The organism is Roseixanthobacter liquoris (genome assembly GCF_043195135.2).
In the GTDB taxonomy this organism is placed as follows: Bacteria; Pseudomonadota; Alphaproteobacteria; order Rhizobiales; family Xanthobacteraceae; genus NCEH01.
In genome coordinates, this window is sequence record NZ_CM195537.1 from 4,697,501 (window position 1) to 4,754,972 (window position 57,472).

A 57,472-nucleotide genomic window follows, 5' to 3' on the forward strand; every position below is an offset into this window, starting at 1 on the left:
CAGCTTCCTCGGCAAGACCTCGGACGAGACCTCGGGCGGCAATGCCTGGTCGGACCAGACGGTGCTCGTGAAGAAGGGCGATACCATCGTCTCGATCCTCACCGACAACGGCGTCAGCCAGGACGAGGCGCGCCAGGCTGCTGCGGCGTTCGGCCGGGGGCGCGACGGCACGGTGAAGGACGGCCTTCGCGTGCGCCTGCTGACGCAGGACGGCGCCGACAAGAAGACCCACCCGCTGCGCATCTCTTTGTTCAGCGACGCCGGGCACGAGGGCACGGTCGCGAAGGCGGACAATGACAAGTTCGTCCAGGTGGCGGAGCCGACCGAAACCGATGTGGGCGGCATTTCCGAAGACGTGGACGACGATGACGACGGTCCCGGCATCCGCCTCTATGACAGCCTCTATGAAACCGCGCTGCGCAACGAAGTGCCGCGCAATATCATCGCCGATCTGGTGCGCGTCTATTCCTTCGATGTGGATTTCCAGCGCCGGGTGAAGCCGGGCGACAATTTCGAGGTGCTGTACACCGAGGACGGCGGCGACGAGGAAGTGCTGTTCGCCGCGCTCAGCACCAATGGCGAAACCCGCCGCTACTACCGGTTCCAGACCTCCGACGACGGGCTGGTCGATTATTACGACGAGGACGGCAAGAGCGCGAAGAAGTTCCTGGTGCGCAAGCCCATGGCGGGCGGCATCATGCGCTCGCCGTTCGGATATCGCCGCCATCCCATCCTCGGCTATTCCAAGCTGCACACCGGCGTCGATTGGGCGGATGCGGTCGGCACGCCCATCTATGCCGCCGGCAACGGCACGATCATCTATGCCAATTGGAAATCCGGTTACGGGCGGCATACGGAGATCCAGCATGCCAACGGCTATGTGACCACCTATTCCCACCAATCCGGCTTCGCGAAGGGCATTCGCGAGGGGGTCCAGGTGCGCCAAGGCCAGGTCATCGGCTATCTCGGCTCCTCCGGCCTCTCCACCGGGCCGCACCTGCATTATGAGGTGAAGATCAACGGCTCGTTCGTGGACCCGATGCGCGTGAAGCTGCCGCGCGGGCGCGCCCTCGACGGGCGCTTCCTCGCGGAGTTCAGGAAAGAGCGCGAGCGCATCGAGCTTCTGCTCAGCCACGCCCCGGTGCCGCCGAAGGTGGCCTCGGCCGCAAGCATCAACCGCACCAAATAAGCCCGCCTTCGACGCCGGGCGCGGCCTGCGGGTGCGCGGCCGGCGTCTTCGGATAGACGGCTCCCCGCCGCGCGAACCACGAGTTTTCCATGAAACTGTCCGCGCCCCGCGCCAACCGGCGGATCGCCTGGGCTCTGCTGCTGGCCGCCGCGCTTCCCGCAGCGGCTTTTGCCGGAACCGCCGAGGATGCCTATATCGCCTCCCGCGATGCCCATGTCGCCGCCATCGTCGCGGCGGAAAAGGCGGGGGCGGACAATGACGCCGTCTTCAAGCAGGACGAACGCGCCCGCGCCGATCTCGGGGCGCAGATGAAGGCCCTGCTCGGGCCGCTGTCCTTCCCCGGCCTGGAAAAGACCCCGAGCTTCTCGCCCGGCGCCTTGTACGACGGCGATCTGGAAAGCGGGCGGCCGGACGGGCTGCTGTTCCACGACAAGACGTATGAGACGCGCATCTTCGTCTCGCCGGAACCGGTCCTCGCCAATTGGGTGGGGCATGAGGCGGAGAACCTGGGCCTGCGCGCGGGCGAGGGGCTGGACAGCGCGCTCAAGTGGGACCCCTTCTATACCCAGGCCACCGGAAGCGATGCCGCCTTCGAGGGATATGTGGCTCTGCCCCTCCCCGCGCAGGACGGCGAAACGCTCCATGCCACACTCGGATTGTTCGCCCAGGGCGATATCGGCAATGTGCCGCCGGATGTGATCGTGATCGGCCGTCGTTCCGGCGGCCGGGTGAGCGTCGGCACGACCCCCGTTCCGGAGGCGTCCAAGCTCATCCCCGTCTGCACCAAGGTGTGGAAAGACTTCGAATCCCGGGCGAACGCTTTGTTCGCCGCGGTCCAGAAAGGTGGAAAAGGGACGGACGATCCACGGTGGGACAAGGCCAACGCCTTGAGGGACGAGGGGGCCACCGCCGTGCGCGCATGCTATACGCGGGAGATCGTGACCCAGCCGCAGTTCGCCGCCGTGCTCAAGAAGGCCGATGCCCTGTTGCAGAAGATGCGCGGCAACTAACCGGCGACAAAAAAGGGCCCTCCCGATGGGAGAGCCCTCCATGTCGCGCCGGAACCGCGTTTCACAAACCGGCACCGGCGGCGGGCGGCCGGCGCGTCAGGCGGCCTGTTCGACCGGGCCTTCGCTGGCGAAGGTCAGGCGTCCACCGTCGAGCCCCACCCGCACGCGGGTGCCGTCCAGGATGTCGCCGGCGAGGAGCTTCTCCGCCATCGGGTCCTGCACCAGCTTCTGGATGATCCGCTTCAGCGGACGTGCGCCATAGGCCGGGTCGTAGCCCTTGTCGGCGAGGAAGGCCCGCGCCTCGGGGGTGAGGTCGAGGACGATCTTGCGATCCTCCAGCAGCTTGGCGAGCCGACCCATCTGGATATCGACGATGCCCGCCATCTGGTCCCGCTTCAGGCGGTGGAACATGACGATCTCGTCGATGCGGTTGATGAATTCCGGGCGGAAATGACGCCGCACGGCCCCCATCACCATCTCATAGGCCTCGTCGTCGGAGACCACCTTCTCGCCCTCATGGCCGGGGATGCCGAAGCCCACCGGCTGGCGGGGATCGGCGAGATACTCCGCACCGAGGTTGGAGGTCATTACCAACAGCGTGTTGCGGAAGTCCACCGTGCGGCCCTGCCCGTCCGTGAGGCGCCCGTCGTCGAGCACCTGCAACAGCACGTTGAAGACGTCCGGATGGGCTTTCTCCACCTCGTCGAACAGCACCACCTGATACGGCCGGCGCCGCACCGCCTCGGTCAGCGCGCCGCCCTCCTCATAGCCCACATAGCCCGGAGGGGCGCCGATCAGCCGGCTCACGGAGTGCTTCTCCATGTATTCCGACATGTCGATGCGCACCATGGCGGTGTCGTCGTCGAACAGATAGTTCGCGAGCGCCTTGGTCAGCTCGGTCTTGCCGACGCCGGTGGGGCCGAGGAACAGGAACGAGCCGATGGGCCGGTTCGGGTCCTGCAGGCCGGCGCGCGAGCGGCGCACGGCGGTAGACACGGCGGTGACCGCCTCGTCCTGGCCGATGACGCGCTTGGCCAGCTCAAGCTCCATCTTGAGCAGCTTCTCGCGCTCGCCTTCCAGCATCTTGTCCACCGGCACGCCGGTCCAGCGGGAGACGACGCCGGCGATATGGTCGGGCGTCACCGCCTCTTCCATGGTGCCGCCCTTGTCGCCGGCCGCTTCCACGGCCGCCAGGTTCTTCTCCAGCTCCGGGATGACCGAATAGGTCAGTTCGCCCGCCTTCTGGTATTCGCCCTGCCGCTGCGCGATGGCGAGATCGGCGCGCGCCTGGTCGAGCTTGGCCTTGAGCGTCGTCGCCGTGCCGAGCTTCTCCTTCTCCGCCTTCCACTTGGAGGTGAGGACGGAGGCGCGCTCCTCGAGATCCGCCAATTCCTTTTCGAGCCGCTTCAGGCGGTCCTTGGACGCCTGGTCGGTCTCCTTCTTCAGGGCCTCCTGCTCGATCTTCAGGCGCACGATCTCGCGGTCGAGATTGTCCAGGGCCTCGGGCTTGCTGTCCACCTGCATGCGCAGGCGCGAGGACGCCTCGTCCACGAGGTCGATGGCCTTGTCCGGCAGGAACCGGTCGGTGATGTAGCGGTTCGAGAGCGTCGCGGCGGCGACCAGAGCGCTGTCGGTGATCCGCACGCCGTGGTGCAGCTCGTACTTCTCCTTCAGGCCGCGCAGGATGGAGACGGTATCCTCCACCGTGGGCTCGGAAACGAAGACGGGCTGGAAACGACGGGCCAGCGCCGCGTCCTTCTCCACATGCTTGCGGTATTCGTCGAGCGTGGTCGCGCCGACGCAATGCAGCTCGCCGCGCGCCAAGGCGGGCTTGAGCAGGTTGGAGGCGTCCATCGCTCCGTCGGTCTTGCCGGCGCCGACGAGCGTGTGCATCTCGTCGATGAACAGGATGATCCCGCCCTCCGCCGATTGCACCTCGTTCAGCACGCTCTTCAAGCGCTCCTCGAACTCGCCGCGATATTTCGCGCCGGCGATCAGCGAGCCCATGTCGAGCGCGAGCAGGCTCTTGTTCTTCAGGCTTTCCGGCACGTCGCCATCGACGATGCGGCGGGCGAGACCCTCCACGATCGCGGTCTTGCCCACGCCCGGCTCGCCGATGAGCACGGGATTGTTCTTGGTGCGGCGCGCCAGCACCTGGATGGTGCGGCGGATCTCTTCGTCGCGGCCGATCACCGGGTCGAGCTTGCCGTCGCGCGCCGCCTGGGTCAGGTCGCGGGCATATTTCTTCAGCGCGTCATAGGCGTTCTCGGCGGTCGCCGTATCGGCGGTCCGGCCCTTGCGCAGCGCTTCGATGGCGGTGTTGAGGTTCTGCGGCGTCACGCCCGCCTTGGCGAGGATCTTGCCGGCCTCGGTCTCCTTCTCGATGGAGAGGGCAAGCAGAAGCCGCTCGACGGTGACATAGCCGTCGCCCGCCTTCTTGGCCGCCTGCTCGGCCGCCTCGAACACGCGCGCCAGCGGCTGGCTGAGATAGACCTGGCCGGAGCCGCCCTGCACCTTGGGGAGTTTGCGCAGGGCAAGCTCCACCTCGTCGCGCACCTGGGTCGGGTTGCCGCCGGCGCGCTGGATGAGGCCGGAGCACAGGCCCTCGGGATCGTCGAGCAGCACCTTCAGCAGGTGCTCGGGCGCGAACTGCTGGTTGCCCTCGCGCACCGCGAGCGACTGGGCCGACTGGACGAAACCGCGCGCGCGCTCGGTATAGATTTCAAAATTCATGTCGTTCCTCCTCGGCGCCCCCGCCGCCTTGAAGAAGCACGACGGGGAACGATCGGATGCGGCTCCGGTATCCCCGGCCGCCGCAGCGGTCGCGCTTGGCGCGCCGCCGTTGGGGGATGTGGGGATGCCCGATGCACAGCGGAAGGGGGTGAGGCCCCTCCCGTGGCGGGAATTTTCCATCGCGCCCGCTCCGCCGCCTTGATGCGGATCAGGCGCCTGCGCATCGGCGCGCGGCCTTGTGCGCGGAGCGGCCCTTGACCGGCCCGCACCGCAATGCGAGCCATACGCATTGCGCCAGTCGAGGAACCCCTTTCATGAGCGCGCCCGCCGCGACCCTCACCGCCATCAACCGCTATCCTGTGAAGGGCTTTTCTCCCGAACCGATGGATTCCGTCGACTTGGCTGCCGGCGATTTCTTCCCCGGCGACCGGCTCTATGCGGTGGAGAACGGGCCGAGCGGCTTCGATCCCGCCGCGCCCGCGTACAAGGAGAAGACCGCCTTCGTCGTGCTGATGCGCAATGCCCGCATCGCCGCGCTGCGCACGCGCTACGATGCCGCGAGCAAGGTGTTCTCGCTCTCGAAGGACGGCGTTGAACTGGCGCGGGGCGATCTTTCGACCGAGGCGGGGCGCGCGGCCGTCGAGGACTTTCTCACCTTGTTCATGGAGAGCGAGGCGCGCGGTCCGCTGAAGCTGCTCACCGCGCCGCAGGGACATCGCTTCATGGATTCCCTGCGCTCCGGCTTCGTCTCGCTGCTCAATCTCGCCAGCGTGCGCGACCTGGAGGCGAAGATGGGTGCGCAGATCGACCCGATCCGCTTCCGCATGAACCTGCATCTCGACGGCCTGCCGGCCGGCGCCGAGCTGGAGCTTGCCGGCCAGACGCTCGCCATCGGCGATCAGGTGCGCCTGGAAGTGCTCAAGCGCACGGAGCGTTGCGCCGCCACCAGCGTCAATCCCACCACGGCGGAACGCGACCTCAACATCGTCAAGGGCCTCGCCAAGGGTTATGGCCACACCGACTGCGGCATCTATGCCAAGGTCGTGGCGGGCGGGCGCATCGCGCCCGGCGACGCCATCCGCCTGGTGCAACCGCGCCTCGATCTCGCATGAGCGCGCCTGGCGTGAGCGCGCCTGGCGTGAGGGCGCCCGGCATGAACGCGCGCGGCCTGCTGATCGCCGCGCCGCGCTCCGGCTCGGGCAAGACCACGGTGACGCTCGGCCTGCTCGCCGCCTTCGCGCGGCGCGGGGTGCAGGTGCGCGCCGCGAAATCGGGGCCGGACTATATCGACCCGGCCTTCCATGCCGCCGCCACGGGGCGGCCCGGCCTCAATCTCGACAGCTGGGCCATGCCGCCGGCGCTGCTGGAGACGCTCGCGGCCGATGCGGCGGCGGGCGGCGAGCTGCTGGTGGTGGAAGGGGCCATGGGCCTGTTCGACGGCGTTCCCGGTATGGAAGGCCGCTCCGGCGCGGGCGCGGATGTGGCGGCGCTCCTGAACATCCCGGTGCTGCTGGTGCTCGACGTCTGCGGCCAGTCGCAGACCGCCGCCGCCGTGGCGCGGGGATTTGCCACCCATGACCCGCGCGTGCGGATCGGCGGGCTGATCCTCAACCGGGTCGGCAGCGAACGGCACACCCGCCTCGTGACCCAATCCATGGCGCCGCTCGGCATTCCCGTGCTCGGCGCCATTCCCCGCACCGACACGCTGGTTCTGCCCGAGCGTCATCTCGGGCTCGTCCAGGCGGGGGAACATGCGGATCTCGCCGCCCGCTATGCCGCGCTTGCCGACATGGCGGATGCGCATTGCGATCTTGATGCCATCCTGGCCCTTGCAGCCCCGCTCGCCGCCCTGCCCGCGCATGACGGCGCGCCGAACCTGCCGCCGCCCGGCCAGCGGATCGCGCTCGCGCAGGATGCCGCCTTCAGCTTCGTCTATGCGCACCTGCTGCAATCCTGGCGGCAGAGGGGCGCAGAGATTCACCCCTTCTCCCCCCTCGCCGACGAGGCGCCGGACCCGGGTTGCGACGTCTGCTGGCTGCCCGGCGGCTATCCCGAACTGCACGCCGGCCCGCTGGCGGCGGCGGCGCGCTTCAAGGCGGGAATGCGGGCGTTCGCCCAGTCGAAGCCGGTGCACGGGGAATGCGGTGGCTACATGGCCCTCGGCGCGGCCCTCACCGATGCATCGGGCACCGCGCATGAGATGCTCGGCCTGCTCGACCTGGAGACCAGCTTCGCCAAGCGCAAGATGAATCTGGGCTATCGCGAGGCGCGCCTGATCGCCCCTTCCCCGCTCGGCCCGGAAGGCACGCGGCTGCGCGGGCACGAATTCCATTATGCCACCATCCTCACCCGCGGCGCCGACGCGCCCCTGGCCGAACTGAGCGATTCCCAGGGCCAGCCGCTCGGCCCCTCCGGCAGCCGGCGCGGAAGGGTCACCGGCGCCTTCTTCCATGCGATCGCGCCGTCGGGATAGGCGCACGCACCGCACAGACCTCTTTGTGAAGATTTGCGCGCACCGCATGTCTAACCGCGCAGCTTCGGCGTTATAGTTACCACCGTGAGAGCCGGAACGGCCGAGCGAGGAAACGCAGACCCACAGGGGAGTGCCACATGCGGTGCCAGATGAAGGACGACGATTTCCGCCAGGCCATCCTGGAAATTGTCGGTGCCAAGGCAGGCCAGGCAATCATCATCCAGGTCGTCGGCGGCACGACCATCACCGGCTATGCCCCGCTGAGCGTCGGCCGTGATTATCTGCGCTGCCAGATTGCCGGCGGCGAGAACCAGAAGGAACAGATCGTCCCCCTTCATTCCATTACCTGCGTGCGCTGACCGGCGCATCGCCCCTGTCTTCGCCTTGCCCGAGGCCGCCCCGCACGCGGTGCGTCTGCTCGGACATTTATGCTTGTTTCACGACCCGTATCCTCAGGAGCACTCCATGCCCGCTCTCGCCCCCATACCCGGCAATACGCCCGCCTTCCCCTTGATGCGGGAACAGAACCTTGTCGGCGGCCAGTGGATCGATGCCGACGGTGGCAGCACCCTCACCGTCGAGAACCCGGCCACCGGCGACCTGCTCGGCACCGTCCCGCATGCCGGCGCCGCCGAGACCCGCCGCGCCATCGAGGCCGCGGCCGCGGCCCTGCCCGCCTGGCGCGCCAAGACCGCTGCCGAGCGCGCGATCCTGCTGCACAAGCTGGCCGACCTGATCCTCGCCAACCAGGAGGAGCTGGCCTCCATCCTCACCAGCGAGCAGGGCAAGCCGCTGGCCGAGGCGCGCGGCGAGGTCGGCGCTTCCGCCGCCTATGTGCGCTGGTTCGCGGAAGAAGCCCGCCGCCTTTATGGCGACGTGATCCCCTCCCCCTGGCCCGGCCGCCGCATCCTCGTCACCAAGGAGCCGGTGGGCGTGGTCGCGGCGATCACCCCGTGGAACTTCCCCTCCTCCATGCTCTCGCGCAAGATCGGCGCGGCGCTGGCCGCCGGCTGCACCGTGGTGTGCAAGCCCTCCGAGCTGACCCCCTATTCGGGCCTCGCCTGGGGCGTGCTGGCGGAGAAGGCCGGCATTCCGGCCGGTGTCATCAATATCGTGACCGGCGATGCCAAGGCGATCGGCGGCGAGATGACCTCCAACCCGACCGTGCGCAAGGTCACCTTCACCGGCTCCACCCCAGTGGGCAAGCTGCTGATGAAGCAGTCCGCCGACACCATGAAGAGGATCTCGCTGGAACTGGGCGGCAACGCGCCTTTCCTGGTGTTCGACGACGCCGACCTCGACGCGGCCATTGAAGGCGCCATCGCCTCCAAGTATCGCAACGCCGGGCAGACCTGCGTGTGCGCCAACCGCTTCTATGTCCAGGCCGGCATCTATGACGCCTTCATCGAGAAGTTCGTCGCCGCCTCCAAGACGCTGAAGATCGGCAACGGCTTCGACGACGGTGTGGTGGCCGGCCCGCTGATCGAGGAAAAGGCCGTCGCCAAGGTCGAGCGCCTGCTGAAGGATGCGGTCGACAAGGGCGGCACGGTCGTCACCGGCGGCAAGCGCAGCCCGCTCGGCGGCACCTTCTTCGAGCCCACCGTGATCGCGAATGCCACCGCCGACATGGCGTTCGCCCGCGAGGAGATTTTCGGGCCCATGGCGCCCGTGTTCAAGTTCGAGACCGAGGAAGAGGCCGTGCGCCTCGCCAATGCCACCGAATACGGCCTCGCCTGCTATTTCTTCACCAAGGATCTCGGCCGCGCCTTCCGGGTGGCCGAGGCGCTGGAATATGGCCAGGTGGGCGTCAATGCCGGCGTTATCACCTCCGAAGTCGCCCCGTTCGGCGGCTATAAGGAGAGCGGCGTCGGCCGCGAGGGCTCCAAGTACGGCTGCGACGAATATCTGAACATCAAGTACATGTGCCTCGCCGGCCTGTGAGCCAGCAGGCACAATGCGGAATGAGACGGGGCGCTTCGGCGCCCCTTTTCTTTGCCGCGTCCGCCGGCGGCCTGCCGGCAGGTCGCGCATGACGATGGCGCGGGCAGGCGGGCCCGTGCTTTGGTGATCCGGCCATGCTCCTGCCGGAAACCGCAATGCTGCCCCTGCGCTCCCTTCCCATCCTGCTTCTGCTCTGCCTGTCCATGGGTTTGCCGCGCCCCGCCACGGGCGCACCGCTCGCGGTCGAAGTGCGCAACGAGAGCGAGCCGGTGCTGTGCGCGGAAAAGGACAATGTGGCGCTGACGTTTTCCTCGCCCGAGGTGCGCCGGTTCCGCATCCGCGCCGTGCACCCCGCCTATCTCGGCGCCTTGGTGGCCGACCGGACCGAGCCCAATTGGACCGCCTGCGACATGAGCGGCGATCCCTCCTTTCCCGCCACGCCGAAGCGCGTCACCTTCTTCGAGACTCCGGACATGTGGCTGACCGGCTATACGTTTCCTGCCTTCTGGCGCCCCGCGGCGGTGCCGGTGCGGGTGGGGGACAGGGTGACGGAGGGCCTCCACATGGTGCAGCTCTGGGTCCGCAAGGACGAGCGCGCGGAAGAGGTGCTGGTGGTCTATCCGCCCGACGGCTATTGGCGCGCCCGCCCGCTCGCTCCCGCCCATCTGGCGGGCACGGCCTATGGCTCCTCGTTCCTGCTCGGGCCGGTCGAAACCGAAGGCCGCCCGCTCGTGAAGCTGAAGGAGATCGCCTTCGAACCGACGACGCGCACGTTCGTGCTGTCCTTCGCGGGCGGCGGTGCGGCGCGGCTCGCCGTGTCGAGCCTCGACCGCGACGAGATGGTGCTGGACGTGACCCTTGACGCCGCCGTGGCGGGCAAGCCGTTCGCCGCCCTGCGCTCCATGTATGTCACCGCCTTCAACGCCGACGTGGCGCGGGTCGCCTGGCGCGCGCCGGGAATGAAGGGCTGGGGGGAGGGCGACATCCTCGATTTCAAGGGCGGCCCGGTGCTCGACCTCTGGGCGGGACGGCTCGCGCCCTCGCGCCACAATACCAGCGCGCCGGACATGGTGTTCGGGCCCTTCCGGGCCGATTGAGCCGGTCGCGTCTCGCAAGGGCGCGAAGCGTGCGCATGCGCGTCCTTCGCGCCCGCGTGCGACCGCCCGCTGCTATCGCCGCCCGCGCGGCGCCGGCGGCTTGCCTTCGCGCGCCGGCCGGCCACCTTTCTTTGTGGAACGGCGTTCCGGCGAAGGGTTCTTGGAGGAAGTTGTTTTGGGCGAAGTGGTCTTAGCGGAAGGGCTTTTGGACGCTGCGCTCTTGGACGCAACGCCCTTGGAAACGGTATCTTCCGAAGCGGCCGCGGCGGATGCGGATTTGGCAGGCTTCTTCTGGCCCGCCGGCGGCGCCGGCGGGTGCCGGGCGCCGGAGGGTTTCGCGGCGGCGGCCTTTGCCTCGTTCCGGGGCGCTTTGGACCGGCGGCGCGGCTCGGCTGCGGCTGCGCGCGCTTTCGGCGCACCCGGCAGGGTGGTGCCCCGGCCGGGTGCGCTCTCGCCGGCGCTCTTCCCCGCGCTCTTCCCCGCTCGCTTGGTCGCTCGCTTGGTCGCGCCGCGCCGAACCTGGCCGTTGACCTGCGCGGAGCTCCGCGCCCACCCACCCTCGGGAATGCCGATGTCGCTGCGCTTCAGGAGATAGTCGAGCCCGCCGACGCGATACCAGCGATAGCCATAGCCTTCGAGATAGATGCAGTGCGTCCCGTCGCTGCCCGCCTCGCTATGGCTGTTGGCGAGCACGTCCACCAGCGAGGCGCCGTCCTCGACTTTGCCCACGTCGAGCTCGATCTCCAGCGGCGATTGGCAAAGATTGAGGATGACGACCACGGAATTGTTGCGCCAATCATAGCGGATCGCCAGCACCGCCGGATTGCCGCTCTCAAGCACCGTGAAATCGCCCCAGCCGATTTCCGGCATCTCCGTGCGCATGCGGATCATGCGCTCCATCCAATTGAGGAAGGAATTGGGGTCGCGCCGCTGGGCGGCGACATTCACATGGCTGTAGCCATAGGGGCCTTGGCTGATCACCGGCAACACCGGCTGCGCGCTCTTGGTGAAGCCTCCGTTCGGCTCCGTGGACCATTGCATGGGCGTGCGCGCGCAATTGCGCTCGGGCAGGGACAGGTCGTCGCCCATGGCGATCTCGTCGCCATAGCGCAGCACCGGCGTGCCGGGCAGGGAAAACATCAGGCAATAGGCGAGTTCCAGCCGCGCCCGGTCGCCCTCCAGCATGGGCGCCAGCCGGCGGCGGATGCCGCGGTCGTAGAGCTGCATGTCCTTCTCCGGCCCGAACGCGGCGAACACCTTCGCCTGCTCGTCCTTCCCCAGCCGCCCGAGGTCCAGCTCATCGTGGTTGCGCAGGAACTGGCCCCATTGGGCGGTTGCCGGGCGCCCTTTCGTCGCCTGCATGGCGGTCTTGAGCGGGCCGGCGTCCGAGGCGGCAAGGGCATAGAAGGACGCCTGGTTGACCTGGAAATTGAACATCATGTGCATGCGGTCGCCGTCGCGGCCGAAATAGTCGAAATTCACTTCGGGCAGGACATTGGCCTCGGCGAGGACGATGCAGTCGCCCTGCCGCCATTGCAGGAACTCGCGGAAGGTGCGCAGCAGGTCGAAGCGCTCCTTCGGCGTGGTCACGTCCGCGCCCTTTTCGGCGATCACGAACGGCACCGCATCCATGCGGAAGCCGCTGACCCCGAGCTCGATCCAGAAGCCCATGATCTTCAGGATCTCCGCCACCACCAGGGGATTTTGCGTGTTGAGGTCGGGCTGGAAATCGTAAAAGCGGTGGAAATAATAGCTGCCGGCGGTCTTGTTGCGGGTCCAGGTGCTCTTCTGCACGCCGGGAAACACCATGCCCTCGTTCGCCGACTTGGGCTTGGTCTTCGACCACACATACCAGTCGCGATAGATCGACGTAGGATCGGCGCAGGCCTCCTTGAACCAGGGATGCTCGTCGGACGTGTGGTTCACCACGAGGTCGATCAGCACCCGCATGCCGCGCTGCTTGGCGGCGTGGGTGAATTCCACGAAATCGCCGAGCGTGCCGTAGCGCGGGTCGACGCTGTAATAGTCGCAGATGTCGTAACCGTCGTCCCGGCACGGTGATTTCTGGAACGGCGCCAGCCACACCGCCGTCACGCCGAGGCCATGCAGATAGTCCAGGCGCCGCATCAGGCCGGGAAAATCGCCGACCCCGTCGCCGTTGGAATCCATGAAGGTGCCGACATTGAGGGAATAAAGAACCGCGTTCTTGTACCAGAGGTCGTTGATCATGGGCGCGCGCTCCGGCGCCCGATGCGCCACGCGAGCAACCGCGCGGCGGCGGTGAAGGTTCCCAGGAAATGCGAGAGTGATGCGGCTTCTCGCCAACATGCACGGCACCACTGCCCCCCAATCGGATTTCATGCTATACTAATCTAACGCATATAAGGATTTAAGAACGCGCATGACTAAGATACGAGTATTTGAGTACGGACGATATGACATAGCAACTGACGAAATCATCGCCGTGCATGGGCAGTGGGCAACAAAGGAAATGATTGCTTTGCTGCGCGCCGATCCCATCGGCCCAGGTATGGAAGTGGATGAGGGTTCTGTTTTCGAAGGGCGGCTTTTGCAAAAAAGCCCCGAAGCGAATGGGGTGTAAGGTACAAAAGCCCTAGTAAGCGGTAAATTAGCTTTGAGGCTTTAATACCGGTATCTGCAACGCTCTTGTTTCGCCCCCGCCATTGCCCTTGCGCGCGGTCGGTGCTAAGAACGCGCCCTTCTCACGGACGGCAACGCCGATCCAGCCGACCGGGCCGAGAGCCCGGAGGTCCCCGCCCGACAGCGCTGTGCGCCCTCGGGCGTGTTCTGCGTTGCGCCTGTTCTTGGGAAAAGCCCTTCGGCGATGAGCCGGAGATACCCGGACGGACCCATGTTCGACAGCCTTTCCGACCGCCTCGGCGGCATACTCGACAAGCTCAAGCGGCGTGGCTCCCTCACCGAGGCCGACGTCTCCGAAGCCATGCGCGAGGTTCGGCGCGCTTTGCTCGAAGCCGACGTGGCGCTCGACGTGGTGCGCGAATTCATCGACAAGGTGCGCGCCCGGGCCGTCGGCGCGGAAGTCATCAAGTCGGTGACGCCCGGCCAGATGGTGGTCAAGATCGTCCATGACGAGCTGGTGGCGGTGCTGGGCTCGGACGCCGAACCCATCGATCTGCATGCCGCAGCTCCCGTTCCCATGCTGATGGTCGGCCTCCAGGGCTCGGGCAAGACCACCACCACCGCCAAGATCGCCAAGCGCCTGACCGAGCGCGGCAAGCGGCGCGTGCTGATGGCGTCCCTCGACACCCGCCGCCCCGCCGCCATGGAGCAATTGGCGACCCTCGGCACCCAGGTCGGCGTCGCCACCTTGCCGATCGTGCCCGGCCAGAGCGCGGTGCAGATCGCCAAGCGCGCGATCGAGGCGGCGAAGTTCGGCAATTACGATGTCGTCATGCTCGACACCGCCGGTCGCGTCACGCTCGACGAGGCGCTGATGGCGGAGGTGGCCGAGGTCAAGGCCGCCACCCATCCCCACGAGATCCTGCTGGTGGCCGACAGCCTCACCGGCCAGGACGCGGTCAACACCGCGAAAGCCTTCGACGGCCGCGTCGGCATCACGGGCATCGTGCTGACCCGCGCCGACGGCGACGGACGCGGCGGCGCCGCGCTCTCCATGCGCTCGGTCACCGGCAAGCCCATCAAGCTGCTCGGCACCGGCGAAAAGATGGACGCGCTGGAGGATTTCGATCCCCGCCGCGTGGCCGGCCGCATCCTCGGCATGGGCGACGTGGTCGCCCTGGTGGAGAAAGCCGCCGAGAACATCGACATCGAGAAGGCGAAAGCAGTCGCCGAGAAGATGCGCAAGGGCGCATTCGACCTCGAAGACCTGCGCGACCAGCTGGCCCAGATGCAGAAGATGGGCGGCATGACGGGCGTGCTTGGCATGCTGCCCGGCATCGCCAAGGTGAAGAACCAGATCGCCTCGGCCAATCTCGACGACAAGGTGTTCAAGCGCCAGACCGCCATCATCAATTCCATGACCCGCCAGGAGCGGCGCAACCCGAAGGTGCTCGACGCCTCGCGCAAGCGCCGCGTGGCGGCCGGCTCCGGCACCAAGGTGGAAGAGATCAACCGCCTGCTGAAGATGCATCGCCAGATGGCCGACATGATGAAGGCCATGGGCGGCGCGGCCGGCAAGCGCGGCCCCATGGCGGGGCTCGCCAGCATGTTCGGCATCGGCGGCGGCGCTCCCTCCCCCGAGATGCTCCAGCAGATGGCCGAGAAGATGCCCGGCGGCATGCCGGGCGCGGGGGGCGGCGGGCTGCCGCCGAACTTCCCCGGCTTCGGCGGTGGCGGCCTTCCGGCCAAATTCCCCGGACTTCCCAAGGGCCCCGGCCTGCCGGGTCTCGGGGGCCCGAAGAAGAAATAGCCTGTTCACCCCATTCTCAGCGCCGCCCGCCCCGCCCATCGGCACCCGGCATGCGGCGCTGGAAGAGACACACGAACCCAAAGACAGACGTTTGAAAGGAAAACCAAAATGTCCCTGAAGATCCGGCTCGCCCGTGGCGGCGCCAAGAAGCGGCCCTATTATCGCATCGTGATCGCCGACGCCCGTTCGCCGCGTGACGGCCGCTTCATCGAGAAGATCGGCACCTTCAATCCGCTTCTCGCCAAGGATTCGGCCGAACGTGTCGTGCTCGACGTGGAGAAGGCCAAGGCCTGGCTCGAAAAGGGCGCCCAGCCCACCGACCGCGTGGCCCGCTTCCTCGACGCCCAGGGCCTGCTGACCCGCGACGCCCGCTCCAACCCCAAGAAGGGCGAGCCCGGCAAGAAGGCCCAGGAGCGCGCCGCCGAGCGCGCCAAGGCCGCCGAAGCCGCCGCTGCGGCGGCTGCCGCCGGCGCCGAAGCCTCGGCCGAGTGATGGTCCCCGCCGGGCCTCGCGCCCGGCGGCCGCACGACCCGGCAGGGCGCTTCCTCCATGGCAGCGCCCCCGCCTTCCTTCGCCCGGACCGCCCGGCGACCTGGCAGAAGCACGTCATGACAGACCAAATCCTGATCGCCCGCATCGGCGCTCCCCATGGCGTGAGGGGCGAGGTGCGCCTGTTCGCATTCGGCGAAGATCCCCTCGCCCTGCGGCGCTACAAACTCTCCACGGCCGCCGGCAAGCGGATCCGCATCCTGTCCCTGCGCGAGGCGAAAGAGCATTTCGTCGCCCGCATCGACGGCGTCGCCGACCGCACCGCCGCCGAGGCCCTGACCAATACGGATTTGTTCGTTGCCCGCGCCGACCTGCCGCCGCCGGAAGAGGACGCCTTCTATCATGCGGACCTCATCGGCCTTTCGGTGGAAGATGCGGCCGGCACGCGCCTTGGCGCGGTGACCGCGCTGCATGATTTCGGCGCCGGCGACATTCTCGAATATCTGCCCGAGGGCGGCGGCAAGACCCGCCTCGTGCCCTTCACCAAGGCCGCCGTGCCGGTGGTCGATCTCGCGACGCGGCGCGTCGTGGTGGTGGAGGAAGCCGAGGACGAAGACGCGCCGGAGGGCGCCGAGAACGATGTGGAGGAAGGCGAGGAATAGGCGCCATTTGACGCCGCCGCCCGCCTCCCCCATCACAGCGCCATGATGTTTCGCGCCTCCGTCCTCACGCTCTATCCGGAGATGTTTCCCGGTCCCCTCGGCCACGCGCTCGCCGGCAAGGCGCTGGCGGCCGGCCTGTGGGCGCTGGAAGCGGTGCAGATCCGCGACCATGCCCGCGACAAGCACCGCTCAGTGGACGACACGCCTGCCGGCGGCGGCCCCGGCATGGTGATGCGCGCCGACGTGCTCGCCGCCGCCATCGATGCGGTCGCGCCCGAGGGCGACCCCCGCCCGCGCCTGCTCATGACCCCGCGCGGCCGCCCTCTGACCCAGGCCCGCGTGCGCGACCTCGCGGCAGGGCCGGGCGCGGTGATCCTCTGCGGCCGGTTCGAGGGCGTGGACGAGCGCGTGATCGCCGCGCGCGACCTGGAAGAAATATGCGTCGGCGACGTGGTGCTGTCCGGCGGGGAGAGCGCGGCGCTGCTTCTGCTCGATGCCTGCGTGCGGCTCATTCCGGGCGTCATGGGCAAGATCGAGAGCGGGACCGACGAGAGTTTTTCCGCCGGCCTGCTGGAATATCCCCAATACACCCGCCCCCAGCTGTTCGAGGGCGCGCCGATCCCCAACGTGCTCACCAGCGGCGATCACGCCCGCATCCGCGCCTGGCGCCGGTCGGAAGCGGTGAAGGCCACGCGCGCGCGCCGGCCCGACCTGCTCGGCCCGGACGATCAGGACGGGATGTGACCGGCCGGCGCACCGCCGCCCGTGTGACGGACGCATGAACAAAGGGCATGACAGGCGAAGCGTTCTGCGGTATAGCCCCGCCGTCCCCCTAATTTAAAACGACACGATGTGGCGCCGGGGCACCCCAGTCCTCGGGCTGGCGGCGTATGGCGACCGCATGAAAGTTGGTGACACATGAACATCATTCAGACCCTTGAAGCAGAACAGGCCGCCCGCCTCGCCGAAAAGCGGCCCACCCCGGACTTCCAGCCCGGCGATACCGTGATCGTCAATGTGAAGGTCGTGGAAGGCGAGCGCACCCGCGTGCAGGCCTATGAAGGCGTCGTGATCGCCCGCAACGGCGGCGGTCTCAACGAGAGCTTCACCGTGCGCAAGATTTCCTACGGCGAAGGCGTGGAACGCGTGTTCCCGATCTATTCGCCGCTGATCGATTCCATCAAGCTGGTGCGCCGGGGCAAGGTGCGCCGCGCCAAGCTCTATTATCTGCGCGACCGTCGCGGCAAGTCCGCCCGTATCGCCGAGCGCACCGATCGCCGCGACGAGAGCGGCAAGAAGGTCAAGTCCGCTTCGACGAAGTGAGGCTTCGCCGGGCTTTCGGGTTCGGCACGCTCTTGAACGCCGTCGGGTGCGCCCGGCGGCGTTTTTTATTGCCCCTGGTCCTTTCCCCGCCCCCACGCAGCGATGCCGCGCCGCGCGCTTCTGGGCTAGCATCGGCGGCATGAAACCCGTGGCGCCCTTCCCGCTCGCGCTGATCCTGGGCGCCCTCGCCTCGGTCGCCCTCGCCTGGGTCGCCAGCGCAGCGCCGCTGGCCGCCCAGCCGCCGGGCCGATGCGCGGCGAGCCTTCCCGCGCTGCAGGACGGCGCGGCCGGCTGGATCGTGCGCGATCTATCGGTGAATGGCGAAGCGCAGCGCCTCGTCCTGTTCTCGCCCCCGGCGCCCCGCGCGACCCTCGTGATGCTGCCCGGAGGCAGCGGGAAGATCGATATCCGCTGCGACGGGACCTTCGGGCACCCGGACAATTTCCTCGTGCGGACCCGCGCGCTCTGGCTCGCGCGCGGATATGCGGTGCTCATTCCCGACGCGGCCGGCAACCGCACCCTGCGCGGCCGGCGCAGCACGCCCGCTTATGCCGCAACGGTGCGCGCGCTGGTCGCCGTCGCGAAGGAACAGGCCGACCGCCCGGTCATTCTCATGGGCACGAGCCAGGGCTCGATCGCCGCCATGAACGGCGCCGCCACGCTGCCGGGGGGAGAGATCGCCGCCCTGGTCCTCACGGAATCGGTCTCGCGTCTTGGCGGAAGCGGGGAAACCGTGTTCGACGCCCATCCCGAAGCGGTCCATGTGCCGGTGCTGGTGGTCGCGAACACCGACGATGCCTGCTTCGTCGCGCCGCCGCAGGATGCGCCGAAGATCGTGACGCAGCTTGTCCGGTCGCCGTCCGTGCGGCTGCTAAACCTCTCCGGTGGGATGCTGAAGAGCAAGCCATGCGGCTCGCTGTCCCCGCACGGCTATTTCGGCATCGAGGATAAAGCGGTGGGGGCGATCGCGGACTGGATCGACGCGCAGCTGAAATAGCCGTTCATGCCGCCGCGTCGGCCAGCAGGCGCGCGAGGAGGCCCTCCGGATCCGCCTCGAAGGCCGCACGCACCCGCTCCAGCGCTGCCGCGCCGCCCCCGCGATGCCCGGCGCCCCCCACATGCAGCCAGGCGTCGGCAAGAAGATACGGCTCGCGCGCCCCCGCGCCATCGCCCAGATAGACTTGGCGCGTCTGCGCGCAGCGAATGTCCTCAAGGCGCATGTGCCGGTAGAGCCGATGCCAGTTCTGCCCGCCGGTATCCAGGGTCAGGGGCGTATCGGTGCCGAAATCCAGGGCCAGCGCGGCGGTCGCGGCATAGTCGAACACGCTGTAGCCGGGCCACAGGAACCAGCCGCCGAAGCGCGCCCCGTGGCGGACCATGCCATAGGCCGGCTGGCCGGCGACGCGGGCGGAAAGATCGTCCCTCGCCAGCGGCACGAGGTCATGATCCAGCAGCGCGAACACCTTGGGTTCGGTCGGCCGGATGAGGTTGTGATAGATCCAGTTCAGCGCCACCGCGTGGCTGCGCGATCCGTTGGTGGTGAAACGCCCGAGCGGCGCGGGCGGCAACGGGCAATAGATGTGGCCGCGCGCGGCGCACACTGCTGCAATACGCGCGCGGGCCTCGGCCTGATTGGAATTGTCGCACACCACAAGCGGCGTGCCCGGCAGGAACCGCGCCATGGCCTGCGACAGCAGCGCCACGGCCTCCGGCAGGTTGAAGGCCACGGTGAAGGCCAGAGTGCCGCCGCGATGGGCGGCCAGCGCGCGTTGCACCGCCTCCTGGCCGGGCGCGCGGCACCGGCGATAGATGCGATCCACGAGAATGTTGCGCCCGCGCCGCGCGGCGTGCGCCAACGGGGCGCCCCGCATCCAGTCCCGCAGCGAATAATCCGTTAATGCGCGCATGGAACGGCGTTGTCGCGGCGTCGCCGGCCGGCGTCAAGGCGCCGTATGTAAGCGAAGGTCACTGGCTCAGCCGCCCGCCCTGGGCAGCAGAAGCTGGCGCAGGCGCGCCGGGTCCGCCCGCCGCGCCGCATTCTGCGGCATGGCGTAGAGGCGCACCTCGCCCGTGCCGTCGGCGCGCGGATAGGTGCCGAGCAGGTTGAAATCCTCCGGCGCCCCCTCGAGCGCCGCGCGCACCTGCCCGTTCTGCGGCACCGCCGCGGCGGCGGAAGTCGCATCGAGCACCACGAAGGCCGCCGCGCTGTCGCTGAGGACACGGGCGGTCCCCTGGGCGTCCATGCCGGGCACCGGTCCTGCCGGCAGAAGGCGTCGGGCGGGCACCACGACGGCGGTGCGGGCGACGTCCTGCTGGGCGATCGCGGCGATCAGCGCGCCCTCGCCCTTCTCATCCGACGCAACCAGGACCAGGGGTCCGGCGGCGCCTTGCTCCAGGATCGCACGCGCGGCGGGGATCATGCCGACGGGCGGCTTCAGGAGCGGCGTCAGAAGCGCCGGCAATGCCGCCAGCAGCATCACCATGGATACCATCAGCCCGGACAGGGTCGGCCATCCCGTGGTCAGGAGGCCGATCAGGCGCATGCCGCCATAGGCCGCGAGCATCACCAGCGGCACCACCGCCGGCAGCAGATGGCGGGCATCCGGCGCCAGCGGCACCACGAGGCAGCCGATCAGCACCGCCCCCGCAAGCGCGGCGAGGGTTGCGAACAGGCCGGAGCCCGCGGCGCGATCCCGCCAACTGGCGAGCAGCGCGGAGAGCGCGCCGAATCCGGCCAGGGCGAGGATCAGCGAGGTCAATCCCGCCGTCAGCGCCGTGCCGTAGAAGGACGCGGACAGGGCGGCGAAGCCGAGCCCCCATCCGCCCGCGAAATGTCCCGCCACCAGGGGATAGGTGCCGACGATCCAGGGACCGGCCAGCACCAGCATGAAGGCATAGGGCAGATAGAAGCCGGCGCGGCGCATCAGGGGGAGGCGCCGCGCGACCAGAACGCCGAGCGGCGGCAGCAGCACCAATGCGACCATCCCGAAATCCGTGAGCATGGCCGCGCTCGCCAGCAGGCCGAATCCGGCCGCGGCGCCCCAGCCGCCGGTCTCCAGATAGCGCCAGAAGGCCAGCGCCGCGAGAAAGGCGAGCAGCGCCGCCGGCATATCCAGCGAAACGACGAGGATCGCCGCGCGCAGCGGGGTCAGGGCCAGAAGCACCGCGCACACGGCAACCCCGGGCAACGGGCCGAGCCGGCGCGCGGTGACGAAGCCGGCGCTCACCACCAGGATTGCGGCCATGAGGCAGGGCAGCACCAGGGCGGCGGGCGTGGAAGGGGAAACCGCCAGGAACCAGGCGCCTTCCAGCAGATAATAAAGCGGCGGGTTCAGCCCCAGCGCGACGCGCGGATACTGCAGGAAGAAGGTCTCGATGAAGGGAAACAGGGGCGGAAAGTGCGCCCGGGCATAATCGGCGAACATGAGGCCGGTGACATAATGCCCCGCCTCCTGCGCCTCGGTCGCGGAAAACTCGGCGAAAAAGGCGCCGGAGGCGCGCTGCTGAAGCGCCAGCAGCACCAGGAGGAAGGCCGCGAAAATGGCGAACAGCAGCGCTTGCAGGCCGGATCCCACAAGCGCCCTGATCCGGTCGTCCCCGCCCTTGTGCGCCACGAACACCCCCGCGTCACGAAGCCCCTTGCCTAAAGGCCGCGAGGGCTTTCTAAAGTCCGGCAGGGGCGCCGTCCATGCCCGTGCGGAGCAAAGCCATGAGCGCGATCCAAACCTGGTTTGGCGGTTTCGCCTGGGGCGCCGTTTTCGGAATTGTGGGCGCCACAACGGCCGGGATCGTGCTGTTCCGCCCCGACATCGTCGAGCGCATCACCATGGAGCGGCCAGCCGCGCCCGCCCCGCAGGCGGTGGCATCGATGCCGCAGGCCTCGGCCCCGGCGCGCCCGCCGGAGAATCGCCCCGCCCCGGTCCCGCCCCAGGCCGCAGCCACGCCGAAGGCGGCGACACCGCCCGCGCCGCCCCCCCTGGCCGCGCCGGCGCAGGCGCAGGCGGCCCCCGCCCCGGTGACGAAAACACCGCCCTTCATCGTCAATTCACGCACCACGGCGGCGCTGGAACAGGCCTTCACGCCGCCCCGCGCCTTCGCCCGCAATGACGAGCTGGTGGTGCGCGGGCGCAACATGAATGCCGAGCCGGTGGACTTCAACCTGCGCATCGACGATGCCAAATCGACCAATTGGAACACCCGCTACAATCGCACGGACACGGTGGCGCCCGGGCCGTTCGAGGTGCGGGTCCCGTTCGACGGCATCACCACCTCGGCCAAGGCGGACCTGGACATCAATTCCATCGTCCGCATCGTCCTGTTCTCGCAGAAGGGCGTGCTCGATATCGACAGCGCGCAGATCGAGGCCCTGAAGGCCGCGCCCGCCGCCGGCCAATCCTGGCTGCGCGGCGCGAAGACCACGGCGGAACAGGAATTCGCGCCCGCCTTGTCGGTCGCCGCGAACCAGGGCTTCGTCGTCTCCGGAACCAACCCGTCGGACAAGCCGCTGACGGTGAACCTGCGGGTGGACGACGCCGCCTCCAAGGATTGGAATTCCCGGGCGCAGACCAGCCTCAGCGTGCCGCCCGGCCCGTTCGTGCTGCGCGCGCCCGCCGCCTCCTGGATCACGCCGGCCAAGACCCCGCTCGACCGCACGAAGATCCGGCGCGTGGTGGTGTTCGTCACCGACGGCGAGGGCCCGGTGACGCTGAACGAATTGCGGCTCGACACCCTCGCCCCCTGAGCTACCCCCCGGGCGCCGAACGCGGACCCCGAGCTTCAATTTCAGACGCGCGCATGAGCGCCAGGAGCGGTGCGATGGGCAGGGTGCATGTGTGGGCGGGCGGCTTCGGATGGGGCGTGCTGCTCGGCCTCGTCGGCAGCGCAGCCGTCGGCCTGCTGGTGTTCCGCGCGGATCTCATCGGCGGCGGGACCCGGAGCGTCGCACCGGCGCAAACCGCAGCCCTCGCCGATGCGGCCCCCGTCGACGCAGCCGCCGCCGACCCGCGTGCGCCCTTCCTGACGAGCCCCACCACCACCGCGCAGCCGCTGGACCTGCGGTTCGACCCGCCCCGCGCGGTGCCGCCGGAAGAGGACCTGGTGATCCGCGGCCGCAACGATACCGGCCGCACGCTGCAACTGGTGGCGTGGATCGAGGACGGCCAATCGGTGGACGGCCTGTCGCGCTTCGACGACGAGCAAGATCTCGCCCCCGGGGCGTTCGAATGGCGGATCCCGCTCGGCGCGCTGGTGACGCCCGGCGGCCGGCGCCTGGACCCGGCGGCGCTGACGCGCCTGCTGCTGTTCACGCCCGAAGGTGAGCCCGCCGCCACACTCGCCTCCCTCACCATCGCCCCGCCCCTCCCCGCCGCGCCGATCGCGCCGCCGCCCCCGCCGCTCGCGAGCGTGCCCGACGGGCAGAGCTGGCTTGCCGGCGCGCGCACCACGGCGGCGCAGGACTTCGCCACCCCGGTTGCGTTCGACGCCGGCCAGGAAGTGGTGGTGCAGGGCGACAACACCACGGGCAAGCCGCTCACGGTCAATCTGCGGATCGACGATATCTCCTCGACCGACTGGCATTCGCGCGGCTCCGCCGTGCAGACGGTGGCGCCCGGCCCGTTCGTGCTGCGCTCGCCGGTCTCCTCCTGGGTGACGCCGTCCAAGCGCCGGCTCGACCGCACGCAGATCAAGCGGCTGATCGTGTTCGTGAGCCCGGCCCAGCCGGGAATCGCGCTCGGCGACGTGCATGTGGAGCGCGCAAACCCCCTGCCCGACGGCGCGCTCGGCCTCAGGTTCGCGCCGACGCCCGACATCGCCGTGCCCGGCTTTGAAACCGTGCTGCCCAACGATCCCCGCCTCAGCCCCGGCGCCGGGGCGCTGGTGCGCACCCAGAACGACCCGCTGCTGTCCAGCGGCCTCAACGGCATTCGCACCATCACCGTGCCCTGGACCCGCAGCGCCACCGCCACCGTGTCGCTCTGGACCGAGGACCAGGGGGAATGGGAATATTTCCCCCATTCCCTGAACCGCACCATCACGATCGACGGACAGGTGGTGCTGGACCAGCATTATACGCCCGAGGAATGGATCGATCGGGTGTATCGGCGTGGCCTGTGGAAGGAAGCGATGATCGATGGCGATCCCTGGTCGGTCTATGCGCGCGACCGGGGCGGGCTGGTGACGGCCACCGTGCCCGTGGTGGACGGCAAAATCGTGGTGGAGCTCGCCTCCGACCAGCCGCCGAACAATGGCTATATCGCCGCCATGGTGATCGCGCCCAGCGCCAGCACCGCCGCCGTGGACGCGGTGGAGGCCTGGCGGCGCCAGCGCTATGGCGAACGCTGGCCGGTGCTCGACAAGCCGGTGGACCCGGCGCTTGCCACGGGCGTCACCCTGCGCGTGCTGCCGGCGGGCACGCCGCGCAGCCAGCACCCCTTCTGGCGCGCCGACCTGCCGGTGGAAACCCGCGTGCGCGCGGCACGCGGCAGCCTCGTCTCGGTGGATTTCCTCGCGCTCTCCAACGTGGACGACCTCTCGGCCAATGTCTCCGTCTCCGCGCCCGCAGGCGTCACGCCCCAGGTGCGCTGGGGGAAATGGACCTATATGCGGCGCGGCGTCGGCGAGAATGCCCTCGCCATTACGTCCGACGTGCTGGAGGGCGACCTCTCTTTCCTGCGCATCGCCGCCGGCATTCCGCGCCGGCTGAACGTGACGCTCACCGTGCCGGCCGACGCGCCCGCCGGCCCGCTGCCGGTGCCGCTGACCCTGGACATCGCCGGCACGCAGGTTTCGGCGACGGCGGTGGTTGACGTTCTGCCCCTCACCTTGCCGCAGATCAGCGAGCCGATCGGCTATTATCTCAACGCGCCGCCCTATGAATCCTGGTTCCGCCCCACCAACGACCAGGCCGACCGGGAAATGGCCTGCGATTATGCCGCGCTGCGCGGCTTCGGCATGACCGGCATCTCGCCGGACCTGGTGACGCCCACGCCGGCGCAGCTGCCGCGCTACCTCCAGCAGACGCGCCTCGCGCGCGACGCCGGTTTCCGGCCGCCCTTCCTCGACTATACCTCCGTGAAGCGCCTGGACGCGGCCGCCGGCCCCGCCGCGATGGCCGCCGATGTCGCGGCCGCCGAAGCCCAGCTCGCCGCCGCCGGGCTGCCCGCGCCACTCTGGGCGATCACCGACGAGCCGGCGGACGATCCGGCGGGCATCGCCGCCTTGCAGCGGGTGCACGATGCCCTGAAAGCCGAGGCGCCCGGGGCGAAGCGGGCCGGCCAGCTCAACAATCCCGGCAATCGCAAGCTACTGGGCCTGTTCGACACGGTTCTCGTGAATTTCGGCTACGGCGTCAGCGCCGCCGGCTTTGCGGAGCTGCAAGGCCGGGACATCACGCCCTGGCTCTACAATATGCTGGATTATCGCGCCGCCGCCGGTTTCCAGTTCTGGCGGATCGGCGCGCGCGGCTATCTGCAATGGCATGCGCGCGCGTTCACCGCCGATCCGCGCGATCCCACGGACGGACGCGAGAGCGAATATGCCATCCTCCCGCTCAGCGCGAGCCGCTGCCAGCCGGTGGCGACGGTGGATGCCCGCCTGATCGAGACCGCCGACGGCATGGGCGATCTTCAATGGCTGCGCTGGCTGGACGCCCAGGCCGCCGCCGACCCCGCCGCCAGGGCGCTGCGCGACGAACTGTTCGCCGCCATACCCGCCGATTGGCAGGCCTATGCCCAACACCCCCCGGAACTTTTTGCACTGCGCAAAAGGATCATGGACTTCGCCGCGGCCAAGGTTGAAAAATAGCGCGAGGGCGGCGCCCTGGCTTCAGGCCGGCCCGGCTTATTTTCAGATGGCTCCAGCCCGCGGATCCCATGGCCAGTGATCTGAACCTGCGTATCGTGATCGTCGACGAGAGCCCGGTGCGCGCCGCCATCCTCAGCGAGGGACTGCGCGAGGCGGGCTACGTCAACGTGCTGCGCGTCGAGGGCCACAAGAACCTGCTGGAGCGCATCTACGCCATCGATCCGGACGTGATCCTGATCGACCTGGAAGACCCGAGCCGCGACACCATCGAGCAGATGTTCCAGATGAGCCGCGAGGTGAAGCGCCCCGTCGCCATGTTCGTGGACCAGTCCGACGGCAAGACCATCGAGGCGGCGATCGCCGCCGGCGTCGCCTCCTATGTGGTGGACGGGCTGCGCAAGGACCGGGTGAAGCCGATCCTGGAAACCACCATTTCCCGCTTCCGCGCCTTCGCCCGCCTGAAGGAGGAGCTGGAGGAGGCGAAGAGCCAGCTTGAGGAACGCAAGCTGGTGGATCGCGCGAAGCTGATCCTCATGAAGATGAAGAATATCGACGAGCAGGCGGCCTACGCCCTCATGCGCCGCACCGCCATGAACGAAAAGAAGCGGATGGTGGACATCGCCCAATCCGTCATCACCGCCGCGGAGATGTTGCGATGAGACGCCTTGCCATGGGGTTCATTCCCCTCACCGACGCCGCCGTTCTGATCGCCGCCGCCGAGCGCGGCTTCTCCATGGCCGAGGGGCTGGAGATCGATCTCCACAAGGAGGTCTCCTGGGCCAATATCCGCGACAAGGTGAATGTCGGCCTGCTGGACGGGGCCCACATGCTCGGCCCGCTGGCGATCGCCTCCTCCCTCGGGCTCGGCCATGTGCGGGTGCCGCTGGTGGTGCCGTTCGCGCTCAATCTCAACGGCAGTGCCCTCACCATCGCCAAGGATGTCTATGCCGCGATGGGCGACACCGGCATCGACCTCTCGACCGCGCCCGGGGCGGCGCGCGCGCTCGGCCAGGTGGTGGCGCAGCGCCGCGCGGCGGGGCGCGAGCCCCTGATCTTCGCCTCGGTCTACAGCTTCTCCACCCATACCTATCTGGTGCGCAATTTCCTAAAAGCCGGCGGCGTCGATCCGGATCGCGACGTGCGCCTCGTGGTGATTCCGCCGCCGTTCATGGCCGAGAGCCTGCGCAACGGCCTCGTGCATGGCTTCTGCGTCGGCAGCCCCTGGAACAGCGTCGCGGTGGATGCCGACGTGGGCCGCATCGCGGTGCTCGGGGCGGAAATCTTCGGCTGGGTGCCGGAGAAGGTGCTGGGGGTGCACGCCCGCTTTGCCAATACCGAACCGGACGTGCTGCATCGCCTGGTGCGGGCGCTCTATGCCGCCGCGCGCTGGTGCGAGGACCCGGCCAACCATGAGGATCTCGCCCGCCTGCTGGGCGAGCCGCGCCATCTCTCCCTGCCCGCCGACGTGCTGCGGCGGACCCTGGACGGGCGGCTCCACACCGCGCCGGGCGGCCCGCTGCGGGCGCATAAGGATTATCTCGTCCTGCATCGCGACGGCGCCAACCGGCCCGCGCCGGACCATGCGTTGTGGATGTACAGCCAGATCGTCGAGGCCCACCAGGGGGAATGGGCGCCCGACGCGGCGCGCGAGGCGATCTCGGTCTACCGGCCCGACATTTTCGACCACGCCGTGGGCCATGCCCCGGTGCACCATACCGCCGAGCCGGACTGCGTGGCGACCCGGCTGGGCGCCCCCTTCGATGCCGTGCGCTTTCTTGAAACCGGGCCCGAGGCCTCCCTTAAGCCTTAGATTTCGCCCGCCCTCGCGCGATTTTGGGACCGCCGGGACGCACAATCGTGCATCAAATGCATGGAATTTTTGCAGCGCACTGCCACGCAATGCGCCTGCACAAAATTACGGCATACAAAATTCAAAGTATTTTCAACGATCTTATGTCGAGACCGGTCTGGCACACATCTTGAATAGATGAATCCCAGACGCGGCCAATGATGTCCGCGTCAAAAAATTCGTCCCACTGACGGGACCTTCAGCAAAGCCGCTGACACCGATGGCACCGCGCCATCGTGCTGTCCGCGGCTTTTTTCGTTTCTGACCCGTCACAGATGCCGACCAGAGGGGAACCAGAATGACCGAGTTTTCGACCACCCGGCCCGGCCAGCCCATCGTCCGCCAGGACGACCTGCCCGCCTCTCCGGCCCGCCGCTCGCTGCTGAAGAGCAGCGCGGCCGCCCTGGGCGCGGCGGCGCTGTTCGACGCGGTGCGCATGACTTTTCCGGGCGGCGTGCCTTCCGCCTGGGCCGCAGCGCCGGAAACCACCAAGGCCGTGCTCGGCTATATCGCGCTGATGGACGCCTCGCCTTTGGTGATCGCCAAGGAGAAGGGGCTGTTCGCGAAGTACGGCGTGCCCGACGTCGACGTGGTCAAGCAGGCCTCCTGGGGCGCGACGCGCGACAATCTCGTGCTCGGCGGCGCGGCCAACGGCATCGACGGGGCGCACATCCTCTCGCCCATGCCCTACCTCATCTCCACCGGCAAGGTGACGCAGAACAACGCGCCCACCCCCATGTACATCCTGGCGCGCCTCAACCTGGATGCGCAGGCGATCTCGGTCTCCAACGAATACAAGGATCTCACGGTCACCACCGATGCCTCGGCGCTGAAGGCGGCATTCGCCAAGAAAAAGGCCGAGGGCAAGGAAGTGAAGATCGCCATGACCTTCCCGGGCGGCACCCACGATCTGTGGATCCGCTACTGGCTCGCCTCCGCCGGCATCGACCCGGACAAGGATGTCTCCACCATCGTCGTGCCGCCGCCTCAGATGGTGGCGAACATGAAGGTGGGCAACATGGACGCGTTCTGCGTCGGCGAGCCCTGGAACGAGCAGCTCGTCAACCAGGGCATCGGATTCACCGCCTGCACCACGGGCGAGATCTGGAAGGAGCATCCCGAGAAGGCGCTCGGCATGCGCGCCGACTTCGTGGACAAGAATCCCAATGCCACCAAGGCCATCGTGATGGCGGTGCTGGAAGCCCAGCAATGGTGCGACAAGATGGAGAACAAGCAGGAGCTGGCCGAGATCGTCGGCAAGCGCCAGTGGTTCAACGTCCCCGTCGCTGACATCATCGGCCGCCTGAAGGGCGACATCAATTACGGCAACGGCCGGGTCGTGAAGGGCTCCGACCAATATATGAAATTCTGGAAGGACCATGCGTCCTATCCGTTCAAGAGCCACGATGCCTGGTTCATCACCGAGGACATCCGCTGGGGCAAGTTCGAGCCCACCATCGATATTTCCGCGCTGGTCGACAAGGTGAACCGCGAAGACATCTGGCGCGCGGCGGCGAAAGACCTCTCGGTTCCGGCGGCCGAGATCCCCACCTCCACCTCGCGCGGCACGGAAACCTTCTTCGACGGCAAGACCTTCGATCCGGCGAACCCGACCGCCTACCTCAAGAGCCTCGGCATCAAGCGCGTCGAAGTCTGAGCCGCCTTCGCGTCCGCGCCATCCGGGCGCGGGCGCCCTCGCCTGCACGTTGAACAGACCTCAGATCGGGAGCCTTTGCCCCATGTCCGTCACCGCTCTCAAGGAACCTGCGCCGGTGCCAAAACGTCCGGCGGCCGAAGTGGTCCGCCTCTCGCGCCCACGTCCGCCAATGAGGACGCGCCTTCGCACGTGGCTCACGAGCGCCGCCGTGAACATTCTTCCGCCGCTGGTGATGACCGTGCTGCTGCTGCTGGTGTGGGAGCTGCTGTGCTCCGGCCCCGGCGCCACCTTGCCGCCGCCGAGCCGCATCTGGGCGGACAGCAAGGACCTGATCCTCGATCCGTTCTTCGTCGCCGGTCCCCAGGACATCGGCCTCGGCCTTCGTGTGCTGGTCTCGCTGCAACGGGTGGCCGTGGGCTTCGGCCTTGCCGCCGTGGTGGGCATATTGATCGGCGCCCTGATCGGCCAGTCGGTCTGGGCCATGCGCGGCCTGGACCCGATCTTCCAGATGCTGCGCACGGTGCCGCCGCTGGCCTGGCTGCCCCTGGCGCTGGCCGCCTTCCGCGACAGCAATCCCTCCGCGATCTTCGTGATCTTCATCACCGCCATCTGGCCGATCATCATCAATACGGCGGTGGGCATTCGCAATATCCCGCAGGATTATCGCAATGTCGCGCAGGTCCTGCGGCTGAACCAGATCGAATTCTTCTGGAAGATCATGCTGCCATCGGCGGCGCCCTACATCTTCACGGGGCTGCGCATCGGCATCGGCCTGTCCTGGCTCGCCATCGTTGCCGCTGAAATGCTCACCGGCGGCGTCGGCATCGGCTTCTTCATCTGGGATGCGTGGAACTCCTCCCGCCTGCCCGACATCATCGTCGCCTTGGTCTACATCGGCGTCGTGGGCTTCGCCCTCGACCGCCTCGTCGCCGGCATCGCCGCTTTCGTCACCCGCGGCACCGCATCCGCCTGAGGAGGCTTTCCCATGACCGCCTATCTCGAACTCAGCCAGGTCGGAAAGACCTTCACCCGCGGCGCGGCGACCACCGAAGTGCTGCGCGATGTCTCGCTGGAAATCGCCAAGGGGGAGTACATCTCCATCATCGGCCATTCCGGCTGCGGCAAGTCCACCTTGCTGAACATCGTGGCCGGTCTCACCGGCGCCACCTCCGGCGGCGTGATCCTGGACGGGCGGGAGGTGAACGCGCCGGGGCCGGACCGCGCGGTCGTGTTCCAGAACCATTCGCTGCTGCCCTGGCTCACCGTCTACGACAATGTCCGCCTCGCGGTGGACAAGGTGTTCTCCGGCGCCAAGTCCCGCGCCGAGCGGGACGAATGGACCCTGCACAATCTCGAACTGGTGCAGATGGCCCACGCCAAGGACAAGCGCCCGGCGGAAGTGTCCGGCGGCATGAAGCAGCGCGTCGGCATCGCCCGCGCGCTCTCCATGCAGCCCAAGGTGCTGCTGCTGGACGAGCCGTTCGGCGCGCTCGACGCGCTGACCCGCGCCCATCTCCAGGACAGCGTGATGCAGATCCACGCGACGCTGGGCAACACCATCCTCATGATCACCCACGACGTGGACGAGGCGGTGCTGCTCTCCGACCGCATCGTGATGATGACGAACGGCCCCTCCGCACGCATCGGCGAAGTGCTCTCGGTGGACCTCGCCCGGCCGCGCCGCCGGCTCGAACTGGTGGCCAACCCCACCTATCTCAAGGCCCGCGAGGCGGTGCTGAAATTCCTCCACGAGCGGCATCGCTTCGTGGAAGCGGCCTGAGCGGAGAACGCCCCCATGACCCCCGCGCAGATCGACCTGATCCAATCCTCCTTCGCCAAGGTGGCGCCCATCTCCGAGCAGGCGGCGGCTTTGTTCTACGGCCGCCTGTTCGAGATCGCACCGCAGGTGAAGCCCCTGTTCAAGGGCGACATGACCGAGCAGGGCCGCAAGCTGATGGCGACCCTCGCCATCGTGGTGAAGGGCCTGTCCAACCTCGAAGCCGTGGTCCCCGCCGCGCAGGCGCTGGCGAAGCGCCATGTCGCCTATGGGGTGAAGGACGAACATTATCCCCCCGTCGGCGCGGCCTTGTTGTGGACGCTGGAACAGGGCCTCGGCCAAGAGTTCACGCCCGACGTGAAGGAGGCCTGGGGCGAGGCCTATGGACTGCTGTCCTCGGTCATGATCGCCGCCGCGGCGGACGCGGCGCCGGCCCCGGCCGCGTGACGATCATGCGCGCCCCGCTTCGTCCCCTTCGCATTCCAGCCCCCTCCCCCCTTGTGGGGGAGGGTCGGGGTGGGGGGTATGGCGCCGCCCGGATCACCTGCGCCGGGTTCGGCGGAGAGCGCACCCCCCTCCCCAGCCCTCCCCCACAAGGGGGGAGGGAGGCGTTGGGGCGCGGACGCGACAGAGCTTGGGAAAACACACCCCTCACCCCAGCCCTCTCCCCCTCGGGGAGAGGGGGCTGCCCTCTGCATCGCGACACCCTCGCCCCCATCGAGGGCGCGCACCATGGCTGATCCCCTCGTCATCATCGGCAACGGCATGGCCGCCGCCAAGCTGTGCGAGGAGCTGGCGCAGCGCGCGTTGGGCCGCTACGCGGTGGCGGTCGTCGGCGCGGAGCCGCAGCTCGCCTATAATCGCGTGCTGCTCTCCGACGTGCTCGCGGGCAAGGTGGCGGTCGCCGAGGCCCAATTGAAGCCGGCGTCCTGGTGGCGCGACCGGGGCGTCACGCTGCTCTACGGCAATCCCGCCACGGCCATCGACCGCGCGACGAAGACCGTCGCGCTCGCGGACGGCGGCCATCTGCCCTATCGGCACCTGGTGCTCGCCACCGGCTCGCATCCCATCCGCCTGCCGGTGCCGGGCATGGACCTGCCGGGCGTGCGCACCTTCCGCGATCTCGCGGATGTCGCGGCCCTGATGGCTGCGGCGAAGCCCGGCACGCGGGCCGTGGTGATCGGCGGCGGCCTGCTGGGCCTGGAAGCGGCGAGCGGCATGGCCGGGGCCGGTGCGCAGACCACCCTTATTCATCTCATGGACCGGCTCATGGAACGCCAGCTCGACGCCCGCGCCGGGGCGCTGCTGCGGCAGGCGGTCGAAGCGCGGGGCATCGAGGTGCTGCTGACCGCGTCCACCGCCCAGGTGGAGGGCACGGACCATGTCACCGGCCTGCGGCTGGCCGACGGGCGGCTGATCCCCGCCGACATCGTGGTCGTGGCCTGCGGCGTGAGGCCCAATGCGGACCTCGCCCGCGCGGCCGGGCTTGCCTGCAATCGCGGCGTGCTGGTGGACGATACCCTCGCCACGGACGATCCCGCGATCCACGCCATCGGCGAATGCGCCGAGCATCGCGCCGCCGTCTATGGCCTCGTGGCGCCGGCCTATGAGCAGGCCCGCGTGCTCGCCCGCCGCTTCGCCGGGGAGGATGCGCGCTACGAAGGCAGCGCTGTCGCGACCAATCTCAAGGTGTCGGGCGTGCACGTCTTCTCCGCCGGCGACGTCACCGGCGGCCCCGGCACGGAAGACATCGTGCTCACCGACCGCGCGCACGGCATCTACCGGCGGCTCATCGTCAAGGACGGGCTGCTGATCGGCGCCGTGCTCTACGGCGATACGGCCGACGGCCTGTTCTATCTCGACCTGATCACGAACCGCACCCCCATCGCGGCCATGCGCGCGGACCTCGCCTTCGGGCCGGTCGCGCGCGATGCCGCGGCCTGAGAGGAAAAAAACATGGGCGGCGATTTCACCATCGACCAGAAACGCTATCTCGAAGGCTTCGTCTCCGGCGCCCAGGTGGCCCGGGTGGCGCGCGCGCCCGGTTCCGCCCCGGTCGCACCCACCGGTCCCGATGCCGCAAGCCTTGCGGCCATGGCCCGTACCGAGGCCGAGGGCAGGAAGCTCTCGCCCGAGGAAAAGGCCAAGCGCGAGGAAATGGGCCTCGACAGCTATGCCCGCATGAAGGACGCCGCCCAGGCGGGGGAATTCCCCAAGGGGCAGGACATCCTGCGCTGGAAATACAACGGCCTGTTCTATGTCGCTCCGGCGCAGGACAGCTTCATGTGCCGCATGCGCATGCCCAACGGGATCCTGACCCATTGGCAGTTCCGCGGCATCGCCGACATCGCCCGCGACCATGGCGGCGGCTATTGCGACGTCACCACCCGCGCCAATCTGCAAATCCGCGAGATTCCGGCCGCCGACGGCGTGATCCTGCTGGAGAAGCTGGTGGACCTCGGCCTCACGGCGCGCGGCACCGGCGGCGACAATATCCGCAACGTCACCGGCACGCCCACCGCCGGCATCGACCCGCAGGAATTGCTGGACACCCGTCCCTATGCGCGGGAGTGGCACCATTACATCCTCAACACCCGCGCCCTGTATGGCCTGCCGCGCAAGTTCAACGTGGCGTTCGACGGGGCCGGGCGCATCGGCGCGCTGGAGGATACCAACGACATCGGCTTCCAGGCGGTGGAGGTGCGCGCGGGCTTCGGCGTCGAACCGGGCGTATGGTTCCGCCTCGCGCTCGGCGGCATCACCGGCCACAAGGATTTCGCCCGCGACACCGGGGTGATCCTTCAACCCAGGGACGCGACCCGCATCGCGGATGCCATCGTGCGCGTGTTCATCGACAGCGGCGATCGCACCGACCGCAAGAAGGCACGGCTGAAATATGTGCTCGATGCCTGGGGCTTCGAGAAATTCCTTCTGGCCGTTGAGGAAAAGCTCGGCCACCCGCTGCTGCGCATTCCCGCCGAAGCCGTTCTGCCGCGCCCGGAGGCGGACCGCATGGCCCATCTCGGCGTGCATCCGCAGAAACAGGCAGGGCTGAACTGGATCGGCGTCGGCCTCCCGGTCGGGCGCCTCACCGTGGCGCAGATGCACGCCCTCGCCGACCTTGCCATGCGCCTGGGCGATGGCGATGTGCGGCTCACCGTATGGCAGAATCTGCTGCTTTCCGGCATTCCCGACGCCCGCGTGGAAGAAGCAAAGGCGGCGATCGCGGACATGGGCCTCACGGCGGAGGCGAGCGCGCTTCAGGCCGGCATGGTCGCCTGCACCGGCTCGAAAGGCTGCCGCTTCGCTGCCGCCGATACCAAGGGCACGGCGCGCGCCATCGGCGCCCATTGCGGCCCGCGCGTGGCGCTCACCGAGCCGGTGAACATCCATGTCACCGGCTGCCACAATTCCTGCGCCCAACATTATATCGGCGACATCGGCCTCATCGGCGCGCGCGTCGCCATCAATGACGAGGGCGACACGGTGGACGGCTATCACCTGCTGGTGGGCGGCGGGTTCGGCACGGGCGCCGCGATCGCGGAGGAGCTGTTCCGCGACGTGAAGGCGGAAGACGCCCCGGTGCTGGTCGAGAAGCTCCTGAAGACCTGGATTGCCCATCGCGCGGCCGGCGAGTCGTTCGCGGCCTTCACCCGCCGCACGGATACCGAACAGCTGAAATCCCTCGTTGCCGCGGAGCCCGTGGAATGACCCTCCAGACCCGCCCGCCTGTCGTGCCCTTCCTGCCGGAAAGCGCCCCGTTCACCGCCGAGCAGCGCTCCTGGCTCAACGGTTTTTTTGCCGGCGTGTTCTCCTGCGATGTCGGGGCGACCAGCCTCTCCCCGTCCGAAAGCGCCATCCTGCTCGGCGGCGGCGCTTCGGCCGGGGAGGAGGACGACGGCGCGCCCTGGCACGACGCCTCCATGCCGCTCGACGAGCGCATGAAGCTGGCGGAGGGAAAACCCTTGCCCCGCCGCATGATGGCGGCCATGGCGCAGCAGGATTGCGGCCAGTGCGGCTATCTGTGCGAGACCTATTCCAAGGCCATCGCCACAGGCGCCGAGACCAAGCTCAATCTGTGCGCGCCGGGGGGCAAGGAAACCCTGCGCATGCTCAAGCAGCTCGCCGCCGAGATGGACGGCGCGCCGGCAGGTTCCGCTCCGGTAGATTCCGCTCCGGCCGCCGCTCCGCAGGCGCAGGCCGCCGCAACGCCCGCTGCCGCGCCCCTCGGCACGCGGGAGAACCCGGGCGAAGTCGTGTTCCTCGGCCGCTCGCGCCTGAACAAGGCCGGCTCGGAAAAGGAAACCTGGCATGTCGAGTTCGACCTTACGGGCTCGGGCCTCGACTATCGCGTGGGCGACAGCTTCGGCCTGTTTCCGGTGAACGATCCCGGCCTCGTGGACGCGGTGCTCGCCGCGCTCCATGCTCCGGCGGATTTTCCCATCAATGAGAAGACCTTGCACGACGTGCTGGCGCATGAGGTCTGCCTCGGCGCGGCACCCGACGCGCTGTTTCACCTGATCTCCTACATCACCGGCGGCGCGCGCAAGGCGAAGGCGAAGGCGCTCGCGGCGGGCGAGGACCCGGACGGCGATGCCGCGACCCTCGACGTGCTGGCGGCGCTGGAGAAATTCCCCGGCATAAGGCCCGATCCGGAAGCCTTCATCGAATGCCTGGAGCCACTCCAGCCGCGGCTTTATTCCATTTCGTCGAGCCCGCTCGCCACCCCCGGCCGGCTGTCCCTGACGGTGGACGCGGTGCGCTACGCCATCGGCGCGCGCACCCGCCACGGCGTCGCCTCCACCTTCCTCGGCGGCCGGGTGCCGGAGGGCACGAAGCTGAAGGCCTATATCCAGAAGGCGCACGGCTTCGCCTTGCCCGAAGATGCCTCCCGGGGCGTCATCATGGTGGGGCCGGGCACCGGCATCGCGCCGTTCCGCGCCTTCCTGCACGAGCGCATGGCGGCCAAGGCGCCGGGCAAGAACTGGTTGTTCTTCGGCCACCAGCGGCGCGACAGCGATTTCTTCTACGAGGACGAGCTTGCCGGCATGCAGGCGGCGGGCTGCCTGACGCGTCTGGAAACCGCATGGTCGCGCGACGGCGCGGAAAAAATCTACGTCCAGGACCGCATCCGCGAACATGGCGCCGAACTGTGGTCCTGGCTCCAGGAGGGTGCGCATTTCTACATCTGCGGCGATGCCAAGCGCATGGCGAAGGATGTGGAACTGGCGGTGGCCGATGTGGCGGCGCTCCACGGCGGCATGGATCTGGACAAGGCCCGCGCCTTCATCGCCGACCTGAAGAAGGCCGGCCGCTACCAGGCCGACGTTTACTGAGAGGACGCCGGCCATGAACGCACTTCCTCCCGCCCCCGCCGTCGCAACCACCTGCCCCTATTGCGGCGTCGGCTGCGGGGTGAAGGCGACGCCGGACGGTCTCGGCGGCGCCCTGATCGCCGGGGATGCGGCGCATCCCGCCAATCTCGGCCGGCTGTGCTCGAAGGGGGCGGCGCTGGGCGAGACGCTGGCGCTGGACGCGCGCCTGCTCCACCCCATGGTGCGCGACGCCGGCGGCGGGCTCGAGGTCGCATCCTGGGATATGGCGCTGGATCGGGTGGCGGATGGCTTTCGCGCCGTCATCGAGCGGCATGGCCCGCAGGCGGTGGCCTTCTATCTCTCCGGCCAGCTGCTGACCGAGGATTATTATGCCGCCAACAAGCTCGCGAAGGGCTTTCTCGGCACGGCGAACGTGGACACCAATTCGCGCCTGTGCATGGCTTCCTCCGTCGCCGGCCACAAGCGCGCCTTCGGCTCCGACACCGTGCCGGGCGCCTATGAGGACCTGGACGAGGCTGACCTGATCGTCCTCACCGGCTCCAACACCGCCTGGTGCCACCCGGTGCTGTTCCGTCGCATGGTGGCGGCGCGGGCCGCGCGCGGCACCAGGCTGGTGGTGATCGACCCGCGCCGCACCGCGACGGCTGAGGAAGCCGACCTGTTCCTGCCGATCGCCCACGGCAGCGATGCGGCGCTGTTTTCCGGCCTGCTGGTGCATCTGGAAAAGACCGGCGCGCTCGATCATGCCTTCATCGCGGCGCACACCGAGGGCTTCGCGGCAACCCTCGAGGCGGCCCGCGCCTGCACCCCCGACATCGCGGCCACCGCCGCCGCGACCGGCCTGTTCGACGATGAGGTCGCCCGCTTCTTCGAGATGTTCCGCTCCGCGCGGCGGGTCGTGACCTGCTATTCGCAAGGGGTGAACCAGTCGGCCGTGGGCACCGACAAGGTGAACGCCATCCTCAATTGCCACCTCGCCACGGGGCGGATCGGCAAGCCGGGCATGGGGCCGTTCTCGCTCACCGGCCAGCCCAATGCCATGGGCGGGCGCGAGGTGGGCGGGCTCGCCAACCAGCTCGCCGCCCACATGGGCTTTTCCCCCGCCGAGGTGGACCTTGTGCGCCGGTTCTGGGATGCGCCCGCCATCGCCACCGCCGAGGGGCACAAGGCGGTGGCGATGTTCGACGCCATCGCGCGCGGCGAGATCAAGGCGCTCTGGGTCATGGGCACCAATCCGGCCGTGAGCCTGCCGCAGGCGCGCGAGGTGCGGGCGGCGCTCGGCACGCTGGACCTGTTCGTGCTGTCCGAAAACGTAGTGCGCAACGATACCGCCGCCTGCGCGCCCCATGTGCTGCTGCCCGCCGCCACCTGGGGCGAGAAGGACGGCACGGTGACCAATTCCGAGCGGCGCATCTCGCGCCAGCGGCCCTTTCTCTCCCTGCCCGGCGCGGTGCGGCCCGACTGGTGGGCCCTCGCCCAGGTGGCAACGCGCCTCGGCCACGGCGCCGCCTTCGCCTGGCGCGGCCCGGCCGACATCTTCCGCGAGCATGCCGCCCTTTCCGGCTTCGAGAACGGGGGCGCGCGCGACTTCGACATTTCCGGCCTCGCGACCCTCTCCGACGCCGAATATCAGAGCCTTGCGCCGGTGCAATGGCCGGTGCCGGCCGGTGCGCGGGAGGGACGCGCGCGGCTGTTCGCCGAGGGGGGCTTCTTCACGCCGAGCCGGCGGGCGCGTTTCGTGGCGCCGCTGCCGGTCGCGCCCGCCAGCCGCGACGGCCGTCCCTTCCTGCTCAACACGGGCCGGGTGCGCGACCAATGGCACACCATGACGCGCACCGGGCTCAGCCCGCGCCTCGCCGGGCATATCCGCGCGCCGTTCGTCGCCATCCATCCCGACGATGCCGCCCCGTTCGGCCTTGAGGAGGGCGCGCTCGCGCGCGTCGCCTCCGCCCACGGCACGGCCACATTGGAAGTGCGGATCGATGCCGGCCAGCCGGTCGGCACGCTGTTCGCGCCGATCCATTGGAGCGATGCCAATGCCTCGGACGGTGCCGTCGGCGCCCTCGTGCACAAGCACACCGACCCCCATTCCGGCCAGCCGGACCTGAAGGCGACGCCGGCCACCCTCGCCCCGGCGCCCGTGCGCAGCCGCGGATTTCTGCTTGCCCGCGGTCGCCTGGATCTCGCGCGCCTGCCCTTGCCGGCGGGCTCCTGGTGGGCGCGCGCGGCGCTTGAGGGCGGCTTCGGCTGGCGGCTCGCGGGCGCGGCGGGGCCGCAGGAATGGGCGGACTGGGCCGGGAGCCTCGACCTGCCGGCGGATCGCACGGAACTGGTGGACCTTCCGGGCGGCCATTATCGCACCGCCGCCTTCGACGCGGCCGGGCGGTTGACGTTCGCGCTGCTGATCGGGCCGCCCGATGCGCCCCAAGCCTGGGATGCGCTGGCCGGCCTGCTCGGGGAGGATGCGGTTTCCCCGCAAGACCGCCGCATCCTGCTCTCGGGCCGCCGGGCCGGGGCGCAAGGCCCTTGCGGCCCGCTGGTCTGCGCCTGTTTCGGCGTGCCGCGCGGCGCCATCACCGAGGCGATCGCGGCCGGCGACCGGGATGCCGCCGCCATCGGCGCGCGGCTCAAGGCCGGCACCAATTGCGGGTCCTGCCTGCCGGAAATCCGGCAGATCCTTCAAGACGCGCTCGTCCCGGCCTGAGCGGGGCGGGGCGGATGAGGCCTGTTTCAAACGAAAAGGCCGGGCATCTGCCCGGCCTCCTGCCCTGACGCTTGCGAAGCGCGCGCCGGCTCAGTCCGCCGCCGGCTCCTTCTCGCTCTTGGCGCGCTCGATGCCTTCCAGAATCAGCTTCTTGGCCTCGTCCACATCGCCCCAACGCACGATCTTGACCCATTTGTTGGGCTCGAGATCCTTGTAATGGGTGAAGAAATGCTCGATCTGCTGGAGCGTGATGTCCGGCAGGTCGGAATAATTCTTCACCTTGTCGTAGCGCTTGGTGAGCTTGGGCGCGGGGACGGCGATGATCTTCTCGTCGAAGCCGCCTTCGTCCTCCATCAGCAGCACGCCGACGGGGCGCACGGCGATGACCGCGCCCGGCACGATGGCGCGCGTATTGGCAATGAGTACGTCGCACGGATCGCCGTCGCCGGAGAGGGTGTGCGGAATGAAGCCGTAGTTTCCAGGATACCGCATGGCGGTATAAAGGAAGCGATCGACGAACAGCGTACCGGACGCCTTGTCCATCTCATACTTGATGGGCTCTCCGCCGATCGGCACTTCGATCACAACATTGACTTCGTCGGGCGGATTCTTGCCAATCTTGATGGCGTCGATGCGCATGGGGCCACTCACTTGAAGCTATGGGTCTCGCGCCCTTACGGACGGCGCGGCTACCGCTGCCAAGCGAAGGCGACTTTGTCCAGGGTTTTCGTGCCGAAGCGCTCGATGGAGGCTGCGACCGGTTGCCCTCCTAGCGATTCGTAGAACCCGACCGCGCCCGCATTGTCCTTCAGCGCCCACACCACCAGGCCGTTCAGGCCGGCGAGGGCCAGATCGCGCCGGGCGGCGGAGAACAGGCGCTGGCCGAAGCCGAGGCCCTGATAGACCGGCTTGAGATAGATTTCGTAGATCTCCCCGCCATAGGGCAGGTTCTTGGCGCGGTTGCCGCCGTAATTGGTGTAGCCGACCACCCCTTCGCCGGCGATCAGCACCGAAAGGCGGCTGCCGCGGCCGATGGCCTGTTCCCACCACGCCGGGCCGCGGCGTTCCACCATCCGCTCCAGCTCCAGGCCGGGGATGAGGCCGCGATAGACTGAACGCCAAGCGCTGTCATGAACGTCCGCGATGGCGGGGGCGTCCTGGGGCTTCGCGCGCCGTATCTCGATGAGGCCCGTACTCATGCCCGCAATAGGAGCAAACATGCGCCTCCGCTTCAAGGGGCCTCAAGTCACGAATATGCGCCATCCACTTTTTGCCGATCCGGCCAAAAGCCCGGAATGCAAAGCCGCCGGGCGGCCCGCACCCGCCCCCTGCGCGAAAAATGTTTCACGTGAAACATACACTTAGCGCAGACGAACAGCGGTTTCGTGGCGCTTCTCGGGGACATTGCCGCGCTCAAAAGCGCGATTTCGGGCGAAGTTTCACCCAAGATGAATCCGCCGCGCCCGCTTTTGCGTCGGCCCTGGTTCAACCCCGCCGCCGAGTGCGCTAGGAAGGACTGTCGAACCGCGCGCCTCCCGCGCCGGACGTGCCAGCGCGAGACGCGATGTTCCGCTTCCTGTTCCGCTTCTTCGGCTTCTGGATCCTGGCCGGCGGCTTCGTCGCCCTGGTGGTGGATGGCACGCGCTCCATCGCCTCCAGCCGGCTGATCCTCACCTCCACCCAGGATGCCTGGACCGCGCTCTCCCCTTCCAGCTTCGCCACCGCCCAGGCCAAGGTCACGGCGCTCTCGCCCCTGGCGTGGAGCGATGCGGCGGTGCCGGTGCTCGGCCTGCCGCTGTTCCTGCTGCTGGCGATCGTCGGCTTTGCCTTTCTCGCCCTCGGGCGGGTGCGCCAGCGCTCGCGCTTCCTCGCCAACTGACCGGCCGCGCGGGCCGGCGCACCCTTCCCCCTCGCGCAATCGCCCGCCAATCCCCATATTGGGGCGCGAGACGTTCGAGCCCATGCCGGACGAGCTGCGGGCGCAAGGTCAGCCCGGCTCGCTCCAGGCGGTCGCGACGGCCTCCTTCACCCGTTGAGCGCCCGGCGCCCGCCCCTTCCGGCGAGGCGCGGCGCAGAAGAGGAGCCCGCCATGTTCTGGTCGAAGAAGTCCCTGGACCTGCCCACCGCCGCCGACGCCCTGCCGGGCCGCCCCGAGGCGCTGAAGACGGCGCGCGCGCATTTCGTCAATCACAAGCCGTTGAAGGGCCCGTTTCCCGAGGGCATCGAGACCGCCGTGTTCGCGCTCGGCTGCTTCTGGGGCGCGGAGCGCAAATTCTGGCAGGTGCCGGGCGTCTATGTCACCGCCGTCGGCTATGTGGCCGGCCTCACGCCCAATGCCACCTATCAGGAGGTCTGCTCCGGCCGCACCGGCCATACCGAGGGCGTGCTGGTGGCCTACGACCCGGCGCAGGTGAGCTTCGACCACTTGCTCAAGGTGTTCTGGGAAAGCCACGACCCCACCCAGGGCATGCGCCAGGGCAACGACATCGGCACGCAATACCGTTCCGGCATCTATGTGCCCGACGCGGCGCGCCAGGCCGAGGCCCAGGCCTCCAAGGCGGCTTATGAGGCGGCGCTGAAGGCGAAGGGCTACGGCGCCATCACCACCGAGATCCGCGACGGCGGCCCGTTCTATTATGCCGAGGAAGACCACCAGCAATATCTGGCCAAGAATCCGGCCGGCTATTGCGGGCTCGGCGGCACCGGGGTGTCCTGCCCCATCGGCCTCACGGCCGCCGCCGAATAGCCCGGCCACATGACGTTGCGTGCGGCGCTCCGGATGTGATGATCCGGGGCGCCGCGCCTCTTTCCAAACGCCGAAGCCGCGGTTAAGCCGGGGAGCCTCTGAAGGAGCGTCCCATGGCCTTCGTCATCCCCGCCCCCGTCGTTCCGAGCCTTCCCGTCGAAGGCTCGCAAGATCGCTTCCCGGTTCACCGCATCTATTGCGTCGGGCGCAATTTCGCCGACCACGCCATCGAGATGGGGCACGATCCCAATCGCGAGCCGCCCTTCTTCTTCCAGAAGAACCCGGACAATCTGGTCGCGAGCGGCTCCACCATCCCCTATCCCAAGCGCACCTCGGACCTGCATTTCGAGGTGGAAATGGTGGTGGCGCTGAAGGCCGGCGGCGAGGACGTGCCGGTCGAGCAGGCGCTGGACCTGGTCTATGGCTACGGCGTCGGCCTCGACCTCACCCGCCGCGACCTTCAGGGCGAAGCCAAGAAGATGGGCCGCCCGTGGGAAGTGGGCAAGGCGTTCGAGCAGTCCGCCCCGTGCTCGGCCCTGGTGCCCGCCGACCGCATCGGCAATCCCCACACTGGCCGGGTCTGGCTGAGCGTCAACGGCCAATTGCGCCAGGACGGCGACCTCAACCAGATGATCTGGAAGGTGCCGGAGATGATCGCCACCCTTTCCACTCTGTTCCGCCTGGAGCCGGGCGACCTGATTTTCGCCGGCACCCCGGCCGGCGTCGGCGCCACGGTCTCCGGCGATTTCCTGGAAGGCGGCGTCGAGGGCGTGGCGAGCATCACCCTCACCATCGCCTGAAACGGCGCAGGCCCCTCACCCCAGCCCTCTCCCCGTCGGGGAGAGGGGGGTCTCCCCGCTGCTCACCCGACCAAGAACCGGGCGCATCCCACCCCACCTCTCCCCCACGGGGAGAGGTCGACCGCGCAGCGGACGGGTGAGGGAGCAACACCGCACGGGCGCACCTCACCCCAGCCCCCCTCCCCGTCGGGGAGAGGGGGTCTCCCGGTCCTCTCTCCCGACCAAGAACCGGGCGCATCCCACCCCACCTCTCCCCCACGGGGAGAGGTCGACCGCACAGCGGGCGAGTGAGGGAGCATTATCGCGCGGGCGCCCCTCACCCCAGCCCTCTCCCCGGCGGGGAGAGGGGGTCTCCCGCTCCTCTCTCCCGACCAAGAACCGGGCGCATCCCACCCCACCTCTCCCCCACGGGGAGAGGTCGCCCGCTTGCGGGCGGGTGAGGGGGCGAGGCGGAAAGCGCCGCGCCGCTCAGCTCTTCTTGGTGAGCAGCTTCTTCGGCCGGCGCTGGCGCGCCACGTCGAACAGCGAGAAGGTGCGGTTCACATAATTGGTGACGCCGGACATGCCGTCGATATGGCGCCGCAGCTCCGGCGTCATCTCCGCCTCCACCATGCGGATGGGGCGCGAGGGGTCCATGGTCTCGAACCGCGCGTAGAACAGCGGCTCGCCGCGCTTGATGATGATGTCCTTCTTCGGCTCGTGCCACTCGAACGCCCACATGAGCTGGCGCGGCCAGTTCTCGATCGGGAACCGGCCGCCGATCAGCAGCCCTGGCAGCGGGTTCGCCCGGTAATGATTGAAGGGCGGCAGCTGGTTGATATAGATCGGCTCGTCGGCCACGAACACATAGGGCGTGATGAGCTGGAGGATCGGCCGCTCGGGATGGCGCCATTCCTTCGCCGAAACGAGGCTGATCATCTGCCCGAGATGCTTGGCGCGGATGTTCGACTGGTCGCCCGCGCCGTTCACCAGGCTCGGCACGCGGGTCTTCTCGTCCACATGGAAGCGCAAATGCATGTCGATGGGCGAGACCACCTCGAACAGGCGGGCGTCGTGGTCGATCACCGCCGGGCAATAGCGCACGGATTTCGGATGGCGGGCGGCGGGCTCCTCCCGCACCACCTTGCGCGGCGCGTCCCAGATGAAGGTGCCCTTGTCCTGGTCGAACAGCCAGCCGACTTCCGCCACCCGGCTCGGTAGCCGCACCGCATGCCCAAACAGCTTCATTTTCAAGCGTCCCGAATACCCTGGCCCCGAGGTCTAAGCACAAATCCGGCGCTTGAAAAGCCGACGCAAGCGCGCGGGCGGCCGCCTCGCCATATTGGCGCCATGCTGCGCGTCGCATAAAAAGCGCGGAACACCCGCGTGCCACGCCGGGTGCGGGAGAGCTGTGGATGGGTTCGACGGGCGCACAGAAGGCGGGCGGCAAGGGCCGGGCCGCATTCTTTCAACGCGCGAGGTTCCTGCTCACCATCCTGAGCTTCGTGTCCGCGCCCGCCGGCGTCGGCCTGGCACTGCGCCTGTTCGGCCATCTCACCCTGCGCTCGTCCCTGATCTGGGCGACCCTGTCCTATCCGCTCATCCTCGCGGTCGGCGCCGTCATCGGCGTTTCGATGCTGTTTCGCGGGCCGGTCGGGGAAATCGCCCCCGAGCGCGCGCAGCCCACGGCCATGGAGACGGAGCCGGAGCGCCAGCAGGACCCCTTGATCGGCTGAGGCGCGGGCGTCGGCGGTCGGCCTTCGCGACGGAAACGGGTCTGCACGCGGCAATTCGGTCGGCGCGCGCACAAATGCGCGGCCAGGCGCTTGCGATTGGAACCGAAGCATGGCTGCGTCGTCCTTAGACGGGGCGCCGGCAGCGGTTCTCGCGCCCCCGTCCCCGCTGACCGTTCGAGACCCCTGCCATGAAGCTCTTCGAATGCCAGAATTGCCGCAATCCGGTGCATTTCGACAATCGGTTCTGCGTGAATTGCGGATATCGCCTGGGCTACCTGCCGGACAAGAACACGGTCTCCGCCGTGGAGCCGGACGGTACCGCCTGGACCGTGCTCGCCGATCGCGGCCGCCCCTATCTGTTCTGCGACAATGCCGAATATGACGCCTGCAACTGGCTGATCCCCGCCGATGCCGGCCGCTCCACCTGCGAGGCCTGCCGTCACAATCGCACGGTGCCGGACCTCTCCATCGAGGAGAATCTGACGCGCTGGCGCAAGATGGAGCAGGCCAAGCACCATCTGTTCTATTCCCTGCTGCGCTGGCGGCTGCCCATGCCGGACCGCACGGAGCAGCCGGAAAGCGGGCTCGCATTCGACTTCCTCGCCGATGTCACCACGCCGAGCGGCGATCAGGAACGCGTGCTCACGGGCCACGACAACGGCATCATCACCATCAACATCGCCGAGGCGGACGATGCCGAGCGCGAGGCGCGCCGCACCAGCATGAAGGAGCCCTACCGCACCCTGCTCGGCCATTTCCGCCACGAGGTGGGCCATTATTATTGGGATCGCCTGGTGCGCGACGGCGGCAAGCTCGACGGCTTCCGGGCGGTGTTCGGCGACGAGCGGGCGGATTATGGCGAGGCGCTCCAGCGCCATTACGACCAGGGTCCGCCGGCCGGCTGGCCGGATTCCTTCATCAGCTCCTATGCCACGGCCCATCCGTGGGAGGATTTCGCCGAGACCTGGGCGCACTACCTCCACATGGTGGACGCGCTCGAGACCGCGGGTGCCTTCGGCATCAAGCTGCGGCCGAAGATCCGCAAGGCGGCGGAGCTGGCGCTGGAGGTGGATTTCAAGCCGTATCAGGCGCCCGACGCGGAGGAATTGGTGGAAGCGTTCGTGCCGCTGACGGTGGCGGTGAATTCCATCAACCGCTCCATGGGCCAGCCGGACCTCTATCCCTTCGTGCTCTCGCTGCCGGTGACGCAGAAGCTCCAGTTCATCCACGAACTGCTGGTGCGCAGCGATGAGGCCCCGCCGCTCGCGCCGGCGGCGGATGCGGCGCGGCCGCCGGAGGGCCGCACGCCCCGGAAGGAAGCCCAGGCGGGCTGACCGAAGGCACAAATGAAATGCCCCGCTCTCCGGGGGGAAGAGAGCGGGGCTTTGGGGTATCACCGGGGGGGCGGTGATACCTTGAAAACGCGCCGGGTCACGGGGGGTTCCACCCGGCGCGAATTTTTTTGGCGCATCAGTTCATGCTGGCGCGCTTGGCCCGGATGGCCGGGGACGACGACATCTTCGCGCGCCGCGCCTTCACGGCGGGCATGGCGGCGACCGCCGCGGCGGCGGCCTCGCGCGGCAGCGGCGGCACGCTCTCGCTGGCGAGATGGGCCTGGGCCCGGATCTGCCGCAGTACCGGCGTCAGCAATTGATGCGCCAGCGCGAGCCCGGCCTCGGCATCGTCCTTGTCGACCCCTTCCCGAACGAAATTCAGCTTCGCCCGCAGCGCGCGTTCCAGATGGTCCACGTCGTCGCGGTGCTTGCCTGCCACGAGTTCCGCGCCCATCAGCCGAATCAGGTTCAGCAGGGCAGCGAGGGTGACTTTCGTGACGGCGTCGATTTCGATGGTCTGATTGGGCATATGCCTCTCCACGAGAAGACTCATATATTCTTTGTGTCTGCGCTCGCTTGCCGTTTGAGCGATTATCCTCTCAATCCACCAAAAATACACGCATAGATTGAAAGCATCTGCCTTCCCATGATGCACCGTGAGGGAGCAAGCTTGCGTGAGGCTGCCTTATGGTACGTGGCCGGTCACCCTCCATCAGGCTATTTTCCGGCAATACACGGGGGTGATCATGAACGGTGGCGAACGGGCCTTGGTGTTCTATAGCCGGGTGGATGTGGCCGGGCCCTGGGCGCAGGCGCTGCGGGACCAGATGCCGGACCTGGACGTGCGCGTCGCGCCCGACATCGGCGACCCAGCGGAGGTAAAATACGCCCTCGTCTGGAAGCCGCCGCACGGTTTTTTCAAAGAATTTCAGAACCTTGAGCTGGTGGTCAACCTGGGCGCCGGCGTCGATGCCCTGATGGCGCGGGACGATCTGCCCGACGTGCCCATCACCCGCGTTTCGGACCCGGACATGGGTCGCATGATGGCCTCGTTCGTGCTGATGGCGGTGTTACGTCACGCGCGAAACATCCCCGCCTTCGAGAAGGCCCAGCGCGAGCACCGCTGGCATTATGTGCACCCCCGGACGGCGGACGAGATGACCGTCGGCGTGCTGGGACTCGGCGAATTGGGGGCCATGGCGGCCCACGAACTGGCGCGCCAGGGCTTCAATGTGCGCGGCTGGTCCCGTTCCGCCAAGGATTTACCGGGACTCACCTGCTTCCACGGGCTTGATTCGCTCGAATCTTTCCTTGGGGCCTGCGAGATTCTGGTGGTCATGCTGCCGCTGACGGGGGAAACCCACGGCCTGATCGACGCAAAACGCCTCTCCCAGCTGCCGCGCGGCGCAAAATTCATCAATGTCGCCCGCGGTCCGATCGTGGACGAGCCGGCGCTGATCGCCGCGCTCCAGTCCGGCCAGGTCGGCGAAGCGACGCTGGACGTGTTCGCGCACGAGCCGCTGCCGCCGGAAAGCCCGCTCTGGGCCATGGAAAACGTGCTGATCACGCCGCATCTTGCGTCCGTCGCCATTCCCAAATCGGCGGCGGCGCAGATCGCGGAAAACATTCGCCGGGTGCGCGCCGGGCAAGAGGTGCTGAACCGGGTGGACCCGCACCTCGGCTATTGAGCCCTGCGGAGCGGGGAAACGCCCGCTCCGTGGAGGAACCTCCGCGTCTGGGGGGATTCCCTGTGTCTCGCAGGGGCGCCCTACGCCTTCAGGCGTTCCGCATGGTAAGCCACATGGTCCGCCATGAAGGTGGAGATGAAATAATAGGAATGGTCGTAGCCGTCCCGTAGCGTCAGGGCGAGCGGAATGCCGGCCTTGGCGCACGCCTCCTCCAGCAGCCAGGGCCGCAGCCCCTCTTGCAGGAAGCCATCCGCCGCCCCCTGGTCCACGAGGAATTCGGGAAAGCGATACCCGTCCTCGATGAGGGCGCAGGCGTCGTACGCCCGCCATGCCGCAGCGTCGGGCCCGAGATATTTCTCGAACGCCGGGCGCGACCACCCCGCCGTGCTTGGCTGCACGATCGGCGCGAAGGCGGAACAGCTCTTGAAGCGGCCGGGATTTTTCAGCGCCAGCGTCAGGGCGCCATGCCCGCCCATGGAATGGCCGAAAATGCCCTGGCGCGCCATGTCGGCGGGGAAATGCGCGGCCAGCAGCGCCGGCAATTCCTGCCCCACATAGCGCGCCATACGGTAATTTTCGGCATATGGCGCCTGGGTGGCATCCAGATAGAAGCCGGCGCCGGAGCCGAACTGCCAATTGTCCGGCTCGTCGGGCACGCCTTCGCCGCGCGGGGAGGTGTCCGGGCACACGATCATGATGCCGTGGTCGGCGGCGGCGCGGCGATACTCGCCCTTCTCCATCACGTTCGCATGGGTGCAGGTGAGGCCGGAAAGATACCACAGCACCGGCACCGGCCCGTGCTCCGCCTGGGGCGGAACATAGACCGCGAACGTCATGGGGCAGCGCGTCGCCTGCGACTCGTGGCGATAGACGCCCTGCACCCCGCCGAACGCCTTCGCCCGCGAGAGCGTCTCCATCAGAACAGCACCACCGAGCGGATCGACGTGCCGGCGTGCATCAGGTCGAAGGCGGTGTTGATCTCTTCCAGCGGCATGGTGTGGGTGATGAGGGGATCGATCTCGATCTTCCCCTCCATGTACCAATCGACGATCTTGGGCACGTCGGTGCGGCCGCGCGCGCCACCGAAGGCCGAGCCGCGCCAGTTGCGGCCGGTGACCAGCTGGAACGGGCGGGTGGAGATTTCCGCCCCCGCCGGCGCCACGCCGATGACGATGGAGGTGCCCCAGCCGCGATGGCAGCATTCCAGCGCCTGGCGCATCACATCCACATTGCCGGTGCAGTCGAAGGAGAAATCCGCGCCGCCGTCGGTCAGGTCCTGGATCGCGGACACCACCTTGTCGGCGCCCACCTCGCGCGGATTGACGAAATGGGTCATGCCGAAGCGCTGCGCCATCTCGACCTTGGCGGGGTTGATGTCCACGCCGATGATCTTGTCGGCACCCACCATGCGGGCGCCCTGGATCACGTTGAGGCCGATGCCCCCGAGGCCGAACACCACCACGTTCGCGCCCGGCCACACCTTGGCGGTATAGACCACCGCGCCGATGCCGGTGGTCACCCCGCAACCGATGTAGCAGATCTTGTCGAAGGGGGCGTCCTCGCGCACCTTCGCCAGCGCGATCTCGGGCAGCACGGTGAAATTGGAGAAGGTGGAGCAGCCCATGTAATGGAAGATCTCGCCGCCATCACAGGAGAAGCGGCTAGTGCGATCCGGCATCAGGCCCTGCCCCTGGGTGGCGCGGATGGAGGTGCACAGGTTCGAGCGCTGGGAGAGGCAGGTCTTGCACTGCCGGCATTCCGGCGTGTAGAGCGGAATCACATGGTCGCCGACCTTCAGGCCGGTCACGCCCGCGCCGACCTCGCGCACGATGCCCGCGCCCTCATGGCCGAGGATGGCGGGGAACTTGCCCTCCGAATCCAGCCCGTCCAACGTATAGGCGTCGGTGTGGCACACGCCGGTGGCCATGATCTCCACCAGCACCTCGCCCACCTTGGGGCCGCCGATCTCGATGGTTTCGATGGTAAGGGGCTTCTTGGCCTCCCAGGCGACCGCAGCGCGCGTCTTCATGGCGTTCTCCGCAGATGTGACCGCCCGCCGCGCGGGCCTGCGCTCCTATAGCTTCCTTCTTTCCGACAGGGAATCGCGTTTGCGACACGCGGTGCCGGCTGGAGGAAAGCAGGCGGCCGGGATGAGAAACGCCGAGGCCGGGATAAGGGCCCCCTCCCCCCTTGAGGGGGGAGGGATGGGGGGGGGTATGGCACCGCGATCCACCTTCGCCCGGAAAGGCAGAGAGACACCCCCCTCCCTGCCCTCCCCCGCAAGGGGGGAGGAGAAACGCAGAGGCCGGATCGAAGGACGCCCTCCCCCCTTGCGGGGGAGGGATGGGGTGGGGGGTATGGCGCCGCGACCACCGCCCTCGCCCGGACAAGCGGAGAGACACCCCCTCCCTGCCCTCCCCCGCAAGGGGGGAGGAGAAACGCAGGCGGCCCGAATGAGGGGCGCCCTCCCCCCTTGCGGGGGAGGGATGGGGTGGAGGGTATGGGGCCGGACCACCACCCTCGCCCGCACAAGGGGAGAGACACCCCCCTCCCTGCCCTCCCCCGCAAGGGGGGAGGAGATACGCAGAGGCCGGGATGAAGGGCGCCCTCCCCCTTGCGGGGGAGGGATGGGGTGGGGGGTATGGCGCCGCGAACCACCACCCGCGCCCGCACAGGCGGAGAGACACCCCCTCCCTGCCCTCCCCCGCAAGGGGGGAGGAGAAACGCAGAGGCAGGGATGAGAGCGCCCTCCCCCCTTGAGGGGGAGGGATGGGGCGGGGGGTATGGGGCCGCGAACCACCCTCGCCCGGACAGGCGGAGAGACACCCCCCTCCCTGCCCTCCCCCGCAAGGGGGGAGGAGAACGCAGAGGCCGGAACGAAGGCCGCCCTCCCCCTTGCGGGGGAGGGATAGGGTGGGGGGTATGGGGCCGGACCACCGCCCGCGCCCCGACAAGCGGCGCGACACCCCCCTCCCTGCCCTCCCCCTCAAGGGGGGAGGAGAAACGCAGAGGCAGGGATGAGGCCGCCCTCCCCCCTTGTGGGAGAGGGATGGGGTGGGGGTATGGCGCCGCGAACACCACCCTCGCCCCGACAGGCGGCGCGGTACCCCCTCCCTGCCCTCCCCCGCACGGGGGGAGGAGAAACCCGCCCCTACCCCCGCGCCATGGCGAAGCGCTTCAGCCCCTCGGCCATGGCGAGATAGGCGACGACCAGCAGCGCCAGGGCGCCGAGCAGCGCGGGCGGCAGCAGGGCGAAGCCGAACCAGGCGCCGGCGGGCGTGAACGGCAGCACCATCGCCACCAGCAGCGCCCCCAGCGAGGAGGCCGCGAGCAGGGGATGGGGCAGGTCGTCCCAGGGGCGGCCGCGGGTGCGGATGATGAAGATGACCAGGATCTGCGTCGCCATGGATTCCAGGAACCAGGCGGTGCGGAACGCATCCGGCGTGACGTGGAACAGGAAGATCAGGCCGCCGAAGGTGAGCAGGTCGAACACCGAGGAGAGCGGCCCCATGATGGCGGCGAAGCGCACCAGCCCGGACATGTCCCACACCTGCGGGCGCGCGAGCGCCTCGGGCCGCACCCGGTCAAACGGAATGCCGATTTCCGAGAGGTCGTAGAGCAGGTTGTTGAGCAGGATCTGGGTCGGCAGCATGGGCAGGAACGGCAGGAACAGGGAGGCCGCCGCCATGGACAGCATGTTGCCGAAATTGGAGCTGGCGGCCATGCGCACATATTTGAGGATGTTGATGAAGGTGCGCCGCCCCTCCTCCACCCCGTCGGCCACCACGCCGAGATCGCTTTCCAGCAGGATCATGTCGGCCGCCGCCTGGGCGACGCCGGTGGCGCCGTCCACGGAGAGGCCGATATCGGCCGCCTTCAGCCCCGGCGCGTCATTGATGCCGTCGCCGAGGAAGCCCACCACCGCGCCGCGCGCCTGGAGCGCCTTGACGATGCGGGACTTCTGGTCCGGGGCGAGGCGGCCGTAGGCATCCACCTGCCGCACCCGCACCGCCAGCGCATCGTCGCTCAGCCCCGCGACGTCGGCGCCGGAGAGCACCTCGTCCGCCTTCAGCCCCACCAGCCCGGCGAGGCGCTTCACCACCACCGGGTCGTCGCCGGAGAGGATCTTCAGCCGCACGCCGGCCTGGGCGAGGCGGGCGATGGCGGCGGCGGCGGTGGCCTTGGGCGGATCGGCGAAGGCGCACAGCCCCTCGAACACGAGGCCGTTCTCATCCTCGGCGGTCAGTTCGCGCGGCGCGCCGACCCAGGGTTTGGAGGCCACCGCCACCGCGCGCAATCCCTCGCCCGCCAAGGCCTGGACCAAAGCGCGCGCGGCATCCCGCGCCGCCACGTCCATGGGGCTGCCGTCGCGGCGCGTGGCGCACAGTTTCAGCACGCCCTCCGGCGCGCCCTTGACGATCAGCAGGTGCGCGCTCGGCCCCCGCGCGAGCACGGAGCCGATGCGGCGGGAAAAATCGAAGGCGCGCACCTCCTCCATCACCCAGCCCGCGGCCGGATCTTGCCGGCAGTCCAGCAGCGCCGCGTCGAGCGCGCCCCGGTCGCCGCCGAGACGGGCGGCAAGGGCGGCGAGAGTGGCGGCGCGCGGGTCCTCCGCGCCGTCGGGACCGAGGCTTTTCGCCAGCGTGATGCGCGCTTCGGTGAGCGTGCCGGTCTTGTCGGTGCACAGCACGGTCATGGCGCCGAGATCGTGGATCGAGGCAAGGCGCTTCACGATCACCTTGCGCGCCGCCATGCGCAGCGCGCCGCGCGAGAGCGTCACGGTGGTGATCATGGGCAGCAGCTCGGGGGTCAGCCCCACCGCGAGCGCCACCGCGAACATGAGGGATTCCAGCACCGGCCGGCCGAACAGCATGTGCGCGGTGAGCACCAGCAGCACCAAAGCGAGGGTGAGCCGCGCGGTGAGCAGCCCGAAGGCGTGCAGGTCGCGCTGGAACGGGGACGGCACCTGCGCTTCCGCGAGCGCGGAGGCGGCTTCGCCGAACAGGCTGTCGCGCCCGGTGTGCACCACCAGCGCCAGCGCCTCGCCGGTCTGCGCCACCGCGCCGCGAAACACCGCATTGTCGGCATCGGCCGCCAGGACCGAGGCGATGACGCCGGGCTGCTTGCGCACCGGATAGGGTTCGCCGGTCAACGCGGCTTCATCGCAGGTGAAGGCGTTGGCCTCCAGCACCCGCGCGTCGGCGGGAATGATGTCGCCGGCCCGGATGCGCACCAGATCGCCGGGCACGAGCGCGCCCACGTCCACCTCGACGAAGGCGCCGTCGCGCTTCGCCTCCGCCTTCACCGCCACCGAGCGGCGCAGCATCTCGGCCGCTTTCAGCGCCTGGCCCTCCTGCACCGTGTCGAGCACGATGGACAGGCCGAGAATGGCGAGGATGATGGTGCCGCCCACCGCATCGCCGGTGGCGACCGAGACCGCGCCGGCCGCCAGCAGGATCAGCGAGAGCGGCTCCGCCAGCCGCCGCGCCACCGCGCGGACCGGACCCACCTTCTTGGGCGGACTGTCGGCATTGGCACCGTAGCGGGCGCGGCGGTCCTCGACCTCGGCCGCGCTCAGGCCATGGGCCGCGCAGCCGAGCCCCGTGAGCATCGCCGCGACCGGCACGGTCCAGAAGGGTTTGTCCTGTGCGGTCATGGTGTCCTGAAAGCCCTTCGCCGCATCAGGCGACGATATGGAAGCCCGCGTCGGCATAGACCACGGAGCCGGTGAGCGGCGCCCCGGCCTCGCTCACCAGGAAGGACGCCACCTTGCCGATCTGCTCGGTGGAAACCAGATGATTGGCCGGGGTGCGGGCGCGCACCTTGTCCAGCAATTCATCGAAGCGCTCGATGCCGGACGCGGCGCGGGTCTGCACCGGGCCGGTGGAGAGGGCATGGACGCGGATGCCCGCCGCGGCGAGATCGGCCGCCAGATAGCGCACGGTGGATTCCAGCGCCGCCTTCACCGGGCCCATGAGATTGTAATTGTCCACCACCCGCTCGCTGCCGAAGAAGCTCACGGTCTGGAGCGCGCCGCCGGTCTTCATCAACGGCAGCGCCAGCTTGGCCATGCGGATGAAGGAATGGCAGGACACGTCCATGGCCATGGCGAAGCCCTCCGCCGAGCAGTTCACAAGGCCCGTGTGGAGATCCTCGCGCGGGGCGAAGGCGATGGAGTGGAACACGAAATCCAGGCTGCCCCACTGCCGCTCGATGGTGGCGAACACCTCTTCCAGCTGGCCGGGAATGCGCACGTCGCATGGCACGATGATGGAGGCCTCCAGGCTCTCCGCCAGCGGACGCACATAAGGGGCCGCCTTCTCGTTCAGATAGGTGACGGCGAGTTCCGCCCCCGCGCCGTGGAATGCGCGCGCGCAGCCATGGGCGATGCTCTCGGCATTGGCGATGCCGACGACCAGGCCGCGTTTTCCGCTGAGATCGACAATGGCGCTCATCGCACGGGCTCCAGATGCTGGATGATGCTGACCGCCTCGTCGGCGATCACCTGTTCCTCGTCGGTGGGAATGACGAAGACCTGAACCTTGCTGTCCTTGGCGGAGATCAGCGCCGCGTTCGCGGCATTGGCCTCTTCGTCCAGCTTCATGCCGAGCCAGCCGAGGCGGGCCGCCACCGCGCTGCGGATTTCGCCCTGGTGCTCGCCGATGCCGGCGGTGAAGACGAAGCCGTCCAGCCCGCCGAGGGTGGTGGCGAGGGCCGCCGCCTCCCGCGCGATGCGGAAGGTGAAGAGTTCCAGCGCCTCGCGCGCCTCCTCCGAATGGGAGGCCAGCAGCGCGCGGCTGTCGGCGCTGATGCCGGAGACGCCCAGCAGGCCGGAGCGGTGATAGAGAATGTCTTCCACCTCCTCCAGCGGGCGCTTTTCCTGCTTCAGCATGTGGATCACCACGCCCGGATCGAGCGTGCCGCAGCGCGTCGCCATGGGGATGCCGTCGAGGGTGGAAAAGCCCATGGAGGTGTCGCGGCTGATGCCGTGGGACAGGGCGCACAGGCTGGCGCCGCTGCCGAGATGGGCCGCCACCACCCGCCCGCCGAAGCTCGGATCATGCCGCCCCAGCTGGCGCGCGATATATTTGTAGGACAGGCCGTGGAAGCCGTAGCGCTTGATGCCGGCGGTGAACATGTCGCGCGGCAGGGCGAAGCGGCGCACCACATCCGCCTGGGTGCCGTGGAACGCGGTGTCGAAGGAAGCCACCTGCGGCAGGTCCGGCCGCAGATGGTGCAGCGCCCTGATGATGCGCGCACTCTGCGGCTGGTGCAGGGGGGCGAGCGCGGTCAGGCTCTCGATGCCCTCGAAGGTGTCCTGGTCCACCAGCGCCGGACCGCCGAAGCGATCCCCGCCGTGCACCACCCGGTGGCCCACCGCCGTGAGGCCGGCGACGCCGAAATGGTCCACCAGCCAGCGCAGCGTCTCGTCGATCACCTCGCGCAGGTCCTCGGTGACGGCGCTGGTCAGGCGAATGTCCCGCGCCTCGCCGCCTTCGCTGAGGCTGAGGACCAGGGGGCTGCGCCGCAGGTCGATGAGGCCCCGCCCGAGCCGGCGGGCGTGGTCGCCCTCCACCTCGAACAGGCCCATCTTCAAGGTGGAGGAGCCGGGGTTGAAGGTCAGCAGGATATGGTCGCTCACAGTGTCACCCCGTCGAGCTTGGGCTGGCCGGCGACGGAGAGCTTGGCCAGCGCCACGGAGGCGAGCCGCACCTTCAGCGCATCCGACCGGCTGGTGAGAATGATCGGCACGCGCGCCCCGAGCACCAGCCCGGCGGCATCGGCGCCGGCGAGATAGATCAATTGCTTGGCCAGCATGTTGCCGGCCTCCAGGTTCGGCACCAGCAGGATGTCCGGCTGCCCCGCCACGGGCGAGACGATCTGCTTGATGTGCGCGGCATCGAGGCTGATGGCATTGTCGAAGGCGAGCGGCCCGTCCACCTTGGCGCCGGTGATCTGGCCGCGCGCCGCCATGATGGTGAGCGCCGCCGCATCGATGGTGGCCGGCATGTCCGGGTTCACCGTCTCCACCGCCGCGAGCACCGCCACCAGCGGCTCGGCGATCCCGAGCCGGTGCAGCAGGTCGATGGCGTTCTGGCAGATGTCGCGCTTCTGCTCCAGGGTCGGGGCGATGTTGATGGCCGCGTCGGTGACGATCAGCGGCTTGGAATAGGATGGCACGTCGAGCGCATAGACATGGCTGATGCGCCGCTCGGTGCGCAGGCCCGAGGCGGAAGCGACCACCGCGCCCAGCAATTCGTCGGTATGCAGGCTGCCCTTCATGAGCGCCGCGCATTCCCCGGAGGCGGCCAGCGCTGCCCCGCGCACGGCGGCGGCGTGGCTGTGCTCCACCGCCTCGATGCGCAGCCCGGCGAGGGAGATGCCGGCCTTCTCCGCGATCGCGCGGATCTTGTGTTCGGGGCCGATCAGGATGGGATCGATCAGCCCCTCGTCGCGCGCCTCGATGGCGGCCTGGAGCGCCTCGAGGCTGCAGGGATGCACCACGCCCACGTTCATGGGCGGCAGGGAGCGGGCGCGCTGGACGAACTCGGAATAGCGCTCGCCGCCGCGCAGCAGCACCTCGGGCACGGCGATGCGCGGCAGGGCGAGCTTTTCGGCAGGCGCGATCACCGTCGCGGTGCCGGTCAGCACCTCGCTGCCGGTCTGGTTGATGCAGCGCGTGTCAAACAGGACGATGCGCTTCTCGGGCTTCTTCTCCAGCACCGTGACGGTGGCGGTGATGGTGTCGCCGGGCGCGACCGGTTTCCTGAAATGCAGGTCCTGCGCCAGATAGATGGTGCCCGGCCCCGGCAGTTCCGTGCCGAGCAGGGTGGAGATCAGCCCGCCGGTCCACATGCCGTGGATCACGACATGGCCGAAGATGTCGGTGGCCGCATAGGCCTTGTCGAGATGGGCCGGGTTCACGTCGCCGGAGACGGCGGCGAACAATTCGATGTCCTCATTCTTGACGACCCGCGTCAGCGAGGCGGACTCGCCCACGTTCAGCTCGTCGAACGTGCGGTTCAGCAGCAAAGGCGCGTTCATGATCGATCTCACGCTTGCAGGACATAAGTGCCCGGAGCGTCCTCGAGCGGGGGATAGCCCGCGCCCGGCGCGCCCATGGGCGGGGGAGAGACAAGGCCCGGGGACGAGCGCTGCGCCAGCCAGCCCTGCCACACCGGCCACCAGGAGCCGGGCTGCACGGGCGTGCCCGCGAACCATTCGTCGGGCCCGAGGCAGGGGTCCATGGCGCCCTTTTCGCGCAGGCGGAACTGGCGGTGCGGATGGCCCGGCTCGCTGACGATGCCGGCATTGTGCCCGCCGCTGGTCAGCACGAACGTCACGTCGGTATCGGTGAGATAGTGGATCTTGTAGACCGAGCGCCACGGCGCGATGTGGTCGCGCTCCGTGCCCACGGTGAAGATCGGCACGCGGATGTCCTGGATCGCGATCGGATGGCCGTTCACCACATAGCGGCCGGAGGCGAGGTCGTTGTTCAGGAACAGCTTGCGCAGATAATCCGAATGCATCTTGTAGGGCATGCGGGTGGCATCGGCGTTCCAGGCCATCAAATCGTTCATGGGGTAGCGCTCGCCCATGAGATAATCATGCACCATGCGCGACCAGACCAGATCGTTGGACTTCAGCAGCTGGAAGGCGCCGGCCATCTGGGTGCTGTCCAGATAGCCGCGATCCCACATCATGTCCTCCAGCAGGCTCACCTGGCTGTGGTCGATGAACAATTCCAGCTCGCCCGGCTCGGTGAAATCGGTCTGGGCCGCGAACAGGGTCATGGAGGCGAGGCGCGTGTCCCCGGCATCCGCCATGGCCGCCGCCGCCACCGTCAGCAGCGTGCCGCCGAGGCAATAGCCGACCGCGTGCACCTTCTCGCCGGGGACCACAGCGTTGATGGCGTCGAGTGACGCCGCCACCCCCAGGCGCCGGTAATCCTCGAAGCTGAGGTCGCGGTCCTCGGCCGTGACGTTGCGCCAGGAGATGGCGAACACCGTGTGCCCCTGCCCCACCAGATAGCGGATCAGCGAATTGTTGGGGGAGAGGTCGAGGATGTAATATTTCATGATCCAGGCGGGCACGATCAGCACCGGCTCGCGATACACGCCCGGGGTTGCGGGGCTGTATTGGATCAGCTCGATCAGGCGGTTGCGGTAGACCACCTTGCCCGGCGTCGCGGCGACATCGCGCCCGACCTTGAACGCCTCGACGCCGAGCGGCGGCTTGTGGGCGCGCTTGCGGGCAAGGTCTTCCATCAGGTTCTTCGCGCCGGCGACATAATTCGCCCCGCGGCTGGCCAGCGATTTCTGCGCCACCTCGGGATTGGCGAACGGCAGGTTCGCGGGCGAAGCCATGTCGAGCAATTGGCGGGCGGTGAAGGAGACCACGTCCTGATGGTGGGGCGCCACGCCGGGAACGTCGCTGGTCGCCTCCTGCCACCAGTGCTGGGTGCGCAGGAAGCCTTCGCGCCAGATGGAATAGGGCCAGCGGCTCCAGCCCTCGCCGCGGAACCGCTCGTCGCCGGTGATCGGGCCGGCGGCCTCGAACGCGGTCTTCGCGGCGGGATTGAACATGTGGGCGGCGAAATCGCGCGCGCCGAACATGGCCTTCAGCGCCAGTTCCGTGCGCTTGCCGGGAGCGGAGGCCAGATGCAGCGCCCAATCAGTATAAGCGAGCGCGAGGGCCGCCGGCGAAAGACCGCCAGTCATCTCGGCGATGGCCG

At 68.6% G+C, this 57,472-nt stretch carries 46 protein-coding genes and 1 pseudogene (2 of these 47 cut by a window edge); 32 read left to right on the forward strand and 15 right to left on the reverse strand.

The window, feature by feature from the left end:
- Positions 1–1,189 carry the 3' portion of a peptidoglycan DD-metalloendopeptidase family protein gene (locus V5F84_RS21150; RefSeq protein ID WP_394042798.1) on the forward strand. 815 nt of this gene lie to the left of the window's left edge, so the window shows 1,189 of its 2,004 coding nt (coding positions 816–2,004); its start codon lies beyond the left edge, outside the window; the stop codon is at positions 1,187–1,189.
- Positions 1,190–1,278: 89 nt separating this feature from the next.
- The gene (locus V5F84_RS21155; RefSeq protein ID WP_394042799.1) at positions 1,279–2,199 is read left to right on the forward strand and encodes a hypothetical protein; all 921 of its coding nucleotides are present in this window, start codon (positions 1,279–1,281) and stop codon (positions 2,197–2,199) included.
- 96 nt (positions 2,200–2,295) lie between these two features.
- On the opposite strand, the gene clpB is transcribed toward V5F84_RS21155, so the two are convergent.
- Positions 2,296–4,932: an ATP-dependent chaperone ClpB gene (gene clpB, locus V5F84_RS21160; protein ID WP_394042800.1), complete on the reverse strand. Its 2,637-nt coding sequence runs from the start codon at positions 4,930–4,932 to the stop codon at positions 2,296–2,298.
- Between the two features lie 314 nt (positions 4,933–5,246).
- Between clpB and V5F84_RS21165 the strand changes: the two genes are divergently transcribed.
- The 5 genes from V5F84_RS21165 (at position 5,247) to V5F84_RS21185 (ending at position 10,443) form a co-directional block, all read left to right on the forward strand.
- The gene (locus tag V5F84_RS21165) at positions 5,247–6,044 is read left to right on the forward strand and encodes an MOSC domain-containing protein (protein WP_394042801.1); all 798 of its coding nucleotides are present in this window, start codon (positions 5,247–5,249) and stop codon (positions 6,042–6,044) included.
- A 41-nt stretch (positions 6,045–6,085) separates the two neighbouring features.
- Complete coding sequence (locus tag V5F84_RS21170) at positions 6,086–7,405, forward strand: cobyrinic acid a,c-diamide synthase CobB (RefSeq protein ID WP_394042802.1); 1,320 nt, start codon at positions 6,086–6,088, stop codon at positions 7,403–7,405.
- Positions 7,406–7,554: 149 nt separating this feature from the next.
- Positions 7,555–7,764 (forward strand): hypothetical protein, encoded by a 210-nt coding sequence (locus V5F84_RS21175; protein WP_394042803.1) that lies wholly within the window; start codon positions 7,555–7,557, stop codon positions 7,762–7,764.
- A 106-nt stretch (positions 7,765–7,870) separates the two neighbouring features.
- Positions 7,871–9,346: an NAD-dependent succinate-semialdehyde dehydrogenase gene (locus V5F84_RS21180; RefSeq protein ID WP_394042804.1), complete on the forward strand. Its 1,476-nt coding sequence runs from the start codon at positions 7,871–7,873 to the stop codon at positions 9,344–9,346.
- A 134-nt stretch (positions 9,347–9,480) separates the two neighbouring features.
- The gene (locus V5F84_RS21185) at positions 9,481–10,443 is read left to right on the forward strand and encodes a hypothetical protein (RefSeq protein WP_509277137.1); all 963 of its coding nucleotides are present in this window, start codon (positions 9,481–9,483) and stop codon (positions 10,441–10,443) included.
- A gap of 570 nt (positions 10,444–11,013) precedes the next feature.
- On the opposite strand, the pseudogene V5F84_RS21190 reads toward V5F84_RS21185, so the two are convergent.
- Positions 11,014–12,672: pseudogene (locus tag V5F84_RS21190) on the reverse strand (alpha-amylase family protein); the annotation flags it as partial.
- 172 nt (positions 12,673–12,844) lie between these two features.
- Between V5F84_RS21190 and V5F84_RS21195 the strand changes: the two are divergent.
- The 7 genes from V5F84_RS21195 (at position 12,845) to V5F84_RS21225 (ending at position 18,325) form a co-directional block, all read left to right on the forward strand.
- Positions 12,845–13,045 (forward strand): hypothetical protein, encoded by a 201-nt coding sequence (locus V5F84_RS21195; protein WP_394042806.1) that lies wholly within the window; start codon positions 12,845–12,847, stop codon positions 13,043–13,045.
- Between the two features lie 270 nt (positions 13,046–13,315).
- Positions 13,316–14,854: a signal recognition particle protein gene (gene ffh, locus V5F84_RS21200; RefSeq protein ID WP_394042807.1), complete on the forward strand. Its 1,539-nt coding sequence runs from the start codon at positions 13,316–13,318 to the stop codon at positions 14,852–14,854.
- Between the two features lie 108 nt (positions 14,855–14,962).
- Positions 14,963–15,346: a 30S ribosomal protein S16 gene (gene rpsP / locus V5F84_RS21205; RefSeq protein ID WP_394042808.1), complete on the forward strand. Its 384-nt coding sequence runs from the start codon at positions 14,963–14,965 to the stop codon at positions 15,344–15,346.
- A gap of 116 nt (positions 15,347–15,462) precedes the next feature.
- On the forward strand, positions 15,463–16,005 hold the full coding sequence (gene rimM / locus V5F84_RS21210; RefSeq protein ID WP_394042809.1) for a ribosome maturation factor RimM: 543 nt from the start codon (positions 15,463–15,465) through the stop codon (positions 16,003–16,005).
- Between the two features lie 42 nt (positions 16,006–16,047).
- Entirely contained in the window at positions 16,048–16,749 is a 702-nt protein-coding gene (gene trmD / locus V5F84_RS21215) for a tRNA (guanosine(37)-N1)-methyltransferase TrmD (protein WP_394042810.1), read from the forward strand.
- A 174-nt stretch (positions 16,750–16,923) separates the two neighbouring features.
- Positions 16,924–17,328 (forward strand): 50S ribosomal protein L19, encoded by a 405-nt coding sequence (rplS, locus tag V5F84_RS21220; protein ID WP_394042811.1) that lies wholly within the window; start codon positions 16,924–16,926, stop codon positions 17,326–17,328.
- Positions 17,329–17,467: 139 nt separating this feature from the next.
- Positions 17,468–18,325: an alpha/beta hydrolase gene (locus V5F84_RS21225; protein WP_394042812.1), complete on the forward strand. Its 858-nt coding sequence runs from the start codon at positions 17,468–17,470 to the stop codon at positions 18,323–18,325.
- Between the two features lie 4 nt (positions 18,326–18,329).
- Here the strand turns inward: V5F84_RS21225 and V5F84_RS21230 are convergent, their stop codons facing one another.
- Both V5F84_RS21230 and V5F84_RS21235 read right to left on the reverse strand, forming a co-directional pair.
- Positions 18,330–19,235, reverse strand: a complete 906-nt coding sequence (locus tag V5F84_RS21230) for a hypothetical protein (RefSeq protein ID WP_394042814.1) — start codon at positions 19,233–19,235, stop codon at positions 18,330–18,332.
- Between the two features lie 66 nt (positions 19,236–19,301).
- A complete protein-coding gene (locus V5F84_RS21235) occupies positions 19,302–20,942 on the reverse strand; it encodes an ArnT family glycosyltransferase (RefSeq protein WP_394042815.1) in 1,641 nt (546 codons plus the stop codon).
- Between the two features lie 95 nt (positions 20,943–21,037).
- Here V5F84_RS21235 and V5F84_RS21240 point away from each other — a divergent pair, with 95 nt between their 5' ends.
- The 12 genes from V5F84_RS21240 (at position 21,038) to V5F84_RS21295 (ending at position 38,454) form a co-directional block, all read left to right on the forward strand.
- Positions 21,038–22,069, forward strand: a complete 1,032-nt coding sequence (locus tag V5F84_RS21240; protein WP_394042816.1) for a hypothetical protein — start codon at positions 21,038–21,040, stop codon at positions 22,067–22,069.
- A 74-nt stretch (positions 22,070–22,143) separates the two neighbouring features.
- Positions 22,144–25,131, forward strand: a complete 2,988-nt coding sequence (locus V5F84_RS21245) for a hypothetical protein (RefSeq protein WP_394042817.1) — start codon at positions 22,144–22,146, stop codon at positions 25,129–25,131.
- A 68-nt stretch (positions 25,132–25,199) separates the two neighbouring features.
- Positions 25,200–25,790, forward strand: coding sequence for an ANTAR domain-containing response regulator (locus V5F84_RS21250; protein WP_394042818.1), 591 nt, complete (start codon positions 25,200–25,202; stop codon positions 25,788–25,790).
- Entirely contained in the window at positions 25,787–26,941 is a 1,155-nt protein-coding gene (locus tag V5F84_RS21255; protein WP_394042819.1) for a CmpA/NrtA family ABC transporter substrate-binding protein, read from the forward strand. The genes V5F84_RS21250 and V5F84_RS21255 overlap by 4 nt, the downstream gene beginning before the upstream one ends.
- A 337-nt stretch (positions 26,942–27,278) precedes the next feature.
- Positions 27,279–28,637 carry a CmpA/NrtA family ABC transporter substrate-binding protein gene (locus V5F84_RS21260; RefSeq protein ID WP_394042820.1) on the forward strand — a complete coding sequence of 453 codons (1,359 nt, stop codon included), beginning with the start codon at positions 27,279–27,281 and terminating at the stop codon, positions 28,635–28,637.
- 82 nt (positions 28,638–28,719) lie between these two features.
- The gene (gene ntrB, locus V5F84_RS21265; protein WP_394042821.1) at positions 28,720–29,610 is read left to right on the forward strand and encodes a nitrate ABC transporter permease; all 891 of its coding nucleotides are present in this window, start codon (positions 28,720–28,722) and stop codon (positions 29,608–29,610) included.
- Between the two features lie 12 nt (positions 29,611–29,622).
- On the forward strand, positions 29,623–30,417 hold the full coding sequence (locus V5F84_RS21270) for an ABC transporter ATP-binding protein (RefSeq protein WP_394042822.1): 795 nt from the start codon (positions 29,623–29,625) through the stop codon (positions 30,415–30,417).
- A gap of 15 nt (positions 30,418–30,432) precedes the next feature.
- On the forward strand, positions 30,433–30,861 hold the full coding sequence (locus tag V5F84_RS21275) for a globin family protein (RefSeq protein WP_394042823.1): 429 nt from the start codon (positions 30,433–30,435) through the stop codon (positions 30,859–30,861).
- A gap of 285 nt (positions 30,862–31,146) precedes the next feature.
- Positions 31,147–32,358: an NAD(P)/FAD-dependent oxidoreductase gene (locus V5F84_RS21280; protein ID WP_394042824.1), complete on the forward strand. Its 1,212-nt coding sequence runs from the start codon at positions 31,147–31,149 to the stop codon at positions 32,356–32,358.
- 12 nt (positions 32,359–32,370) lie between these two features.
- Positions 32,371–34,125 (forward strand): NirA family protein, encoded by a 1,755-nt coding sequence (locus tag V5F84_RS21285; RefSeq protein WP_394042825.1) that lies wholly within the window; start codon positions 32,371–32,373, stop codon positions 34,123–34,125.
- Positions 34,122–35,750, forward strand: coding sequence for a sulfite reductase subunit alpha (locus V5F84_RS21290; RefSeq protein WP_394042827.1), 1,629 nt, complete (start codon positions 34,122–34,124; stop codon positions 35,748–35,750). Before V5F84_RS21285 ends, V5F84_RS21290 begins: the two co-directional genes overlap by 4 nt.
- A gap of 13 nt (positions 35,751–35,763) precedes the next feature.
- The gene (locus V5F84_RS21295) at positions 35,764–38,454 is read left to right on the forward strand and encodes a nitrate reductase (RefSeq protein ID WP_394042828.1); all 2,691 of its coding nucleotides are present in this window, start codon (positions 35,764–35,766) and stop codon (positions 38,452–38,454) included.
- A gap of 90 nt (positions 38,455–38,544) precedes the next feature.
- Here V5F84_RS21295 and ppa read toward each other — a convergent pair whose 3' ends face one another.
- Together ppa and V5F84_RS21305 are read right to left on the reverse strand one after the other, a co-directional pair.
- Complete coding sequence (gene ppa / locus V5F84_RS21300) at positions 38,545–39,093, reverse strand: inorganic diphosphatase (RefSeq protein WP_394042829.1); 549 nt, start codon at positions 39,091–39,093, stop codon at positions 38,545–38,547.
- Between the two features lie 50 nt (positions 39,094–39,143).
- The gene (locus V5F84_RS21305; protein ID WP_348847490.1) at positions 39,144–39,653 is read right to left on the reverse strand and encodes a GNAT family N-acetyltransferase; all 510 of its coding nucleotides are present in this window, start codon (positions 39,651–39,653) and stop codon (positions 39,144–39,146) included.
- 365 nt (positions 39,654–40,018) lie between these two features.
- Between V5F84_RS21305 and V5F84_RS21310 the strand changes: the two genes are divergently transcribed.
- From V5F84_RS21310 to V5F84_RS21320, 3 genes are all read left to right on the forward strand, one after another.
- A complete protein-coding gene (locus tag V5F84_RS21310) occupies positions 40,019–40,333 on the forward strand; it encodes a hypothetical protein (RefSeq protein WP_394042830.1) in 315 nt (104 codons plus the stop codon).
- 210 nt (positions 40,334–40,543) lie between these two features.
- Positions 40,544–41,200 (forward strand): peptide-methionine (S)-S-oxide reductase MsrA, encoded by a 657-nt coding sequence (gene msrA, locus V5F84_RS21315; RefSeq protein WP_394042831.1) that lies wholly within the window; start codon positions 40,544–40,546, stop codon positions 41,198–41,200.
- A 113-nt stretch (positions 41,201–41,313) separates the two neighbouring features.
- Positions 41,314–42,000 carry a fumarylacetoacetate hydrolase family protein gene (locus tag V5F84_RS21320; RefSeq protein ID WP_394042832.1) on the forward strand — a complete coding sequence of 229 codons (687 nt, stop codon included), beginning with the start codon at positions 41,314–41,316 and terminating at the stop codon, positions 41,998–42,000.
- Positions 42,001–42,468: 468 nt separating this feature from the next.
- On the opposite strand, the gene V5F84_RS21325 is transcribed toward V5F84_RS21320, so the two are convergent.
- Positions 42,469–43,227: a hypothetical protein gene (locus V5F84_RS21325; protein WP_394042834.1), complete on the reverse strand. Its 759-nt coding sequence runs from the start codon at positions 43,225–43,227 to the stop codon at positions 42,469–42,471.
- A 167-nt stretch (positions 43,228–43,394) separates the two neighbouring features.
- Here V5F84_RS21325 and V5F84_RS21330 point away from each other — a divergent pair, with 167 nt between their 5' ends.
- Both V5F84_RS21330 and V5F84_RS21335 read left to right on the forward strand, forming a co-directional pair.
- Positions 43,395–43,715, forward strand: a complete 321-nt coding sequence (locus V5F84_RS21330; RefSeq protein ID WP_394042835.1) for a hypothetical protein — start codon at positions 43,395–43,397, stop codon at positions 43,713–43,715.
- A gap of 188 nt (positions 43,716–43,903) precedes the next feature.
- A complete protein-coding gene (locus tag V5F84_RS21335) occupies positions 43,904–45,049 on the forward strand; it encodes a zinc-binding metallopeptidase family protein (RefSeq protein ID WP_394042836.1) in 1,146 nt (381 codons plus the stop codon).
- 136 nt (positions 45,050–45,185) lie between these two features.
- On the opposite strand, the gene V5F84_RS21340 is transcribed toward V5F84_RS21335, so the two are convergent.
- On the reverse strand, positions 45,186–45,578 hold the full coding sequence (locus tag V5F84_RS21340) for a hypothetical protein (RefSeq protein WP_394042837.1): 393 nt from the start codon (positions 45,576–45,578) through the stop codon (positions 45,186–45,188).
- Positions 45,579–45,795: 217 nt separating this feature from the next.
- On the opposite strand from V5F84_RS21340, the gene V5F84_RS21345 reads away from it, so the two are divergent.
- On the forward strand, positions 45,796–46,737 hold the full coding sequence (locus V5F84_RS21345; protein WP_394042838.1) for a 2-hydroxyacid dehydrogenase: 942 nt from the start codon (positions 45,796–45,798) through the stop codon (positions 46,735–46,737).
- An 80-nt stretch (positions 46,738–46,817) separates the two neighbouring features.
- Here the strand turns inward: V5F84_RS21345 and fghA are convergent, their stop codons facing one another.
- The 7 genes from fghA to V5F84_RS21380 form a co-directional block, all read right to left on the reverse strand.
- Positions 46,818–47,654: an S-formylglutathione hydrolase gene (fghA, locus tag V5F84_RS21350; protein WP_394042839.1), complete on the reverse strand. Its 837-nt coding sequence runs from the start codon at positions 47,652–47,654 to the stop codon at positions 46,818–46,820.
- Positions 47,654–48,766, reverse strand: coding sequence for an S-(hydroxymethyl)glutathione dehydrogenase/class III alcohol dehydrogenase (locus tag V5F84_RS21355; protein ID WP_394042840.1), 1,113 nt, complete (start codon positions 48,764–48,766; stop codon positions 47,654–47,656). Before V5F84_RS21355 ends, fghA begins: the two co-directional genes overlap by 1 nt.
- Positions 48,767–49,888: 1,122 nt before the next feature.
- Positions 49,889–52,393: a magnesium-translocating P-type ATPase gene (gene mgtA / locus V5F84_RS21360; protein ID WP_394042841.1), complete on the reverse strand. Its 2,505-nt coding sequence runs from the start codon at positions 52,391–52,393 to the stop codon at positions 49,889–49,891.
- Between the two features lie 25 nt (positions 52,394–52,418).
- On the reverse strand, positions 52,419–53,192 hold the full coding sequence (fabI, locus tag V5F84_RS21365) for an enoyl-ACP reductase FabI (protein ID WP_394042843.1): 774 nt from the start codon (positions 53,190–53,192) through the stop codon (positions 52,419–52,421).
- A complete protein-coding gene (locus V5F84_RS21370; protein ID WP_509277225.1) occupies positions 53,189–54,328 on the reverse strand; it encodes an acetate/propionate family kinase in 1,140 nt (379 codons plus the stop codon). The genes fabI and V5F84_RS21370 overlap by 4 nt, the downstream gene beginning before the upstream one ends.
- A gap of 47 nt (positions 54,329–54,375) precedes the next feature.
- A complete protein-coding gene (locus V5F84_RS21375; RefSeq protein ID WP_394042845.1) occupies positions 54,376–55,782 on the reverse strand; it encodes a bifunctional enoyl-CoA hydratase/phosphate acetyltransferase in 1,407 nt (468 codons plus the stop codon).
- 8 nt (positions 55,783–55,790) lie between these two features.
- Positions 55,791–57,472, reverse strand: the 3' portion of a protein-coding gene (locus V5F84_RS21380) for a PHA/PHB synthase family protein (RefSeq protein WP_394042846.1). 175 nt of this gene lie beyond the right edge of the window; 1,682 of the gene's 1,857 nt are visible here — the last part of the coding sequence; the start codon falls outside the window, past its right edge; it ends in the stop codon at positions 55,791–55,793.

What these genes read in the sequence shown, in the direction of transcription:
- V5F84_RS21325 (WP_394042834.1), bottom strand. Translation starts at nt 43,227, where the DNA reads ATGAAGCTGTTTGGGCATGCGGTGCGGCTACCGAGCCGGGTGGCGGAA.
- ppa (WP_394042829.1), bottom strand. Translation starts at nt 39,093, where the DNA reads ATGCGCATCGACGCCATCAAGATTGGCAAGAATCCGCCCGACGAAGTC.
- fghA (WP_394042839.1), bottom strand. Translation starts at nt 47,654, where the DNA reads ATGGAGACGCTCTCGCGGGCGAAGGCGTTCGGCGGGGTGCAGGGCGTC.
- clpB (WP_394042800.1), bottom strand. Translation starts at nt 4,932, where the DNA reads ATGAATTTTGAAATCTATACCGAGCGCGCGCGCGGTTTCGTCCAGTCG.
- rpsP (WP_394042808.1), top strand. Translation starts at nt 14,963, where the DNA reads ATGTCCCTGAAGATCCGGCTCGCCCGTGGCGGCGCCAAGAAGCGGCCC.
- V5F84_RS21335 (WP_394042836.1), top strand. Translation starts at nt 43,904, where the DNA reads ATGAAGCTCTTCGAATGCCAGAATTGCCGCAATCCGGTGCATTTCGAC.
- V5F84_RS21165 (WP_394042801.1), top strand. Translation starts at nt 5,247, where the DNA reads ATGAGCGCGCCCGCCGCGACCCTCACCGCCATCAACCGCTATCCTGTG.
- V5F84_RS21250 (WP_394042818.1), top strand. Translation starts at nt 25,200, where the DNA reads ATGGCCAGTGATCTGAACCTGCGTATCGTGATCGTCGACGAGAGCCCG.
- fabI (WP_394042843.1), bottom strand. Translation starts at nt 53,192, where the DNA reads ATGAGCGCCATTGTCGATCTCAGCGGAAAACGCGGCCTGGTCGTCGGC.
- V5F84_RS21270 (WP_394042822.1), top strand. Translation starts at nt 29,623, where the DNA reads ATGACCGCCTATCTCGAACTCAGCCAGGTCGGAAAGACCTTCACCCGC.
- V5F84_RS21290 (WP_394042827.1), top strand. Translation starts at nt 34,122, where the DNA reads ATGACCCTCCAGACCCGCCCGCCTGTCGTGCCCTTCCTGCCGGAAAGC.
- V5F84_RS21280 (WP_394042824.1), top strand. Translation starts at nt 31,147, where the DNA reads ATGGCTGATCCCCTCGTCATCATCGGCAACGGCATGGCCGCCGCCAAG.
- V5F84_RS21185 (WP_509277137.1), top strand. Translation starts at nt 9,481, where the DNA reads ATGCTCCTGCCGGAAACCGCAATGCTGCCCCTGCGCTCCCTTCCCATC.
- V5F84_RS21230 (WP_394042814.1), bottom strand. Translation starts at nt 19,235, where the DNA reads ATGCGCGCATTAACGGATTATTCGCTGCGGGACTGGATGCGGGGCGCC.
- V5F84_RS21155 (WP_394042799.1), top strand. Translation starts at nt 1,279, where the DNA reads ATGAAACTGTCCGCGCCCCGCGCCAACCGGCGGATCGCCTGGGCTCTG.
- V5F84_RS21355 (WP_394042840.1), bottom strand. Translation starts at nt 48,766, where the DNA reads ATGAAGACGCGCGCTGCGGTCGCCTGGGAGGCCAAGAAGCCCCTTACC.
- V5F84_RS21330 (WP_394042835.1), top strand. Translation starts at nt 43,395, where the DNA reads ATGGGTTCGACGGGCGCACAGAAGGCGGGCGGCAAGGGCCGGGCCGCA.
- V5F84_RS21195 (WP_394042806.1), top strand. Translation starts at nt 12,845, where the DNA reads ATGACTAAGATACGAGTATTTGAGTACGGACGATATGACATAGCAACT.
- V5F84_RS21370 (WP_509277225.1), bottom strand. Translation starts at nt 54,328, where the DNA reads ATGGGCCTGTTCGAGGTGGAGGGCGACCACGCCCGCCGGCTCGGGCGG.
- V5F84_RS21345 (WP_394042838.1), top strand. Translation starts at nt 45,796, where the DNA reads ATGAACGGTGGCGAACGGGCCTTGGTGTTCTATAGCCGGGTGGATGTG.
- V5F84_RS21240 (WP_394042816.1), top strand. Translation starts at nt 21,038, where the DNA reads ATGAGCGCGATCCAAACCTGGTTTGGCGGTTTCGCCTGGGGCGCCGTT.
- V5F84_RS21375 (WP_394042845.1), bottom strand. Translation starts at nt 55,782, where the DNA reads ATGAACGCGCCTTTGCTGCTGAACCGCACGTTCGACGAGCTGAACGTG.
- ffh (WP_394042807.1), top strand. Translation starts at nt 13,316, where the DNA reads ATGTTCGACAGCCTTTCCGACCGCCTCGGCGGCATACTCGACAAGCTC.
- V5F84_RS21260 (WP_394042820.1), top strand. Translation starts at nt 27,279, where the DNA reads ATGACCGAGTTTTCGACCACCCGGCCCGGCCAGCCCATCGTCCGCCAG.
- V5F84_RS21285 (WP_394042825.1), top strand. Translation starts at nt 32,371, where the DNA reads ATGGGCGGCGATTTCACCATCGACCAGAAACGCTATCTCGAAGGCTTC.
- V5F84_RS21175 (WP_394042803.1), top strand. Translation starts at nt 7,555, where the DNA reads ATGAAGGACGACGATTTCCGCCAGGCCATCCTGGAAATTGTCGGTGCC.
- trmD (WP_394042810.1), top strand. Translation starts at nt 16,048, where the DNA reads ATGATGTTTCGCGCCTCCGTCCTCACGCTCTATCCGGAGATGTTTCCC.
- rplS (WP_394042811.1), top strand. Translation starts at nt 16,924, where the DNA reads ATGAACATCATTCAGACCCTTGAAGCAGAACAGGCCGCCCGCCTCGCC.
- V5F84_RS21340 (WP_394042837.1), bottom strand. Translation starts at nt 45,578, where the DNA reads ATGCCCAATCAGACCATCGAAATCGACGCCGTCACGAAAGTCACCCTC.
- V5F84_RS21225 (WP_394042812.1), top strand. Translation starts at nt 17,468, where the DNA reads ATGAAACCCGTGGCGCCCTTCCCGCTCGCGCTGATCCTGGGCGCCCTC.
- V5F84_RS21275 (WP_394042823.1), top strand. Translation starts at nt 30,433, where the DNA reads ATGACCCCCGCGCAGATCGACCTGATCCAATCCTCCTTCGCCAAGGTG.
- rimM (WP_394042809.1), top strand. Translation starts at nt 15,463, where the DNA reads ATGACAGACCAAATCCTGATCGCCCGCATCGGCGCTCCCCATGGCGTG.
- ntrB (WP_394042821.1), top strand. Translation starts at nt 28,720, where the DNA reads ATGTCCGTCACCGCTCTCAAGGAACCTGCGCCGGTGCCAAAACGTCCG.
- V5F84_RS21305 (WP_348847490.1), bottom strand. Translation starts at nt 39,653, where the DNA reads ATGAGTACGGGCCTCATCGAGATACGGCGCGCGAAGCCCCAGGACGCC.
- V5F84_RS21310 (WP_394042830.1), top strand. Translation starts at nt 40,019, where the DNA reads ATGTTCCGCTTCCTGTTCCGCTTCTTCGGCTTCTGGATCCTGGCCGGC.
- mgtA (WP_394042841.1), bottom strand. Translation starts at nt 52,393, where the DNA reads ATGACCGCACAGGACAAACCCTTCTGGACCGTGCCGGTCGCGGCGATG.
- V5F84_RS21255 (WP_394042819.1), top strand. Translation starts at nt 25,787, where the DNA reads ATGAGACGCCTTGCCATGGGGTTCATTCCCCTCACCGACGCCGCCGTT.
- V5F84_RS21320 (WP_394042832.1), top strand. Translation starts at nt 41,314, where the DNA reads ATGGCCTTCGTCATCCCCGCCCCCGTCGTTCCGAGCCTTCCCGTCGAA.
- V5F84_RS21245 (WP_394042817.1), top strand. Translation starts at nt 22,144, where the DNA reads ATGGGCAGGGTGCATGTGTGGGCGGGCGGCTTCGGATGGGGCGTGCTG.
- V5F84_RS21180 (WP_394042804.1), top strand. Translation starts at nt 7,871, where the DNA reads ATGCCCGCTCTCGCCCCCATACCCGGCAATACGCCCGCCTTCCCCTTG.
- msrA (WP_394042831.1), top strand. Translation starts at nt 40,544, where the DNA reads ATGTTCTGGTCGAAGAAGTCCCTGGACCTGCCCACCGCCGCCGACGCC.
- V5F84_RS21295 (WP_394042828.1), top strand. Translation starts at nt 35,764, where the DNA reads ATGAACGCACTTCCTCCCGCCCCCGCCGTCGCAACCACCTGCCCCTAT.
- V5F84_RS21170 (WP_394042802.1), top strand. Translation starts at nt 6,086, where the DNA reads ATGAACGCGCGCGGCCTGCTGATCGCCGCGCCGCGCTCCGGCTCGGGC.